The sequence below is a fragment of the Grimontia celer genome, assembly GCF_900055185.1.
Classification (GTDB): domain Bacteria; phylum Pseudomonadota; class Gammaproteobacteria; order Enterobacterales; family Vibrionaceae; genus Enterovibrio; species Enterovibrio celer.
Window position 1 is genome coordinate 230,687 of sequence record NZ_FIZX01000003.1, and the last position, 56,920, is coordinate 287,606.

General features: G+C 50.4%; 55 protein-coding genes, 7 tRNA genes and 1 other RNA gene (2 of these 63 cut by a window edge). 39 read left to right on the forward strand and 24 right to left on the reverse strand.

Annotated elements, in window-relative coordinates; genetic code table 11:
* The 4 genes in view from era to acpS are tightly spaced (at most 32 nt apart) and all read left to right on the forward strand, a layout consistent with a single transcriptional unit that may run on beyond the window.
* Positions 1-734 carry the 3' portion of a GTPase Era gene (gene era, locus GCE9029_RS19680; RefSeq protein WP_002537524.1) on the forward strand. It extends 181 nt beyond the left edge of the window, so 734 of the gene's 915 nt are visible here — the last part of the coding sequence; its start codon lies off the left edge, out of view; its stop codon occupies positions 732-734.
* A gap of 32 nt (positions 735-766) precedes the next feature.
* Positions 767-1,480: a DNA repair protein RecO gene (recO, locus tag GCE9029_RS19685; RefSeq protein ID WP_062666185.1), complete on the forward strand. Its 714-nt coding sequence runs from the start codon at positions 767-769 to the stop codon at positions 1,478-1,480.
* Positions 1,477-2,208: a pyridoxine 5'-phosphate synthase gene (pdxJ, locus tag GCE9029_RS19690; protein WP_062666187.1), complete on the forward strand. Its 732-nt coding sequence runs from the start codon at positions 1,477-1,479 to the stop codon at positions 2,206-2,208. Before recO ends, pdxJ begins: the two co-directional genes overlap by 4 nt.
* A complete protein-coding gene (acpS, locus tag GCE9029_RS19695; protein ID WP_062666189.1) occupies positions 2,208-2,591 on the forward strand; it encodes a holo-ACP synthase in 384 nt (127 codons plus the stop codon). Before pdxJ ends, acpS begins: the two co-directional genes overlap by 1 nt.
* Positions 2,592-2,929: 338 nt before the next feature.
* Here acpS and GCE9029_RS19700 read toward each other — a convergent pair whose 3' ends face one another.
* From GCE9029_RS19700 to GCE9029_RS19780, 17 genes are read right to left on the reverse strand one after another with little or no spacing between them, the layout of a single operon-like run.
* Positions 2,930-4,156 (reverse strand): beta-ketoacyl-ACP synthase, encoded by a 1,227-nt coding sequence (locus tag GCE9029_RS19700; protein ID WP_062666191.1) that lies wholly within the window; start codon positions 4,154-4,156, stop codon positions 2,930-2,932.
* On the reverse strand, positions 4,153-4,878 hold the full coding sequence (locus GCE9029_RS19705) for a 3-ketoacyl-ACP reductase FabG2 (protein WP_062666193.1): 726 nt from the start codon (positions 4,876-4,878) through the stop codon (positions 4,153-4,155). Before GCE9029_RS19705 ends, GCE9029_RS19700 begins: the two co-directional genes overlap by 4 nt.
* Positions 4,875-5,339, reverse strand: coding sequence for a hotdog family protein (locus tag GCE9029_RS19710; RefSeq protein ID WP_062666194.1), 465 nt, complete (start codon positions 5,337-5,339; stop codon positions 4,875-4,877). The genes GCE9029_RS19705 and GCE9029_RS19710 overlap by 4 nt, the downstream gene beginning before the upstream one ends.
* On the reverse strand, positions 5,336-6,541 hold the full coding sequence (locus tag GCE9029_RS19715; protein WP_062666196.1) for a beta-ketoacyl-[acyl-carrier-protein] synthase family protein: 1,206 nt from the start codon (positions 6,539-6,541) through the stop codon (positions 5,336-5,338). Before GCE9029_RS19715 ends, GCE9029_RS19710 begins: the two co-directional genes overlap by 4 nt.
* A 17-nt stretch (positions 6,542-6,558) precedes the next feature.
* Positions 6,559-7,134, reverse strand: a complete 576-nt coding sequence (locus GCE9029_RS19720; RefSeq protein ID WP_062666198.1) for a DUF3261 domain-containing protein — start codon at positions 7,132-7,134, stop codon at positions 6,559-6,561.
* Positions 7,131-9,437, reverse strand: a complete 2,307-nt coding sequence (locus GCE9029_RS19725) for an MMPL family transporter (protein WP_062666201.1) — start codon at positions 9,435-9,437, stop codon at positions 7,131-7,133. Before GCE9029_RS19725 ends, GCE9029_RS19720 begins: the two co-directional genes overlap by 4 nt.
* Positions 9,421-10,035 (reverse strand): outer membrane lipoprotein carrier protein LolA, encoded by a 615-nt coding sequence (locus GCE9029_RS19730; protein WP_062666203.1) that lies wholly within the window; start codon positions 10,033-10,035, stop codon positions 9,421-9,423. The genes GCE9029_RS19725 and GCE9029_RS19730 overlap by 17 nt, the downstream gene beginning before the upstream one ends.
* Entirely contained in the window at positions 10,025-10,453 is a 429-nt protein-coding gene (locus GCE9029_RS19735; RefSeq protein WP_062666205.1) for an acyl-CoA thioesterase, read from the reverse strand. Before GCE9029_RS19735 ends, GCE9029_RS19730 begins: the two co-directional genes overlap by 11 nt.
* On the reverse strand, positions 10,453-11,997 hold the full coding sequence (locus GCE9029_RS19740; protein WP_062666207.1) for an HAL/PAL/TAL family ammonia-lyase: 1,545 nt from the start codon (positions 11,995-11,997) through the stop codon (positions 10,453-10,455). The genes GCE9029_RS19735 and GCE9029_RS19740 overlap by 1 nt, the downstream gene beginning before the upstream one ends.
* Positions 11,978-13,657, reverse strand: coding sequence for a glycosyltransferase family 2 protein (locus GCE9029_RS19745; RefSeq protein WP_062666209.1), 1,680 nt, complete (start codon positions 13,655-13,657; stop codon positions 11,978-11,980). The genes GCE9029_RS19740 and GCE9029_RS19745 overlap by 20 nt, the downstream gene beginning before the upstream one ends.
* Complete coding sequence (locus tag GCE9029_RS19750; RefSeq protein WP_062666211.1) at positions 13,654-14,004, reverse strand: ApeI family dehydratase; 351 nt, start codon at positions 14,002-14,004, stop codon at positions 13,654-13,656. Before GCE9029_RS19750 ends, GCE9029_RS19745 begins: the two co-directional genes overlap by 4 nt.
* 31 nt (positions 14,005-14,035) lie before the next feature.
* Positions 14,036-15,397: an AMP-binding protein gene (locus GCE9029_RS19755; protein ID WP_062666213.1), complete on the reverse strand. Its 1,362-nt coding sequence runs from the start codon at positions 15,395-15,397 to the stop codon at positions 14,036-14,038.
* Complete coding sequence (locus GCE9029_RS19760; protein WP_062666215.1) at positions 15,394-15,948, reverse strand: COG4648 family protein; 555 nt, start codon at positions 15,946-15,948, stop codon at positions 15,394-15,396. Before GCE9029_RS19760 ends, GCE9029_RS19755 begins: the two co-directional genes overlap by 4 nt.
* Position 15,949: 1 nt before the next feature.
* Positions 15,950-16,204 (reverse strand): acyl carrier protein, encoded by a 255-nt coding sequence (locus tag GCE9029_RS19765; RefSeq protein ID WP_062666217.1) that lies wholly within the window; start codon positions 16,202-16,204, stop codon positions 15,950-15,952.
* A gap of 6 nt (positions 16,205-16,210) precedes the next feature.
* Positions 16,211-16,468: a phosphopantetheine-binding protein gene (locus tag GCE9029_RS19770; RefSeq protein WP_062666218.1), complete on the reverse strand. Its 258-nt coding sequence runs from the start codon at positions 16,466-16,468 to the stop codon at positions 16,211-16,213.
* Entirely contained in the window at positions 16,449-17,267 is an 819-nt protein-coding gene (locus tag GCE9029_RS19775; RefSeq protein WP_062666220.1) for a lysophospholipid acyltransferase family protein, read from the reverse strand. Before GCE9029_RS19775 ends, GCE9029_RS19770 begins: the two co-directional genes overlap by 20 nt.
* Complete coding sequence (locus tag GCE9029_RS19780; RefSeq protein ID WP_063856918.1) at positions 17,255-17,998, reverse strand: beta-ketoacyl synthase chain length factor; 744 nt, start codon at positions 17,996-17,998, stop codon at positions 17,255-17,257. The genes GCE9029_RS19775 and GCE9029_RS19780 overlap by 13 nt, the downstream gene beginning before the upstream one ends.
* Before the next feature lie 188 nt (positions 17,999-18,186).
* Here GCE9029_RS19780 and GCE9029_RS19785 point away from each other — a divergent pair, with 188 nt between their 5' ends.
* The 3 genes from GCE9029_RS19785 to GCE9029_RS19795 are packed head-to-tail and all read left to right on the forward strand — an operon-like array spanning position 18,187 to position 20,921.
* Entirely contained in the window at positions 18,187-18,546 is a 360-nt protein-coding gene (locus GCE9029_RS19785) for a hypothetical protein (protein ID WP_062666334.1), read from the forward strand.
* Positions 18,547-18,571: 25 nt separating this feature from the next.
* A complete protein-coding gene (locus tag GCE9029_RS19790) occupies positions 18,572-19,642 on the forward strand; it encodes a methyltransferase (protein WP_062666224.1) in 1,071 nt (356 codons plus the stop codon).
* Between the two features lie 46 nt (positions 19,643-19,688).
* Positions 19,689-20,921 (forward strand): NAD(P)/FAD-dependent oxidoreductase, encoded by a 1,233-nt coding sequence (locus GCE9029_RS19795; RefSeq protein ID WP_062666226.1) that lies wholly within the window; start codon positions 19,689-19,691, stop codon positions 20,919-20,921.
* A gap of 63 nt (positions 20,922-20,984) precedes the next feature.
* Here GCE9029_RS19795 and barA read toward each other — a convergent pair whose 3' ends face one another.
* A complete protein-coding gene (barA, locus tag GCE9029_RS19800; protein WP_062666228.1) occupies positions 20,985-23,729 on the reverse strand; it encodes a two-component sensor histidine kinase BarA in 2,745 nt (914 codons plus the stop codon).
* Positions 23,730-23,923: 194 nt separating this feature from the next.
* On the opposite strand from barA, the gene rlmD reads away from it, so the two are divergent.
* The 5 genes from rlmD (at position 23,924) to eno (ending at position 31,548) form a co-directional block, all read left to right on the forward strand.
* A complete protein-coding gene (gene rlmD / locus GCE9029_RS19805; RefSeq protein WP_062666230.1) occupies positions 23,924-25,240 on the forward strand; it encodes a 23S rRNA (uracil(1939)-C(5))-methyltransferase RlmD in 1,317 nt (438 codons plus the stop codon).
* Positions 25,241-25,301: 61 nt separating this feature from the next.
* Entirely contained in the window at positions 25,302-27,512 is a 2,211-nt protein-coding gene (gene relA / locus GCE9029_RS19810) for a GTP diphosphokinase (protein WP_002537558.1), read from the forward strand.
* Positions 27,513-27,573: 61 nt separating this feature from the next.
* Complete coding sequence (gene mazG / locus GCE9029_RS19815) at positions 27,574-28,392, forward strand: nucleoside triphosphate pyrophosphohydrolase (RefSeq protein ID WP_062666232.1); 819 nt, start codon at positions 27,574-27,576, stop codon at positions 28,390-28,392.
* A gap of 140 nt (positions 28,393-28,532) precedes the next feature.
* On the forward strand, positions 28,533-30,167 hold the full coding sequence (gene pyrG, locus GCE9029_RS19820; RefSeq protein ID WP_062666233.1) for a CTP synthase: 1,635 nt from the start codon (positions 28,533-28,535) through the stop codon (positions 30,165-30,167).
* Positions 30,168-30,246: 79 nt separating this feature from the next.
* A complete protein-coding gene (gene eno / locus GCE9029_RS19825; protein ID WP_046303743.1) occupies positions 30,247-31,548 on the forward strand; it encodes a phosphopyruvate hydratase in 1,302 nt (433 codons plus the stop codon).
* Positions 31,549-31,743: 195 nt separating this feature from the next.
* Here eno and GCE9029_RS19830 read toward each other — a convergent pair whose 3' ends face one another.
* From GCE9029_RS19830 to GCE9029_RS19840, 3 genes are read right to left on the reverse strand one after another with little or no spacing between them, the layout of a single operon-like run.
* Positions 31,744-32,955, reverse strand: a complete 1,212-nt coding sequence (locus GCE9029_RS19830; RefSeq protein ID WP_062666235.1) for an FAD-dependent 2-octaprenylphenol hydroxylase — start codon at positions 32,953-32,955, stop codon at positions 31,744-31,746.
* Entirely contained in the window at positions 32,955-34,157 is a 1,203-nt protein-coding gene (ubiH, locus tag GCE9029_RS19835) for a 2-octaprenyl-6-methoxyphenyl hydroxylase (RefSeq protein WP_062666237.1), read from the reverse strand. The genes GCE9029_RS19830 and ubiH overlap by 1 nt, the downstream gene beginning before the upstream one ends.
* Positions 34,158-34,184: 27 nt before the next feature.
* The gene (locus GCE9029_RS19840) at positions 34,185-34,754 is read right to left on the reverse strand and encodes a YecA/YgfB family protein (RefSeq protein WP_002537567.1); all 570 of its coding nucleotides are present in this window, start codon (positions 34,752-34,754) and stop codon (positions 34,185-34,187) included.
* Positions 34,755-35,026: 272 nt separating this feature from the next.
* Between GCE9029_RS19840 and zapA the strand changes: the two genes are divergently transcribed.
* From zapA to serA, 5 genes are all read left to right on the forward strand, one after another.
* Positions 35,027-35,338 (forward strand): cell division protein ZapA, encoded by a 312-nt coding sequence (gene zapA / locus GCE9029_RS19845; protein WP_062666239.1) that lies wholly within the window; start codon positions 35,027-35,029, stop codon positions 35,336-35,338.
* A 15-nt stretch (positions 35,339-35,353) separates the two neighbouring features.
* A non-coding RNA gene (gene ssrS, locus GCE9029_RS19850) (6S RNA) lies at positions 35,354-35,536 on the forward strand.
* 29 nt (positions 35,537-35,565) lie between these two features.
* Complete coding sequence (locus GCE9029_RS19855; protein WP_062666242.1) at positions 35,566-36,168, forward strand: 5-formyltetrahydrofolate cyclo-ligase; 603 nt, start codon at positions 35,566-35,568, stop codon at positions 36,166-36,168.
* A gap of 116 nt (positions 36,169-36,284) precedes the next feature.
* Complete coding sequence (gene rpiA, locus GCE9029_RS19860; RefSeq protein WP_002537571.1) at positions 36,285-36,938, forward strand: ribose-5-phosphate isomerase RpiA; 654 nt, start codon at positions 36,285-36,287, stop codon at positions 36,936-36,938.
* A gap of 273 nt (positions 36,939-37,211) precedes the next feature.
* Complete coding sequence (gene serA, locus GCE9029_RS19865) at positions 37,212-38,441, forward strand: phosphoglycerate dehydrogenase (protein WP_002537572.1); 1,230 nt, start codon at positions 37,212-37,214, stop codon at positions 38,439-38,441.
* Between the two features lie 98 nt (positions 38,442-38,539).
* Here the strand turns inward: serA and GCE9029_RS19870 are convergent, their stop codons facing one another.
* Together GCE9029_RS19870 and GCE9029_RS19875 are read right to left on the reverse strand one after the other, a co-directional pair.
* Positions 38,540-39,238: an oxidative stress defense protein gene (locus tag GCE9029_RS19870; protein WP_062666244.1), complete on the reverse strand. Its 699-nt coding sequence runs from the start codon at positions 39,236-39,238 to the stop codon at positions 38,540-38,542.
* A 63-nt stretch (positions 39,239-39,301) separates the two neighbouring features.
* Positions 39,302-40,219: a LysR family transcriptional regulator ArgP gene (locus GCE9029_RS19875; RefSeq protein ID WP_062666247.1), complete on the reverse strand. Its 918-nt coding sequence runs from the start codon at positions 40,217-40,219 to the stop codon at positions 39,302-39,304.
* 110 nt (positions 40,220-40,329) lie between these two features.
* Here GCE9029_RS19875 and GCE9029_RS19880 point away from each other — a divergent pair, with 110 nt between their 5' ends.
* The 10 genes from GCE9029_RS19880 (at position 40,330) to rpoS (ending at position 47,612) form a co-directional block, all read left to right on the forward strand.
* Positions 40,330-40,965 carry a LysE/ArgO family amino acid transporter gene (locus tag GCE9029_RS19880; RefSeq protein WP_062666248.1) on the forward strand — a complete coding sequence of 212 codons (636 nt, stop codon included), beginning with the start codon at positions 40,330-40,332 and terminating at the stop codon, positions 40,963-40,965.
* Positions 40,966-41,457, forward strand: coding sequence for a YbaK/EbsC family protein (locus tag GCE9029_RS19885; RefSeq protein ID WP_062666250.1), 492 nt, complete (start codon positions 40,966-40,968; stop codon positions 41,455-41,457).
* A 199-nt stretch (positions 41,458-41,656) separates the two neighbouring features.
* Positions 41,657-41,929 carry a cell division protein FtsB gene (ftsB, locus tag GCE9029_RS19890; RefSeq protein WP_062666253.1) on the forward strand — a complete coding sequence of 91 codons (273 nt, stop codon included), beginning with the start codon at positions 41,657-41,659 and terminating at the stop codon, positions 41,927-41,929.
* Between the two features lie 27 nt (positions 41,930-41,956).
* Positions 41,957-42,691 (forward strand): 2-C-methyl-D-erythritol 4-phosphate cytidylyltransferase, encoded by a 735-nt coding sequence (ispD, locus tag GCE9029_RS19895; protein WP_062666255.1) that lies wholly within the window; start codon positions 41,957-41,959, stop codon positions 42,689-42,691.
* A 16-nt stretch (positions 42,692-42,707) separates the two neighbouring features.
* Entirely contained in the window at positions 42,708-43,193 is a 486-nt protein-coding gene (gene ispF / locus GCE9029_RS19900) for a 2-C-methyl-D-erythritol 2,4-cyclodiphosphate synthase (RefSeq protein WP_062666257.1), read from the forward strand.
* The gene (gene truD / locus GCE9029_RS19905; RefSeq protein ID WP_062666259.1) at positions 43,186-44,244 is read left to right on the forward strand and encodes a tRNA pseudouridine(13) synthase TruD; all 1,059 of its coding nucleotides are present in this window, start codon (positions 43,186-43,188) and stop codon (positions 44,242-44,244) included. The genes ispF and truD overlap by 8 nt, the downstream gene beginning before the upstream one ends.
* On the forward strand, positions 44,225-44,971 hold the full coding sequence (gene surE / locus GCE9029_RS19910; RefSeq protein WP_062666261.1) for a 5'/3'-nucleotidase SurE: 747 nt from the start codon (positions 44,225-44,227) through the stop codon (positions 44,969-44,971). Before truD ends, surE begins: the two co-directional genes overlap by 20 nt.
* A gap of 15 nt (positions 44,972-44,986) precedes the next feature.
* A complete protein-coding gene (locus GCE9029_RS19915) occupies positions 44,987-45,607 on the forward strand; it encodes a protein-L-isoaspartate(D-aspartate) O-methyltransferase (RefSeq protein WP_062666263.1) in 621 nt (206 codons plus the stop codon).
* A gap of 10 nt (positions 45,608-45,617) precedes the next feature.
* Positions 45,618-46,580: a murein hydrolase activator NlpD gene (nlpD, locus tag GCE9029_RS19920; protein ID WP_062666265.1), complete on the forward strand. Its 963-nt coding sequence runs from the start codon at positions 45,618-45,620 to the stop codon at positions 46,578-46,580.
* A gap of 54 nt (positions 46,581-46,634) precedes the next feature.
* Positions 46,635-47,612, forward strand: coding sequence for an RNA polymerase sigma factor RpoS (rpoS, locus tag GCE9029_RS19925; protein WP_062666267.1), 978 nt, complete (start codon positions 46,635-46,637; stop codon positions 47,610-47,612).
* Positions 47,613-47,699: 87 nt separating this feature from the next.
* Here rpoS and mutS read toward each other — a convergent pair whose 3' ends face one another.
* Positions 47,700-50,240 carry a DNA mismatch repair protein MutS gene (gene mutS / locus GCE9029_RS19930; protein ID WP_438356877.1) on the reverse strand — a complete coding sequence of 847 codons (2,541 nt, stop codon included), beginning with the start codon at positions 50,238-50,240 and terminating at the stop codon, positions 47,700-47,702.
* Between the two features lie 148 nt (positions 50,241-50,388).
* Between mutS and pncC the strand changes: the two genes are divergently transcribed.
* From pncC to GCE9029_RS19990, 12 genes are all read left to right on the forward strand, one after another.
* Entirely contained in the window at positions 50,389-50,886 is a 498-nt protein-coding gene (gene pncC / locus GCE9029_RS19935) for a nicotinamide-nucleotide amidase (RefSeq protein ID WP_062666270.1), read from the forward strand.
* A gap of 113 nt (positions 50,887-50,999) precedes the next feature.
* Positions 51,000-52,043: a recombinase RecA gene (gene recA / locus GCE9029_RS19940; protein WP_062666272.1), complete on the forward strand. Its 1,044-nt coding sequence runs from the start codon at positions 51,000-51,002 to the stop codon at positions 52,041-52,043.
* A 17-nt stretch (positions 52,044-52,060) separates the two neighbouring features.
* The gene (locus tag GCE9029_RS19945) at positions 52,061-52,492 is read left to right on the forward strand and encodes a regulatory protein RecX (protein WP_438356876.1); all 432 of its coding nucleotides are present in this window, start codon (positions 52,061-52,063) and stop codon (positions 52,490-52,492) included.
* A 155-nt stretch (positions 52,493-52,647) separates the two neighbouring features.
* A complete protein-coding gene (gene alaS, locus GCE9029_RS19950) occupies positions 52,648-55,230 on the forward strand; it encodes an alanine--tRNA ligase (protein ID WP_062666276.1) in 2,583 nt (860 codons plus the stop codon).
* A gap of 486 nt (positions 55,231-55,716) precedes the next feature.
* A complete protein-coding gene (csrA, locus tag GCE9029_RS19955) occupies positions 55,717-55,914 on the forward strand; it encodes a carbon storage regulator CsrA (RefSeq protein ID WP_002537591.1) in 198 nt (65 codons plus the stop codon).
* A gap of 277 nt (positions 55,915-56,191) precedes the next feature.
* Positions 56,192-56,284: transfer RNA gene (locus GCE9029_RS19960), tRNA-Ser, on the forward strand.
* A 12-nt stretch (positions 56,285-56,296) separates the two neighbouring features.
* Positions 56,297-56,373, forward strand: a tRNA-Arg gene (locus tag GCE9029_RS19965).
* A gap of 46 nt (positions 56,374-56,419) precedes the next feature.
* A tRNA-Arg gene (locus GCE9029_RS19970) sits at positions 56,420-56,496 on the forward strand.
* A gap of 10 nt (positions 56,497-56,506) precedes the next feature.
* Positions 56,507-56,599: transfer RNA gene (locus tag GCE9029_RS19975), tRNA-Ser, on the forward strand.
* A gap of 16 nt (positions 56,600-56,615) precedes the next feature.
* Positions 56,616-56,692, forward strand: a tRNA-Arg gene (locus GCE9029_RS19980).
* A 99-nt stretch (positions 56,693-56,791) separates the two neighbouring features.
* Positions 56,792-56,868, forward strand: a tRNA-Arg gene (locus tag GCE9029_RS19985).
* 45 nt (positions 56,869-56,913) lie between these two features.
* Positions 56,914-56,920, forward strand: a tRNA-Arg gene (locus tag GCE9029_RS19990) (it continues 70 nt past the right edge of the window).

A 56,920-nucleotide genomic window follows, 5' to 3' on the forward strand; every position in this document is an offset into this window, starting at 1 on the left:
TATATGTCGATACACCGGGACTGCACATTGAAGAAAAACGCACCATCAACCGTTTGATGAACCGTGCGGCTTCAAGCTCACTGACTGACGTTGAACTGGTACTGTTCCTGGTGGACGGCACACAGTGGACGCAAGATGATGAGATGGTACTGAACAAGCTCAAGAAAGCTGAGCTGCCAACCGTACTGCTGATCAACAAAGTCGATAACGTGAAGGAAAAGGGCGAGTTGTTCCCACACCTTCAGGAAGTCAGCGAGAAAATGGACTTCATCGATGTGGTTCCGGTTTCAGCGAAACACGGCACCAACATTGATGTGGTCGAGAAACTGGTTCGTAACCACTTGCCGGAAGGCGAGTGGTACTTCCCGGAAGAGTACGTCACAGACCGTTCACAGCGCTTTATGGCGTCTGAAATCATCCGTGAAAAGCTGATGCGTTTTACTGGTGATGAGCTGCCATACTCAGTCACTGTTGAAATCGAACGTTTTGATTACAACCCAGACACGGATGGCTTTGAAATCAACGGCCTGATCCTGGTTGAGCGCAACGGCCAGAAGCGTATGGTGATCGGCAAGGGTGGTGACAAAATCAAAACCATCGGCCGTGAAGCCCGTCTCGACATGGAAGATCTTTTCGAGCGCAAGGTCTACCTTGAGCTTTGGGTAAAAGTGAAATCCGGTTGGGCTGATGACGAGCGCGCACTGCGCAGCCTCGGTTACATCGACGACCTTTAACAGCGTTATTGGCTGAGACATTCAGGAGCAATATGGAAGGCTTGCAGCGCTGCTTTGTTCTGCACTCACGACCCTACAGTGAGACCAGCCTGATTCTGGATGTTTTCAGCGAAAATCACGGGCGCGTCAGTTTAATGGCGAAAGGCGCCCGTGGTAAACGCTCTCCTTTAAAAGGGGCGCTCCAGCCTTTTACTCCTCTCTTGATGAAATGGTCCGGCCGCGGCGAAATGCATACCTTGCGTCATGCTGAAGCCATGGGGCTTGCGATCCCGCTTTCAGGCAATGCCCTGTTTTCAGGCTTTTATCTCAATGAGATCTTAAGCCGGGTTGTAGAGCCTGAAACCGCGTACCATCAACTCTTCTTTGACTATGTCAATGCGCTGACTGACCTTGCTCAGCACAGCAATCCTGAGCCTGCGTTACGACGCTTCGAACTCGCCTTGTTGGACTCGCTCGGATACGGGGTCGATTTCCTGCATTGTGCGGGTAGCGGTGAGCCAGTCGATACATCGATGACGTATATCTTCCGGGAGCAGCAAGGTTTTGTCGCCTCGCTGATGAAAAGCAATAACCTCACTTTTACGGGCAGCGACTTAGAAGCGCTGGCAACAAGACAATTCTCAACGGCAGAACAGCTAAAAGCGGCGAAGCGCTTTACACGCTTGGCCCTCAAGCCTTATCTTGGCTCCAAACCGCTCAAAAGCCGTGAGCTTTTTATGTTAAGAACAAGGAAATTAACGCAATGAATACCATTTATCTGGGCGTCAATATTGACCACGTCGCGACCGTTCGTAATGCGCGTGGCACCCAATACCCTGATCCTGTCCACGCTGCAGATATTGCAGAGCGTGCGGGCGCGGATGGTATTACCGTTCACTTGCGTGAAGACCGTCGCCACATTAAAGACCGTGACGTTCATATTCTGAAAGACACCATCCAGACTCGCATGAACCTGGAAATGGCAGTGACTGATGAGATGGTCAACATCGCGCTGGAAGTAAAGCCGGCATACGTGTGTCTGGTCCCTGAAAAACGCGAAGAGCTGACCACCGAAGGCGGTTTAGACGTGGCGGGTCAGCTTGAGAAAGTAAAAGCTGCAACGGAAACGCTGACTGCAGCGGGCATTAAAGTGTCGCTATTCATTGATGCAGACCGTGCGCAAATCGACGCAGCAAAAGCCTGTGGTGCCCCTTTTATTGAGCTGCACACAGGCCATTATGCAGAAGCGACGACTGAAGAAGACATGCAGGCAGAGCTGAAGAAAATTGCAGCGGGTGCGAGCTACGCAGACGATCTGGGTATCAAGGTGAACGCTGGTCACGGTCTGACGTACCACAACGTGAAGCCTATTGCGGCGATTCCAGAGATTTACGAGCTGAACATCGGCCACGCGATTGTAGGCCGTGCGGTATTTGAAGGCTTGCCAAAAGCGGTTGCAGACATGAAAGCTCTGATGCTGGAAGCGCGTCGCTAATGGCAGTGGTTGGCCTTGGTACTGACATCGTAGAAATTGAGCGCCTTGAGAAAATCATCGCGCGCACCGGAGATGCATTTGCTAAACGTGTCCTGACAGAAAACGAGTTGGAAACCTATTCCGGCTCCAACTTCCCGGCTCGCTTTCTTGCCAAGCGCTTCGCAGTGAAAGAAGCGGCTTCAAAGGCTCTTGGGACGGGGATCGCTTGTGGTGTAACCTTCCATGACTTTGAAGTCTCTAACGATGAGCTTGGAAAGCCTGTGGTGGATTTCTCCGGTGTAGCGCGAAGGCTTGCTGACGAGCGTGGCGTGAAGAACATTTTCCTCACCATCGCTGATGAGAAACGCTATGCCGTAGCGACCGTGCTGTTAGAGACCAACTAGCTTCTTTCTTCAACGCCGACCATACAAACAAAAACGCCCGCTTCTGCGGGCGTTTTGCTATCTGTGGCTAGGGGCTGTTGACCTTTGGTGGTTGAATTTTGTTCTAGCTATAAGCGTTTTAGGCGCGGCGAGGCGTGTGCCGCCTAGTTACTCTAAGCAAATACGCCTCAACAAAGAATAAAACGCTTAGAGCAGAACCCTTCGGGCAGCGTTTGTGGGGAATTTCTGCTGTGTTATCAGCTTCTCATGTAGGCTAGCTACACATCGAAGCTTCTGCCTTGCATAAAATCCCCACAAACTGCTGCAAAAGTCATCACCAAAGGTCAACAGCCCCTATATCAGACGCGCTTGAAGATAATCGACGTATTGATACCACCAAAGGCAAAGTTATTGCTCATGATGTATTCACAGTCGATGTGGCGCCCTTCGCCGCGGATGTAGTCCAGTTCGCCACAAGCCGGGTCGATGTTGTCGAGGTTTAGGGTAGGGCTGAACCAGCCACTGTTCATCATCTCAAGGCTCAGCCAGGCTTCAATGGCACCACAAGCACCAAGAGTGTGGCCAAAATAGCTTTTCAATGAGCTGATAGGCGTCTGGTTGCCAAAGATATTCGCGGTGGCGTTGCTCTCTGCGATATCCCCTTTTTCAGTGGCTGTACCGTGCGCGGAAACATAGCCAATTTTTTCTGGTGCCAGATTGGCATCACGCAGCGCCATCTCCATACAAATCTGCATGGTTTCCTTGGTAGGCTGGGTGACATGTGCGGCATCGCAATTGCTGGCAAAGCCAACAATCTCGGCAATGATGTTTGCGCCACGGTTAACAGCATGCTCGTATTCTTCCAGCACCAGTGTGCCAGCGCCTTCACCAATCACCAGGCCATCACGCTCTGTGTCATATGGCCGCGGTGTTTTTTCCGGTTCGTTGTTTTTCAGGCTGGTGGCAAACAGGGTGTCGAAAACGGCAGATTCAGTTGGGCAAAGTTCTTCCGCACCGCCAGCCACCATCACGGTCTGGTAGCCGTGCTTAATGGCTTCATAGGCGTAACCAATCGCCTGACTGCCGGAAGTACATGCGCTACTGGTCGGGATCACTCTGCCTTTCAGGCCAAAGAACAGACCCACATTCACTGCAGTCGTGTGAGGCATCATTTGCACGTAGGTTGTCGCGGTAATGGCGCGGGTGCTCTTGTCGTTCAACATTACACCAAACGCACCAATCGCAGGTGTACTGCCTGTGGAGGAGCCGTAGGCAATACCTGTCTGTCCGTTGGTCAGCACTTCATTGCCAATCAGGCCACTTTGTTCGAGGGCATTTTCTGTTGCCACTGTGGAGAGCTGGGAAACGCGCCCCATGCCACGTACTTTCTTACGTGGATAGTGTTTTGGCACACTGAACCCTTCTACTGGCGCAGCCAGTTTGGTGTTGAGGCCATCATATTGCTCGTAATTAGGCATGTAGCGAACGGCATTTTGCATCGCCGCAAGCTTTGGCTGGACACTTTGCCAGTCGTTACCGAATGCAGTAACACCGGACATGCCAGTGATAACAACTCTGCGATTCATATCAGTCCTCCATTGACTGAGATTACCTGTCGGGTGACGTAGCTGGCGGAATCTGACATCAGATAGCTGACCAGGCCTGCCACTTCTTCAGGTTTGCCCATTCGGCGCAGTGGCACCTGAGGAAGGGCATGTTCTTTCACGTGTTCATCCACCAGACCAGTATCGATAAGGCCTGGAGCCACGCAGTTTACGGTGATTTTGCGCTTTGCGAGTTCCAGAGCCAATGCTTTGGTGGCACCAATAATACCGGCTTTGGCGGCACTGTAATTGGTTTGTCCGCGGTTACCCATCAGACCGGAAACCGATGCCATGGTTACGATTCGTCCGCCGCGGCGGCACTGAATCATTGGCATCACGCAAGGGTGCAGCACGTTATAGAAACCATCAAGGTTGGTATGAACCACGCCATCCCACTCATCTTCTGTCATGGCCGGAAAAGCGGTGTCAGCTGTCACACCTGCATTGTTTACAACGCCATAGTATCCACCATGGGTTGCCATATCCGCCTCAAGTTCAAGACGGCATTGTTCGCGGTTGGCAATGTCAAAAGAGATTAAACGACCAGAACCACCCAACTCAGTGATGTCTGCCAGCGTCGCTTCAGCGCCCGTTTTGTCACGACCATAATGGATCACGATATTGAAACCGTCTTTGGCAAGTTGAATGGCGATAGCTCGGCCAATGCCTTTGCTTGCGCCGGTAACCAATACATCACGACTCATTGGGACGTTCCTTTTAACATTTGCTGTAACTTTTCTTCTGAAGGCACATACGCATTGAGCTGGGCCGATGCGATTTCCTTACCCTCATGTTCTATGGTGCAGGCAAATACGGCCATACCATTGCTTTCCATCACATGGTTGGCGTGCACATCTAAAAGCGCACCGGCAGGAAAGCTTGGGGTATCACATTTGTAGCGGCGACTGCCCAACAAAAATCCAATAGGTGGCGCTTTGTTTTCTTTGCTCGCCTGATAACCCGACCAGGCGGCAACAGACTGAGCCATTAGCTCAATGCCCACCCACCCTGGAATACCGTTCATGTTTTTATCGAAAAACAAACTGCTCTCACTGGATGTTACCTGACAGTGCACATGCATATCACCGACATCAATCAGCGTATCGAGAAGGATCATGGGTGCCTCGTGAGGCAGCAGCTCGTGAAGTTGTAATTGCGAACTCATAGTTTTCCAAAAATTAGCGATACGTTGTTCCCGCCAAAGGCAAACGAGTTGCTCAAAATAGCGTGTTTTTCCAGTCTGTCATTTGCTGCTACCAGACGAATTGGCGCGATCTCTGGGTCGCGACCTGCTTGCGCATCAGGGATGGGTAGCGTGAGATTGTAGCGAAGGATTTGCCAACAAATGGCAGCCTCTATCGCACTGGCGGCACCCAGCGTGTGGCCCGTCAGTGGTTTAGTTGAGCTAACCGGAACATTATTACCTAATACTCGTCTGATGGCTTTGGACTCCATCGCATCGTTGAGAGGCGTGGCGGTGCCGTGTGCATTGACGTAACCAATCTTGTCTGGCGACAGTCCGGCATCTGCTAATGCTTTGATCATGGCCTCTTCTGCGCCGCGACCTTCCGGTTCTGGGGCGGAGATATGGTGCGCATCGGAACTGTCACCTGCGCCAAGCAATGCTATCGGTTCAGCTTCTTCCGGGCGCTCGAGAGAAAGCAGCATAAACGCGGCGGCTTCACCAATATTGATGCCGTCGCGCCCTTCGCCAAACGGGCGGCATAGGCCGGAAGAGACAGATTCCAAGCCATGAAAACCGTTCAGTGTTAAACGGCAAAGGGTGTCTGCGCCACCGACTATCACGGCGTCAGCCATACCTGATTGCAGCAGCCTTTTAGCAGAAAGGAACACTTTTCCGCTCGATGAACAGGCGGTGGACACCACATAACTTGGTCCGGAAAGCCCAAAGTAGTCACTGATAAAATCAGAGAGGTTACTCAGCTCTTGCTGGTAGTAGTGATAACTCTCTGGCAGCTCGCCGGTTTGCAATTGCTCGCTAAGGGCGATTTCACCGTTGGAAATACCTGAGGTGCTGGAGCCAACAATAACGGCGACGCGATCCTCACCGTATTTACCCATGGCGTTTTCAACGGCGCCCCGAATTTGCTGAAGGGCGGACAGGGCCAGACGGTTGTTTCGTGTCTGTTGATGTTGGAATTGTGCAGGGATGTCAGGAAGGTCTTCCAGGACGCGCCCTACGATTACTTCCTTGCCATCATTAAGAGTGAAACGTTCGGCTTCGATGCCGTCACTCTTGCCGCTTTGCAGATTTCGGTGGATATCTTCAGAGCGCACACCCAGTGCGGAGTGCGAACCGCAAGCATGGATATAAACCGGAGTTGTTTGTGTATCTGCGTCGGTCATTGCGATCTGTTCTTCCGTTATTCGAGGGTTTGAATCTTGATTTGGTAGTGCTGGCGCACTTGCTCAAACTGGATATCAGCTGGAACTCCTCCTGCAACCTTGGGCTCATCATACTGTATTTTCGCCACGGTTTCGCCGTTCTCATCGAGTAGGGTTCGGCTTGTAGCATCATCAACCAGTTGCCATCCAATCGGTGAAAGATGTGGTTGCCACGAAGTGGCCGGCCATAAGGTCAACATCAGGTTCATGAGCACCTGTTTTCCATCAGGCAACACGGCACCGAGACCTGTGAGGTTGTCGGTTTCCAGAGTCTGTCCATCGTAATTGAGCGTCAGTAATCGGGTGCCCCAACTGGAGAATCCCACTAAAACGACGTCTGATTCGGTGATCTCAAGATGCACGGGAAGCACCTGTGTACTGTCACTCCACTTCGCGGTAATAAGCTGGTTCACGCTGACGGTGCCTTCAAACTCTGAAGGGGCAGGTAAGCTGACAAACTTATCGGGTGCAATTTCAACCTGGTTGCTATCAGGCACTGCCGCGCAAGCAGAAAGCAGCAGAGAAAAAGCCAAAGACAGTACAACGCGAATCATTGATGAAGCTCCTTTTCTGGCTGTTGGATGGCCAATGGCGCGAGCAGCCAGGCGACAACAATACCCACCAATACAGTAATACCGAAACTGTGAATCGCTTCGGTTTGGCTGAGAGACAGCAAGCCGAAAGAGAGTATGGTCGTCAAGGCAGCAAGGCTATTTGCGACCAAGGCGCGATAACTGTCTTTGTGTTCAGCGAAAAACAGGGTGTAGTCGATACCAATTCCCAAAACGAGAAACAGTGCCAGCAGGTTGAACAAATTCATAGGAACTGGACTGATGGCGCCTGCGGTCAAGGCTACACCCGCCGCGAGCAAAGGCGGGGTTAAAATACGAAGTGCACGGTGAGCGCCGAATCGCACGCAGAGCACGCCTAAAATCGCCAGACAGGCGATGCCCATCAACATGGAAATACGCAGTCGGTACTGACCAAACAGGCTGGAAACTTCCTCAGCTTTGTTCAGCACACTTACCTCTGGGAAAGGTGCTATCGCTTGTTTGATGGCGCTCATGTCAGTTGCGTTTTGCAGCATCACAATGGCGGCAAATTGCCTTTCATCAGGCTGTAGCCACAGAGATGAGAACAGCTCACTGCTCGGAGCGTTAAGCATCAGCGCGGGTGTCAGAATATCAATGTCGCTCGGGAGTTGAGGCGACGTCGACAAACCAATTTGTGCAGCGAGCTTTTCACCTTCTGACTGATAAAGAGATTGAACAAGAGCAAAGTTCTCTCGCTGCACCGATGCTGGTGGCACCAAATCGGCGGGGTTTTGATAACCGGAGAGGACGTTTTCACGTCGAAGTTTTTCAAGTGCCGGCGTGAGAGCGTAAGCATTCTCCAGTACTTGCTGCTCGCTGCTTCCTTTGACCAGCAGCATCGGCTGGGAACTGCTGAGGCCTGTTACTGACTTGATGACCGACTCCTGCTCCTGCAAGGCCGGTGGCAGAGATTGCAGTTGGCGGATGTTGTCATCGTAGTCTGCGTTAAAAAAGCCAATCAGAGCGACCAGCAAGGCAGAAACAGGCATTGCCACTCGTACCAGCGGCCGTTGCCATAGCGTCAGGTAGCACGTGCTTGAATTTGCGAGAGGCAGCGTCTGGTATCGGGCTGGACGTTTTGCCAACAGTGGATACCAGAAAATCACACTCAGGTAAGCGCCAATCAGGCCTGCGGCTGAAAACAATGCAAGTTGCTGCAACCCCGGGAAAGGGGCAACTAACATACTGAGATAAGCAATCAGGGTGGAAATCAGACCAAAGGTGACAGGGACAAAAACGCGTTTTAATCCCTCTTCTGAACGCCAAGATGCGCCGGACGCGAGGCGGTCTGTCAGATAGTGGAAGGCATAGTCTATCGATACGCCAATCAGGCTGGCGCCAATGACCAGGCTAAACAGGTGAATTTGTCCAAATACCAAAAGACAGATGGAAAAAGCCGTCACGACGCCTGTACCAATCGACAGTATGGTTAGGCTGACAGGTAAAAGACTACGATAGACCAAAAGCACCAAAAGCAGGATGCCGAGCAGTGAGCCAACGCCGATGGTGCTGATTTCAGATTTAGCACTGTCAGTCCCAAAGGCCGCATAAAACACCACGCCAGTATGGAAGATTTGAGCGTCAAACTGTGCGGCAGTGGCTTCTTCTAATTGGGCGAGCTCTGCCAGCTGTTGTTGGGTTTGCATGGCATAAGCTGAGCCAGAAAGCGTGCCACGGAGCAGAGCATAAAATGTGCCGTTCTGCTCTGTGGTCAGATAACCTTCTGCGATGGAAAAGCGTTGGTTTTGCTTGTTCATCGTTTGCAGGTAATCACGGAACAGCAAAAAAGGGTCGCCAGAAAGTTCAGCGCCAGTCACCCCGGAAAAAGGGTTGTAAACCTGTTGAATGACTTTGGCGGTCTGGGTGGCAGCTGAGTGCTTGAGTATCTCGCGTTGTTCCAGCGTCAGCAATTGGTATCGGTAAGGCGCATAGGTGCTGACCCAGGCTGATTGCTCTTCATCAGACAATTTGCCGTTTATTTTGCTGAAAAGTGGCAGCGTTTGAAGTTCTGTTTCAAAGGTGCGGGCGGCTTTTATGGTCTGGTCTTGATTGTCGGCGGAGATAAGGAACAGCACCTGATCTTCCATGCTGCCAGCCACCTCATCGAAGGCTTTCTGAGCCAGGGGATCTTGCTGGTTTTCAGGGAGTAGGTTAAGGATATTGGTGTCGAGCATCGCTGCGCCGCTTGGGTGGCGCAGTATTGCAGTAGCTGCGAGAAGGGACAGGGCAATCAGCCATAGTATGGCTTTAGTCGTTGAACGCACGGCGCTCCTCGTCAGTCAGCGCTGATGCGTGTTGAATATTGCTGAAGGTCACTCTGGTTTTGTCACCACGGATCTCTTCCATCGTCAGGGCATCAATGTTGTGACCGCCTGATAAAGTGATTTGACTGAAGACCTTTGTCAGTGGCGCCTCGGCTGGAGTCAGCACGAGTGTCCACGCTTCAGGGCTGCCATCCAGCTCAAAGCTAAATTGTTGGGTTAGGACATCTGCATCAGCATGGAACAGACCAAGGAAAAGGTCGCTGAAATAAAACGCCATCGGGTTATCTTTGGCATGGATGACCTGTTCCGGTTGACCCGGCATTTTCTGGCGAAGCGTTTGATCGGACAGAATCAGGGTGACGGGAAACGGCGTAGCCTGAAGCCAAAGTAGACCTTCTTTTTCACTCAAGACGAAGTTGCCGTTTGATACCAAAGGCTTACTAAGCATCGCAATATCTTTGGTTTGCTCGAAGTCACCGCTGATCACGGCTGACTTTTCCAGCGTGTTTTGCAGATCAGAAAGTCCAAATGCCCAGGTCAGAGGGCTAGATATCATCAGGCTGAAGCTCAAAAGCGCAGTGACAAGCTTACGCAGCATTGAAGTACGCCTCCAGCCGATCTGTCAGAGCTTTAGGCGAGACAAAACACATTTCTTGCTCGTCGATAGACACCGCCACCTGAGTGGTATGCCCTTTGGTCAGGCGTTTGCCACTTTCGGCGTCGTAAATGACATAGTCAGTGCGAAGACGGTTTTCGTACTCGGTCAATGTCGCGGTGACACGGATTTCCTGATTGAACTGGATAGGTTTTACGTAGCGCACGGCAGTGTCGATGATCGGCCACATGTAACCCGAGGCACTCATGGCCAGGTAGCCATAATCAATCTTTTCCATCATCACGCGGCGGGCTTCCTCAAAGTAGCGGAAGTAATTGCCGTGATAGATAACGCCCATCGGGTCGGCATCCTGAAAGGATGTCATGATAACCACTTCGGCGTTAAGTGTGCGCTCAGTCATTAATAAAGCTCCCAAACCTGCCGCTGGATGTTATCAACGAAACGGCGAAGATCTTGCTCAAGTGGGCGGTCTTCAATCACCATCTTAAACTCATCCAACACGTGTTTTGTCATGGTGCGAAGTGCTGGGCTGAAATGATTCAAATCCAGTTCGCCATGCTTACGGCGAATTTCCAGTGCTTGCGTGGCAGCCAACAGGCTGGCTGCGGTGACTTGTTCGGTCAGCTGCAACACGCGCAGACAATCACGGGAGGCGATGGTGCCCATGCTCACCTTGTCCTGGTTATGACATTCGGTCGAGCGTGAAAAGACACTCGCAGGCATGGTGTGTTTTAACGCTTCAGCCGTCCAGGCAGAGATACCGATTTGTACCGCTTTGAAACCGTGGTTAATAGGCTTGCGATCGCCTTCCGCACCAGTGAGGTTAAACGGCAGGCCGTTGTTGAACTTATAGTCCATCAGCTGTGCCATCTGGCGATCAAGCAGGTCAGCAATGTTCGCAATGGCGGTTTTGAGCGAGTCCATCACCATAGCAATATGGCCGCCGTAGAAATGACCGCCATGTAACACGCGTTCGTTGTCACCGTCGATGATTGGGTTGTCGTTGGCGCTGTTGAGTTCGTTTTCGATCATCTGGCGCGCCCAAGGCAGGGTGTCCTGCAGCACACCAATAACGTGAGGCGCGCAGCGCAGCGAGTAGCGATCTTGCAGTCGGTCGCTGTTGCGAGGCGGTTTGTCTGCCTGCAAATCGTCACGCAGCCATTTAGCAATTTGCTGCTGACCAGGATGAGGTTTGACGGCAAACAAGGCTTCATCAAAATGGAAGTCGTTGCCATGCATTGCCAGCGACACCATGGCAGTAATACGGGTAGAAAGTTGTGCCAGATACTCTGTACGTTTGTAAGCAAGACAGGCCAGTGCGGTCATCACGGACGTGCCGTTCATCAGCGCCAAACCTTCTTTGGGTTTCAGCGTGATAGGTTCGATACCTAACTCGGCAAAGACTTCTGCAGTCGGTCGAAGCTGGCCTTTGTAAATCACTTCACGCTCGCCAATCAGAGCAGCAGCAACATAGGACAGCGGTGTTAAATCACCGCTGGCGCCGACGGAGCCTTCCTGGGGAATACGCGGGGAAATGTCGTGATTTATCAGGGTGACCAACTGACTCAGAAGCTCCATGGTCACGCCCGACACGCCTTGCGTCAGCGAGTTGAGGCGGGTTGCCAGTACCGCACGGCTTTGTACGTGATCGAGGTTGTCGCCCAAACCACAGCCATGGAAACGGGTCAGGTGCAGCGGCAGTTCGTTAACGAGCGCTGGTGGGATTGCCACGGTGCAAGAGTCGCCATAACCTGTTGTCACGCCATAAATCACACCTTCTTCTTTCAATAGGCGTTCAAGGAATCGTGAGCCGCGGTCGATTCGCGCCGTAAATTCCTCGGAAGGATTCAGCGCGGCGCGGCTGCCATTGGCAATCGCGACAACAGATTCAATGGTAAGGGGCGCTTCCCCAAAAACGATGGTGTTATCCGTGTGACTTGTCATTGTTGCTGCTCGTTAACTGCCAGAATTTAAAAAAGTTATACCACTGCAATGGGGCTTTGAGGGTGTAGTGCTCAAGGCGCTTTGCGTATTGCTCGACCACTTCCTGAAGCGCTTCTTCACGCTTTCCGCGGGGCAGTCGAATTGGGTCGTAAAACGGTTCAAAGTGCACATTGAAGTGCGGTGTTTGGCTTTGCTCATCACGAAGGCCAAACAATAAAAGAACAGGGGCTTTCAGCACCGACGCAAGCACGAAAGGCCCTTGCGGGAAAGGCGCAGGCTCGCCAAGAAAATCTGCCATGACCACGCGCCCTTCGCGGGTCACGGACGTTCTGTCGCCGACAATGACCACCCATTCGCCATCATCAATTTTTTGCTGGAGCATGATGGCAGTTTCAGGGCCAAGGTTCGACACCGACATCAGGTTAACCGAAGCGTCAGCGTTCACTTCGTCCATCACTGAATTGAACTGCTCAGCATGCTCAGTAAACACCAGCGCGTTGATTTTGACACCTGAGTGGCGACGACTGAGGGCGCGACAAAGCTCGATATTGCCAAGGTGGGAACCAATCAGCACTGCACCGCGCTTGTCTTCCACCAGATGACGAAAGTGTTCGCCGCCTGTGATGGTGAGGTTGGAAACGTCAAAGTCCCCTTTCCAAGCCGCGAGTTTATCCAGCATGGTTTCGCCAAAAGAGAGCAGGTGATGATAGCTGCTTAGTGGCTTTTCGCCGGTATAGGTGGCGACTCTTTGCAGGTAATCTTCAGAGGCTTCCCGCGCGACTTTGCCTGTTAACCAGTAGTAATACATCACAGGTTTCAGCATCAGGCTGAAGGCTTTTCTGCCCAACAGGCTGTATGTGGCCAGAAGTAGCTTGATACCTAGAATGGTGCCGCGTTCTTTTCTGGCGGACCAGTGTTGGCTGTTTTTCCGTTTCATTGCCAGCAATCGGGGGATTTTGGGCAACATGGAAAAGAACAGCAGGCTGTGCATTTTGCTGATGCGAACGTTGTCTTTAAACGCATCAAAGTGCGACAAACCGTCTTCGGGATAAATCACTTTGGTGTCGATATACCGAATATCGCAGCCATCCCAGTAAAGGCGCACCATGATTTCAATATCAAAGTCCATTCGTTTGCCAGGTGAAGACACTTCAATCACTTTGAGTGTCTGGGCAAGCGGGTAGGCTCTGAATCCACACATGGAATCTTTGATGGTGGTCGACAGTGTTTCCAGCGTCACCCAGAAGTGGGTGATATAACGTCCGTACAATCGGGACTTGGGTACCGATTCATCGTAGATAGGCTTGCCGGAAATCAGGGAGTCTGGGTGTGTTTGAGATTCTTCGATTAACGCGGGTACCGCGGTGAGATCATGTTGTCCGTCAGCGTCGATTTGAAGTGCATGGGTGAAGCCCAGTATTTGCGCCTGCTTCAAGCCTGCCATCACTGCGCCGCCTTTGCCTTGGTTTTCTTCAAGGCGGTGAAGTGTCACGTCATCCTGCTGTGAGAGCGTATCCAGCACCGTTTTGGTGGGCTCTTCACTGCCGTCATCCACAATAACAATCGGCAGTTCAAACGCTTTTAGCGCATCGACGACAGCGCCAATGGCGGCACCGTGGTTGTAGCAGGGGATGAGAAAGCAAGGTGAGTAGTGGCTCATTTCGCCTCGCTGATCAAAACGCGGCCTGAAGAATGGGCTCTGTCTTTGGATTGGTAGCTGAAGTAGAGTTTTCGTTTCTCCGGATCCCACGTGAGAGTCAGGGTTACGACGGCTTCCGGCAGGATAGGGTCTTGAAACTTAATCACCTCCATGCCACCAAACTGACCATCCAGTGGCAGATACTCTTCGGCGTAGCGCATGGCTAAATCGATTTGGGTGACGCCGGGCAGAATCGGAAACGTTGGGAAGTGGCCTTTGAAATCTTCCAGGCTGCTATCAACCCTCAGCGTGAGAGTCACGCTGTTGGTTTCAGTTTCTGCTTTGAGTAATGTGGGTTTGCGTTGCATGTTTTTCCTGTAAGCGTTTTAGCTGCGCTTGTCACTGTGTCCGGTTAAACAAGGCCTCAATGGCTTGCCGTTGACGTTTACCCTGGCTGTTTTGGGGAATGGCGTCGACAAAGCGCCACTGGCGCGGGATGGCGATTGGCTCAAGCCACTCTCGAAGGCTTTGCCTCAACATCAGTTTAAATTTCCCAGCCCCTGTTTCAGCCAGCATCTTTTCACCTTCTGCGGACAATACTACTGCTGCGACAATGATTTGTCTTTCATCCTGCTGGTGGAGAATGCTGGCAGCGTCCGTTATCCAGTTGCTTTGGCAAAGTCGTTGTTCGATTTCTGGCAAAGAGACCCGCTTTTCTTCAATTTTTACCACGCGGTCAGCACGACCTTTCAGCAGGAAGGTGTGGTTGTCATAAAGCTCGCACAAATCTGCAGTCTGATACCAATGGTCTGGGTCGATGTAAGGGGAAAGCAGTTGCAGGCAGCCTACATTATCCAATTGAGCGCGGATACCACTGAAAAGTTGCCAGGCTGTGGTCTCAGTGGATTGCTGTCGAAAACCAATCCCGCCGGTTTCGGTGCTGCCATACACTTCGATGGGTAGTGCGCCGAGGCAAGATTGGCTGCTATGCGCCGCCGATATCGGAAGAGGTCCGCCGGAAGAAAATATCGCACGATATTGGCCGGATGCGGGTTCAATCATGCGTTTCAAGAGTGCAGGGCTGCTGATCAAGGTGGTCTGTTCATCTGCTTTGACGACGACTTGTTCAGGGTAAACCAGATCGTGGCACTGGAATGTTCTCCCAGCTGAAAGCGGCCACAGCAGGCGGAACAACAAGCCATAAATATGCTGGTGCGATACGGTGCTTTGAATATGAGCGCCTTCGAGTTTTGCTCCCCATTGCGCTTCTAGTTGGTTGAGCTCTTCCTGAATCTGGAACAGTGATTTTTCTATCGCTTTCGGCTCGCCACTGGAGCCTGATGTGTACAGCGTGAGAGCCAGCCAATCAAAGGCTTCAAGTTTTAAATCAAACGTGCTTTGCGTATCTGACAGAGGCAGTGATACGGAGGTGGTGCCGACAGGAGTGGCCACACGGCTGTCATGCAAGATGGCGTCGAAATGGATTGAAAGCTCAGTCAAAGCGCCCGTCTGTAAATTCCCCGGCAGAACCAGAGATTTTCCCGCATGGGCACAGGCAAAAAAGGCAGTGGCAAACAAGTAGCTGTCTTCAAAAGCCAGCGCCCACTTTTGTTCTGGAGATGCTTTTAACACTGAGGCGAGCTTTGCCACATCATCAGTAAATGCCCCCCAGTTTTTTCTACCACCATCACCCAATGCGACGGGCAAGTCTGTGTCGCGTTCTGACAGACAGAGGGATGATAAGGACGTAAAACGATTCACGATGCGCGCACCTTTTTCCTGATAATAAATTCGATACCAAAGAGCGCGCCGGCAGCGAGATAACTGAGTAAGCCGTTATACAGCGTCCAAACCTCCAGCGACATCAGGCAGGTTAGCCAGGCGATTGCGCCGTTCACCAGAAAAAACAAACACCAGACTTTGGTGACGTTGCGGGTGTATTTTACGCCAGAAACTGGCAAATCGGGCTCCTGAAGGCGGGCAACCTGTTCGATGATGCTCATTGGCTGGAAGAGGCTGGCGGCGAAAACGCCAAACATGGTAGCGTTGACTGCGACGGGATAATACAGAAACCAGTCGTGTTGCTTGAAGACATAGCTCAGGGTAACCAGCAGAAGGCCAATGATTCCTGTCGTCGTCGCGACATGTCTCAGCGGGCTACTTCCCAGCACCTTGCTGGAAGTCATCCGAAGCAAGAACAGAAAGCCAAGCAACAACGCAACAGGGCCAACTCCTCCGTGCGAAATCCCGGCGTAAACCGCCAAGGGATAAGCGAGCAGGAGAAGGCCTGCCAGTGCGCTGAACTTTCGCATTTTAAACTGCTAGCAGGTCTGCAACGGCATCAACAACGTCTTGTACAGAGCGTACAGACTTAAACTCTTCCGGTTTAATTTTCTTGCCAGTGGTATTTTGCAGGTGAACAACCAGATCTACGGCATCAATGCTGTCGAGGTCCAGCTCTTCATAAAGTTTGGCTTCAGGAATAATGTCGGCAGGATCCAGCTCAAATAATTCCACTAGAGCGTCACGAACCTGTTCGAATATTTCTGCTTTATTTACTTCTGTCATTTTCTATTACGCTTTGTTGGCCGAAATGAACTTCGCTAGATTTGCGACTGAGGCAAAATGCTCGCGAGTATTGCTGTCATCGGCATCAATGACGACGTTGTAAGCTTTTTTAATTGCCAGTCCAAGCTCAAGTGCGTCAATGGAATCTAAACCTAACCCTTCCCCAAAAAGTGGCGCATCGGTATCAATATCTTCGACCGTCAGATCTTCGAGATTAAGTGCCTCAATGATCAACTGCTTTATTTCATTGTGTAATGTGTCCACTGTAGCCTTCTATGTTTGTTTGCTGTTCAATTTTATTATTGTGTGGGAATAGTTCCCTTTTGAGTCGTCTATTGAGGCGACGGGCTGCCGTCGCTTCTGCAATATCTGAATCGGTAAATTCACTCGCCGCTATCTTACCCTTCACCTCAACATGAAAAAAGGGGCGTACGTCCGGAACTTGGTACCACTTTTTCTCTTTCGTGAGAAAGCTAGGTGTAACAGTAATATGCACCACACGGATATCGGTCTGGGTACGGACAGCAATTTGAGATGCTCCACGTTGCAACGAAGATTCAACACCTGGCGTGGTTCGGGTGCCTTCTGGGAAAATAAGCAGGACATTGCCGTCACCAAGCCGCTCTGCGCAGCGCTCGAGCAAGTCATCTGGACTGTTGTTGGGAATGTAACCTGCCGCTTTGACAATACCTTTCATAAAAGGATTGTGCCAGATAGCGGATTTAACCAGACAGTCGCACTGTGGGAGCTGGGAAGTGATCAACACATAGTCAATCAAACTAGGGTGGTTGGCGAGGATGATGCAGTTACTGTCTTCGCGAAGAATATCGCCACCGGTGATTTTGTAGTTAATCGCACCGGTGTATTTCATGGTCAAACAAAAGATGGTGAAGGTCTTTTGAATGATGCGTTGGACGCGGAGTTCTCTTTCCTTAGAGCTTTTCGCGCTGAACGTCATCAAAGGACAAACGATAAAGGTCAGGAATAGGCCACCAAGGCCGAACAGGCTAAAACAAAAGCCTGTTGCCAACACCCGCCACCATTTGCTGATTAATCGGAACATTCAAAATCTCCTACCTGCCAAGACCAGTGCTGACGGGCACTTTGCATCTCAAAGTCAGCGTTTCTACCCAGCCACTGACGATAGAACTCCAGCGCTTGTGGCAAGACCGTAATGCTATTACGTGAACCCGATGTTGAGCGCTGAATCTGAATTTGATCGCCGGCTTGGAGCACCATTCCTATTGCATACGGTGCGGTTGTGTAGGGTTCAAACTGGGCGTAAACATCGGGTAGTGGCGCGTCGAAATCGACCACCAACACTTTCTTATCTGGGTGTTGATTGAGATAAATGAAGGCTTCGAGCAAGGCATAGTGAAATCCGTCAGCACCGCCCGCAAGAGATGTGGCCGGGATAGGTTTTTTCGTCGCGATAGTAAATAAGCCTGCTGCGGTGTTATGCACGGATTGCGAGAAAGCTGTGGGCGAAGCCGGCTCCCCAGCCAGAATTTCCTGAAGCAACTGGACGGTTCTTTGAAGCTCACCATGTCGGCTTGAAAAAACCGTATAGGCGATGTCCTCGTCAGCTGCTAGGGTTGCCGCAACCTGAACCACAATTTTGCTCAGCGGACTCATGCGACGTCTCATCATTGCCGGGATGGTGCTGGCTGCTGGCGCAGGAGCGTCATCCGGCCACTGACATTGATCTTGCTGCCATCTTGTCCAGTCTTCCGGGTTTTCTAATCCGGGCGACAAAGCGAAAAGTCTCGGGATATTAAATTGAATACTGCTCATCGGTGGTGCTATAACATCTTTGATTATGTGGCTGATCAAGGTATTGGCGCCTTGAGCAGTGTTTAATACTTCGCTTGGTAGGAAGTCAGAATGCGATCATATCGCAATGGCTACATCGCGCAACCAAGGGATTAAAATTAGAGAGGGAGTCAGTTGTGAAATTTAAAAAATATCTCGTTTTGTTGGCAATGGCATTTGTTCTGGCGGGCTGTGGTCGTGTTCAGCCAATTAAAAATGTCGAAAATGCACCGGTTGCTTTCAATATTCCCGCAGCGTCAGTGAAACAGGCAATTATTGAATCTGGTGTGGACCGTGGCTGGATCATGACAGAAACCACCCCGGGCGTCATTCGTGGTGAATTATTTGTGCGTTCGCACCGCGCCGTTATTGAAATTCCATACAGCGACAAGAGCTATTCCATTAATTATGTGGAGTCAGAGAACTTGATGGAAAGCGACGGTAAAATCCACCGTAATTACAACCGCTGGGTGAACAATCTAGATGTCGATATCCGCAAGAAACTGGCGGTTATGGCAGCTTCCCAGTAAAAAGAGTTAAGTAGTAGGTTATAGAGTGAATTCATTTCAAGCGGATCCGTATAACGCTTTGAATGCAAAAACTGAGGCGCAAAAGTTAGCTTTTGCGCCTATTGTTTTTCATGCAGCGCGAACCTTGCGAGACCTCGGTGTTTTAGCAGCATTGGATGGTGCTGGCTCTGAAGGTTTGGATGCGGCAGCCATTGCCGGGAAAACGGGTGTGTCAGAATACGGCGTGAAGGTACTGCTTGATATGGCAGTCAGTGCGCATATCGTGACTTGGCAATCACCAAACTATGTACTGGCGAATGTAGGATATTTTCTTCTCAATGATGGAATGACCCGTGCCAATATGGATTTCACGGCGGACGTTTGTTATGCCGCAATGGCACATCTAACGGAATCAATTGAGACGGCTAGCCCTGCAGGGCTCAAAGAGTTGGGGCAGTGGAGCTCGATTTATGAGGGGCTCTCAACGCTGCCGGAAAAAGCGAAAGAAAGCTGGTTCCAGTTTGATCACTTCTATTCCGATCGTTCATTCCCTTTGCTTCTTGAAAAAGTGTTTGCTTCCAAACCGAAGAAGCTATTCGATATCGGTGGCAATACGGGCAAATGGGCAACCCAATGCTGTAATTACGATGCAGATGTGGAAGTCACCATTATCGATTTGCCTCAGCAAATTGAAATGGCACTAGAGCAGGCCAAAGTGAATGGTTTGGAAGAGCGAATAAAAGGTCATCCTTTCAATGCGCTGGATAATTCTCTTTCTCTGCCAGAAGGCGCGGACGTTTGGTGGATGAGTCAGTTTCTTGATTGTTTCTCGCCAATGGAAATCTTGAGTATTTTGCGCCGCGTTCGTCAGGCTGTGTCTTCTGATGCAACGGTTTATATTCTCGAACTTTTCTGGGATGCGCAGAAATACGAAGCAGCCTCATACAGTTTGAATGCCACCTCGCTGTACTTTACGTGTCTGGCGAACGGAAATAGTCGTTTCTATCGCTGTGAAGAGTTTTTGCAGATTGTTGAAGAAGCAGGTTTCGAGGTTGCGGAGCGAACTGACAATATCGGCTTGGGGCATACCCTGCTAACATTGAAAGCCCGTCCTTAACGGCGAATGTCGTTACCGTTTTGAAAAGTTGATAGGAGTCCATTTCTTGAAGTTGGAAACCACTCAAGTAGCAATTATTGGCGCAGGCCCATCCGGGGCAATAGCTGCTGCGCTGCTGAATCAGAAAGGCATTGATGTATTGGTGCTTGAGAAAGCGACATTTCCTCGGTTCTCTATTGGTGAAAGTCTGTTGCCTGCCTGCATGGAGTCAATCCGAGCTGCGGGCATGCTGGATGCCGTCAACGATGCGGGTTTTCAGTTTAAAAACGGTGCGGCGTTCAATCGCGAAGGGCTCTACATCAGCTTTGATTTCACAGACAAGTTTTCACCGGGCGCAGGCACAACCTATCAGGTGCAGCGAGCGGTGTTCGACAAAGTGCTGGCTGATGACGCAGAAAGGCAAGGCGTGACCATTCGCTATCAACACGAGATTGAAGCAGTGGATGTGAATGCTGACAAGCCTGTTCTTCATGTAAAAGATGAACAGGGCAAACCTTATCAGCTTCAAGCGGATTTTATTCTCGATGCGAGCGGTTTTGGCCGTGTATTGCCAAGACTGCTTGAACTGGAGAGTCCATCTTGCCTGCCGCCACGACAGGCGATTTTTACCCATATCGTCGACAACATTGATGCGACTGAATATGACAGAGACAAGATTCTGATCTCTGTGCATCCGGATAACCATGATGTCTGGTATTGGCTGATCCCATTCAGCAACGGCACTTGCTCTTTCGGCATTGTTGGTGAGCCGGATTTCTTCGCGAATTATCCTGAAGACCACATAGCAGCTATCAAACAATTGGCGAGTGAAGAACCTTGGCTCGCGCAATTGCTCGCGAATGCGGAATATCCCAACCAGCCAGGTACAATTGGTGGCTATTCTGCGAATGTCAGCACGCTGGCTACAGACAAGTTCGCGCTGCTCGGTAATGCGGGTGAGTTTCTTGACCCGGTATTTTCTTCCGGCGTGACCATTGCGATGAAATCGGCCGAACTTGCGGTCAATTCTCTGAGTCGCCAACTATCAGGCGAAAAAGTGGATTGGCTGAACGAGTACGAGAAACCACTTTTGCGCGGCGTTGATACTTTTCGCTGCTACGTCGAAGGTTGGTATAAGGGCACATTGCAGGATGTGATTTTCTACCCAAGCCCGGATCCGAAAATCAAACGTATGGTATGTTCGATTCTGGCAGGTTATGCGTGGGATACTGATAACCCGTATGTGGATGAGCCAGTGAGACGACTCGATACGTTAGCGAAAATCTGTGCCGAGGCATAACGCACAGAATAAAGAGATAAACAAATAAAGAAAAGGCGGGAAACCCCGCCTTTTTCGTTTCTGTCAGACCGTCTCATCCAGATAATGAGGCGATTGCTCCCTAATGTTCTGAATTTCATCTAACAATTCAAAAAGCTCTGGCTCGATGTCTTCGACCGTTGCGCCTTTTTTAAGCTGGGTTTCCAATTCATGACAAAGGTTTTTGAGCCTTGGTACACCGCTGTAGGCGCAGCTGCCATGGAGTTTGTGAATCACAGCACTCAAGTCGACCTTGCTGTCTTCGAGTGCCAGATTCACTTTCTCTTCGACCTCATCAAAAGAGCGCACCAGCATCTGCAACATGTCTCTTGCCAAGTCTTCTTTGCCAGCCGCCTGCTTCATCGCCAATGACCAGTCAATATTGAGTGTCTCTCCCAGTTTGTTTGGGGTGATCAGCGGCGAATTAGGCTGGGTTTGGCCACTGTGCGGATGGGTCCAGTGGTGAAGTACCTGCTCTAGGATATGTTCTTCAATTGGCTTAGTGAGGTAATCGTCCATGCCTTCATTGAGCAAGCGCTCACGCTCGCCAGTCATGGCATGGGCGGTGACAGCTACTACAGGCGTATGTTGATTGAGTGGTGTTTTGCGGATTTCCTGACAAGCTGTGACACCGTCCATTTCTGGCATTTGGATATCCATCAGGATGAGGTCGAAACGTTGCTTCTGTGCGCAGGCGAGAGCTGCTTTACCATCTGATGCAGTAAACACATTGGTCACGCGTTCTTTCAACAAGGCGGTGATGAGTTTGAGGTTGGCAGGGTTGTCATCCACTGCCATTACAGTAAGCGGTGCTTTATCGGTATGGACTTCAACCGCTGGTGGCAGCAGAGCAAGTGACTGCTGTTCGCCCTGCAATTGCTCAATGAGTTTTCTCACTGATAAAGGTTTGGCAAGGCAGGCTGCCACACCGGATGTAAGCAGCGCTTCTGACAAGGCAAGCTCTGTGGTTGGCAAACAGAAGATGACCCGGTCGCTGAAGGTTTCAGCCTGTTTTGCCATGGCTATCAGTGCGTCACTTTCCGGTACATCGACGGCATCGACACAAATCAGTGCAGAGGAGACGCGATCTGAAGTTTCTGGCAACTCGGCATAATCGCTCAATGCCATGTCGAAATGCGCCAGACGTTCGCGCATCATCAGTCGGCTTTCATGGTCGGGTTCAATCAGCATCAGTGATTGCCCTTGCAGAGCTTCGGCATCGATAGGATGCACCAGCGGCAGATCAGTTTGGATTAGGGACATGGTGAACCAGAAGGTTGACCCCTGATGCAAACGGCTGGAGAAGCCAATGTCGCCGCCCATTTGCTGCACCAGCTTCTGGGTGATCACCAGGCCAAGGCCGGTACCACCATAACGACGACTGATGCTGGCGTCTGCTTGACGGAAAGCCTGAAACAGTTGCGACTGCTGACGCTCTGAAATGCCGATGCCGGTATCACGGATGACAAACTGAAGCTCTAAACGCTCATCGCGTTGCTGTTTCAGTTCTACGCTGACACTGATATGACCGCGCTCGGTAAACTTAGTCGCGTTACCAATCAGGTTAGTGAGCACTTGCTGGATGCGCAGCGGATCGCCAATTACGCCGGCTGGAATGCGAGGGTCGATACGAAGATTTAGCTCAAGGCCTTTTTCGTGCGCCATTGGCGCGAGTAGGCGCATTACTTCATCCAGCGAATCTTCAAAATCAAAAGGAATGTTTTCCAGAAGTAGTTTGCCTGCTTCCAGTTTTGAGAAGTCCAGAATGTCGTTGATGATGGTCAGCAGGTTGTTGGCTGACTTTTCAATGGTCTGCAGATAATCCTGTTGGCTGCTGGAAAGCTGGGTTTTCAGCATCTGGCGGGTAAAGCCAATGACACCATTCAGCGGAGTTCTAAGCTCATGGGACATGTTAGCGAGGAATTCCGATTTCACCCGCGCCGCTTCCTGCGCGTTTTTCTTGGCGATATCCAGCTCAACGTTCTGGATTTCTAACTGCTCCAAAGTTTCGCGTAAATCCGAAGTCGCCTGATCGATACTTTGCTGCATCTCAAGGTGATATTCCGACAGCGAAATCGCCATCGCATTGATCCCGTTTTTCAGGGTGTCCAATTCACCAAGTAATTTGCCTTCAATCCGAACATCGAGATGCCCGCGACGGATTCTGTCGATCATGCTTATCATCTGTTTGATTGGCATTTCGACATCTTGTAGTAGTCGGTAGGCGAAGAAACAGGAAAGGATCAGGCCAAGAATTAACACCACACCGGCGGAGATGATCTCTTGATATTGCTTTAGCTTCACTGTGGAAAGATCCATTTCCATCGTGATGTAGCCAATGGGTTGCTCTTCCACCAGCGCGTTGTTAAAGCCAGCAATTGCACGGATGGGCGCGCGGAGTAACAGCGCATCCTTCAGGTGGATGACTTCCAGACGTTCTGGCAAAGGTTGCCCACGAGGCACTGCCAACAAATCGAGATTGCGATGATAGTTGGAGGTCACGAACAGATCATTTTGGCTGGAAAATACCGCAATGCTTCGGATGTATTCGCTGTGCTGACGGTGCGTGTGCCCAATCAGGCGCCGCACGTTTTCCCGGCTTTCATTGGCGAGGCCAATTTCACTGGCGATTGCCAAGGGTTCGATAATCGCCTGTCCGGCTACAGCAAGCTGTTGTTCCAGTTCCTGATAACGGTTTTTGATGAAATAGGCGCTCAGCAAAATGCCGATGATAAGCGTCGGGGCAAGGGTTAGGGTGATTACTCTGGCGCGAAGTCCGTATTTGGTCATGCTGTCTATTCTGTGGGAGAATTGCCGTCATTTTTCAGACATACCGTGAATTTAATAGTTTAACCTCACGCAGTAAGTCTACACCAAAGCTGATGGCGAGAATTCAGCAGGTTATCACAACTGTCTGACCGCCAATATTCGAATCTATGCACAGACTGCCACGACGGTTTGCTGCGAAAGCTGGAACATATGTAATGGCGCGTTTTTTTAAGCCACAGAAGAAAAAGACTCTTGATACCAAGCACAAGGCGATGACCATTGCCCGTCTCGACCATCAAGGTGATGGTGTGGCGTTTGAAGGCAAAAAGCCGGTGTTTGTTGCTGGTGCATTGCCGGGTGAGGAAGTGCTATTGCAACTGACAGAAGATAAGCGCCAATTTGCGCGTGCCCGTCTTATCAAAGTCACCAAACCGAGTGCTGAGCGTATCAGACCATTTTGCCAGCATTACGGTGCGTGTGGCGGCTGTAACCTCCAGCATCTGGGCCATAGTGCTCAGATTGAAGCCAAGCAGGAAACGCTGTCCCAGTTGATGAAGAAATTTGCCTCAGCGGAGCTTGAGCAAGACGCGCCGGTGGTGTCTAAAGAAAAAGGTTACCGCCGCCGGGCACGCCTGAGTGTCAAAGTGAGTAAAAGTGGCAAGCTTGAAATGGGATTCCGTCAACGCAGCGCCAATGACATTGTGACCGTCACAGACTGTCCGGTGCTTGATGCGGAGTTGAACGCGCTATTGCCGGATGTTTATACCTTGCTGGATGGTCTTCGTGGCCGTCGTATCATAGGTCATATTGAACTGGTGGCTTCCAATCAAGGTCGAGTACTTCTAGTTCGTGCTATCAAGCCGCTGCACGAAGACGATCAAGCAACGCTGAAAGGCTTCGCAGAACACCACGGTTTGATTTATTACTTGCAGCAAGCCGATGAGGCAGTGAACCGCGTTCTCGGTGAACAACCTAATTACGCACTTGGCGATCTGACGCTTGCCTTTGAGCCGCAGGACTTTATTCAGGTCAATGCGGATATCAATGAAAAGATGATTGCGCAGGCGCTGGATTGGCTGTCATTAACAGAAGACGATACGGTGCTTGATCTTTTCTGTGGCCTGGGCAATTTCAGTTTGCCGCTGGCTGAGAAGGCAAAAACCGTGGTCGGTATTGAAGGCGTGGAAGAGATGGTGCTGCGCGCATCAGACAATGCGATGCGTAATCATCAAAGCAATGCGCGTTTCTATCATGCCAATCTGGAACAAGATGCGGCTGAAACTGTCTGGGGACGTGAAAGCTACAACAAAATTTTGCTCGATCCGGCACGTGCTGGTGCTTTAGGGGTTATGCCTTATGTGGCACAATCTGGAGCTGAGCAGGTAGTGTATGTTTCCTGCAACCCGGCAACATTAGCACGTGACAGTCAGGTGCTTTTGGATAACGGGTATCAATTGGTTAGGTTGGGCATGTTGGACATGTTCCCACATACAGGGCACTTGGAGTCGATGGCGTTGTTTGTCAAAGATTGAGTCGCCCACCGGGCAACCATGATGGTTGCCCGTTTAAGGATAAGAAAAACAGGATAGTGAAATGGTCGCAATTCGTGGCGCGCACCTAAACGACAATAAAGAATTTGTGCTTGAACGCTGGGTGGAAGGTCTTGCCCAGGAGGCTGCCGTATCTCAGGCTTTAACCAAAGCCTATCACCATTGCCAGACACTGGGCGATGAGCAAACGCTCGCGCAGCCTCTCTGGTGTGGTCGGGAGATGATTGAAATCCTTGTCACTTTAAGTATGGACAAGGAAACTTTGTTGGCCGCGTTGCTGTTCCCCATGGTGGAATATGACGTGCTCAGCAATGAATTGCTCAAAGAGCATTACGGAAACAATATCGCCAAGCTGGTGGAAGGGGTTCAGGAAATGGCGGCGATTCGCCATCTGAATGCCAACAATGAAGAAGCGACGGCTGCGCAGGTGGATAATGTGCGCCGTATGTTGCTCTCCATGGTCGATGATTTCCGTTGCGTGGTCATCAAACTGGCTGAGCGCATTACCTACCTGCGTGAAGTAAAAAACGAGTCGGACGAAGTGCGTCAGGCTGTTGCGAAAGAGTGTGCAAACATCTATGCACCGCTTGCTAACCGCTTAGGTATCGGTCAGCTCAAGTGGGAAATCGAAGATTATGCGTTCCGTTATCAGCATTCGCTGACCTACAAGCAAATCGCCAAACAGCTGGCAGAACGCCGAATTGACCGTGAGCAGTACATCGACACCTTTGTGTCCGATCTGCAAAGCGCGATGGAAAACTCCAACATCAACGCGCAGGTCTATGGTCGACCAAAGCACATCTACAGCATCTGGCGTAAGATGCAGAAAAAAGGCTTGGAATTTGATGAGCTGTTTGATGTGCGTGCCGTGCGCATCATCGCTGATCAGCTTCAGGACTGTTATGCCGCGCTGGGTGCTGTTCATACCAAATACCGCCATCTGCCGAAAGAGTTCGATGACTACGTGGCGAACCCGAAACCAAATGGTTACCAATCGATTCACACTGTCGTATTGGGACCTGAAGGCAAAACGGTAGAAATCCAAATCCGTACCAAGCAGATGCATGATGATGCAGAGCTTGGCGTCGCAGCGCACTGGAAATATAAAGAAGGTTCTTCAGCTGGTCGCAGTGGCTACGATGAGAAGATCACTTGGCTGCGTAAACTGCTGGCTTGGCAAGAAGAGATGTCTGATTCCGGCGAAATGCTGGATGAACTTCGTAGCCAGGTATTTGATGACCGCGTCTACGCCTTTACACCGAAAGGTGATGTGGTTGACCTGCCAATCGGCGCGACACCTCTGGATTTTGCTTACCACATCCACTCTGAAGTGGGTCACCGTTGTATCGGGGCCAAAGTGGAAGGGCGCATTGTGCCGTTCACCTATCACCTTAACATGGGCGATCAGGTCGAAATCATCACCCAGAAAGAGCCTAACCCTTCCCGTGACTGGCTGAACCCAAGCCTTGGCTTTGTGACGTCAGGCCGCGCACGCGCCAAGATCAACGCTTGGTTCCGCAAGCAAGCGCGAGAGAAGAACGTCGAGGCAGGTAAAGAAATTCTTGATGCTGAACTTGCGAAGATTGGTGCGGCGAGCAAAGATGCCACACTTGCCATGAAGCGCTTCAATGTCAACAGCCTTGATGAAGTTTACGCGGGTGTTGGTAGCGGTGATTTGCGCATCAACCAGGTGGTGAACTACATCAACTCTGTGGTCAACAAACTGACCAAAGAACAGGAAGATGAGCAGCTTCGCGCTAAACTGGAGCAGGCTGAAACGCAGACCACAACCAAACGACCGCGTCGAGATGCGGTTGTCGTTGAAGGTGTGGACAACCTGATGACCCACCTTGCTCGATGCTGTCAGCCAATTCCGGGTGACGAAATCGAAGGCTACGTAACGCAAGGTCGCGGTATTTCAGTGCACCGTGCAGACTGTGAGCAATTGGCTGAACTTCGCCATCATGCACCGGAGCGCCTTATCGAGACGGTGTGGGGCGGCGGCTATATCGGCAACTATCAAATCACAGTGCGTGTTTCTGCATCCGAGCGAAGTGGTTTGATTAAAGATCTCACCAATGTCTTGCTGAATGAAAAAGCGAAAGTTTCTGGCATGCAAAGCCGGGTCGACTACAAACAGCAAATGTCCATCATGGACTTTGATTTAGAGCTGAGTGACCTTGAAGTGCTGAGCCGGGTGATCTCCCGCTTGGAGCAAGTCAAAGACGTGCATGAAGCCAAACGGCTTCGCTAACAATATTCAATTTGTATAAAGGGAAAGCGCTGCTTTCCCTTTTCTTTTGGGCGGGTAACAGATGAAAAAAATGTCGCGAATGCAAGAATTGCTGGAAATTATGGCTACCCTCAGGGACCCGCAAAACGGCTGCGATTGGGACAAGAAGCAAACCTTCGATTCCATAATTCCTTACACCATCGAAGAAACTTTTGAAGCAGTGGATGCTATTGAACGTCAGGAATGGGCAGATGTTCGCGATGAGCTGGGCGATCTGCTGTTTCAGATTGTGTTCTATAGTCAACTCGGAAAAGAGCAGGGTCTATTTGAATTTGAAGACATTGCTGGTGCCATGTGCGACAAGCTGGTGCGTCGCCATCCTCATGTTTTCGGTGAAAAGGATGCCGATGGTAACCCGCTGGAGCAAGCGGACTGGGAAGGCATAAAAGCGCAGGAACGAGCCGCCAAAGCCAAACCTGATGCAGAGCTCAGTATTTTGGATGATGTACCGACCTCACTTCCGGCGTTAGGCCGAGCAGCGAAACTGCAAAAGCGTTGCGCGCGTTTCGGCTTTGATTGGGACTCGGTAGGCCCTGTCGCCGAAAAAGTGCAGGAAGAGCTTGAAGAGGTAATGGAAGAAGCCTTGATGGTGGATGTGGACCAAGAACGCGTCGATGAAGAAGTCGGCGATTTACTTTTTGCCGCCGTCAATCTTGCCCGCCACCTCGGCACTAATCCGGAAAGGGCACTTCGAAAAGCGAACCTAAAATTCGAAAGTCGTTTTCGCAAAATTGAAATGAAATTACGCGATAATGGTAAAAACTTGCAGGAAAGTGAGCCAGATGAGCTTGAAAATCTGTGGCAAGAAGTAAAGCGTGATGAGGGCAACAAATCGACGTAAATCACTCAATTGATTTACGACAAAAAAAAACGGCATTCTGTGTGATAGTTTTCACGTTGTGGGAAGTTTCGGGCTCTGGTAACATGTCGTCCCGTCCAGATTTCCAATAATTTCCCCTAAATCCAACTCTCAGGTTTAGCATGACAACGAATTACATTTTTGTTACGGGCGGGGTGGTTTCCTCCCTAGGTAAGGGTATTGCAGCAGCGTCATTGGCGGCAATTCTAGAAGCACGTGGTCTTAAAGTGACCATGATGAAGCTTGACCCTTACATCAACGTGGACCCGGGCACCATGAGCCCAACCCAGCACGGTGAAGTATTCGTTACGGAAGACGGCGCAGAGACTGACCTGGATTTGGGTCACTATGAGCGCTTCATCCGCACCAAGATGACCAAGCGCAACAACTTTACGTCGGGTCGTGTATACGCTGACGTACTGCGCAAAGAGCGCCGTGGTGACTACCTGGGTGCAACCATTCAGGTTATTCCACACATCACCAACTCTATTAAAGAACGCGTACTTGCCGGTGGCGAAGGTCACGACGTTGCTATCGTTGAAGTCGGTGGCACCGTGGGTGATATCGAATCACTGCCGTTCCTTGAAGCTATCCGTCAGTTGGCGGTAGAACTGGGTCGCGAGCGTGCGATGTTCATGCACCTGACTCTGGTTCCTTACCTGGCAGCAGCCGGTGAAGTGAAAACCAAACCAACCCAACACTCAGTGAAAGAACTGCTGTCTATCGGTATTCAGCCAGACATTCTGGTTTGCCGTAGTGATCGTGTGATTCCTGCGAACGAGCGCTCTAAGATTGCGCTGTTCTGTAACGTTCAGGAAAAAGCAGTGATTTCGATGAAGGACGTAGATTCCATCTACAAGATCCCTTCACTGATCCGTTCTCAAGGTCTTGATGACCTGATTTGTACCCGTTTCGGCATCACAGCGCCAGAAGCTGACCTGTCTGAATGGGAACAAGTTATTTATGAAGAAGCGAACCCAACCGGTGAAGTGACTATCGGTATGGTTGGCAAATACATCGAACTGCCAGACGCTTACAAGTCTGTGAACGAAGCACTGAAACACGGTGGCCTGAAAAACCGTCTGACTGTGAACATCAAGTATGTTGACTCTCAAGACGTAGAAACAAAAGGCGACGAAGCACTTCAAGGTCTGGACGCGATTCTTGTTCCAGGTGGCTTCGGTGACCGTGGTGTGGAAGGCAAGATTCTGGCAGCGAAATACGCTCGTGAAAACAAAGTGCCATACCTTGGCATCTGTCTGGGCATGCAGGTTGCGCTGATCGAATACGCGCGCAACGTTGCAGGCATGGAAGGCGCAAACTCTACCGAATTCGACAAGGGCAGCAAGTTCCCTGTTGTTGGCCTGATCACCGAGTGGGTGGATGGTGAAGGTAAAGTTGAAGAGCGTACTGAAAAATCAGATTTGGGCGGCACCATGCGTCTTGGCGCGCAGCTGTGTCACCTGAAAGAAGGTACTAAAGCACGTGATCTGTACGGTAACGCGACGATTCATGAGCGTCACCGTCACCGTTATGAAGTGAACAACGTGCTGCGTCCGCAGATTGAAGAAGCGGGTCTGGTTGTATCTGGCCTGTCTGCGGATAAAAAGCTGGTTGAAATCATCGAAAACCCTGCGCACCCATGGTTTGTGGCGTGCCAGTTCCACCCTGAATTTACCTCTACTCCACGCGATGGCCACCCTCTGTTTGAAGGCTTCGTGGCAGCGGCAGGTAAAAATCAGCGTGGTGAGCTGTAACTGAAAAAAGGAAGCGGTCGCGAAGGTTGTGCGGCCGCTTTTCGCATTCTTAAGCTATTGACATACGAGAGGAAACACAATGTCTAAGATCGTTAAAGTTCTGGGCCGTGAAATCATTGACTCACGCGGTAACCCAACTGTAGAAGCAGAAGTTCACCTGGAAGGTGGTTTCGTAGGTATGGCAGCTGCTCCATCTGGTGCATCTACCGGTTCTCGCGAAGCACTGGAACTGCGTGACGGCGACAAAGCACGTTTCCTGGGTAAAGGCGTTCTGAAAGCAGTTGATGCAGTAAACGGCGCAATTGCTAACGCTCTGGAAGGTAAAGACGCGAAAAACCAAGCAGAAATCGACCAGATCATGATCGACCTGGACGGTACTGAGAACAAATCTAAGTTCGGTGCAAACGCAATCCTGGCTGTTTCTCTGGCGAACGCAAAAGCAGCAGCTGCTGCGAAAGGCATGCCACTGTACGAGCACATTGCTGAGCTGAACGGCACTGCTGGCGTATTCTCTATGCCTCTGCCAATGATGAACATCATCAACGGTGGTGAGCACGCAGACAACAACGTAGACATCCAAGAGTTCATGATTCAGCCAGTTGGCGCGAAAACTCTGAAAGAAGGTCTGCGTATCGGTGCGGAAGTATTCCACAACCTGGCGAAAGTTCTTAAGTCTAAAGGCTACAGCACTGCAGTTGGTGACGAAGGTGGTTTTGCGCCTAACCTGAAGTCTAACGCTGAAGCACTGGAAGTTATCGCAGAAGCTGTTGCTGCTGCTGGTTACGAGCTGGGCAAAGACGTTACTCTGGCGATGGACTGTGCTGCATCTGAGTTCTTCGACAAAGACGCTGGCATCTACAACATGAAAGGTGAAGGTAAAACTTTCTCTTCTGAAGAGTTTAACCACTACCTGGCTGAGCTGGCTAACCAATTCCCAATCGTTTCTATCGAAGACGGTCTGGACGAGTCTGATTGGGCTGGCTTCAAGCACCAAACTGAACTGCTGGGTGACAAGCTTCAGCTGGTTGGTGACGACCTGTTCGTTACTAACACCAAGATCCTTGCTGAAGGTATCGAGAAAGGCGTTGCTAACTCTATCCTGATCAAATTCAACCAGATCGGTTCTCTGACTGAAACTCTGGCTGCAATCAAGATGGCTAAAGACGCAGGCTACACTGCTGTTATCTCTCACCGTTCAGGTGAAACTGAAGACGCAACTATCGCTGACCTGGCGGTAGGTACTGCAGCAGGCCAAATCAAGACTGGTTCTATGAGCCGTTCTGACCGTGTTGCTAAGTACAACCAGCTGATCCGTATCGAGGAAGCACTGGGCGAGAAAGCACCATACAACGGTCTGAAAGAAGTTAAAGGCCAAGCGTAATCGCTTATCCTTAACGGATTTAGATTGAAGACGGCGCCGAAAGGCGCCGTTTTTTTATGGGGTTAGGAAAGAAGGTCCTAGGAGAAGAGCAGATCCTAGTGCCTAGGAAGAGCAGGATCGGGGAAATGAAAATGCTCAGTGCCGCTTTGTTGTTTCACAATGGCATGAATTCTATTTCTAGGACCTTAAATAAACTTACTTCTTCGCCAATTTCGGCAAATCACCGATTAAACCTAAAGCTCGTTTAATAAATTGCGTTTTGATACCCGGGAGTGTGGCGGCTGCCATTAGGCCAATACCACGAATGAGTTTCTTGGCCGGGTTTTCACCCGCAAACAAATCGCGGAACCCTTGCATTGCCGCAATCATTTGCGCGGCTTCAGCTTTACGCCAGCGTTCGAAAGCGCGGAGGTTGGTTTTCTCACCAATATCTTTGCCTTCATCACTTAAGCGGATGAGCTCTTGTGCCAGCGTCGCGGCATCCAAGAGGCCCAGGTTTACGCCTTGACCCGCCAGCGGATGAATCGTGTGTGCTGCATCGCCAATCAGAGCAACGCGCTCGACCACGAAATCTCTCGCGTAGCGCATCTTCAAAGGGAAGGCTGCACGTTCACCTTCAACCGAGCAAAGGCCGAGGCGAAGATCGAAAGCAGCGCTCAAGGCTTTGTTGAACTCGTCTTCAGGCATGGAGCAACGTGCATCGGCATTTTCCGGTGATTGCGACCAAACGATCGAGCTTAGGTTTGAATCAGACAGCGGCAGGAAAGCCAGCGGACCATCCGGGGTGAAAATCTGACGTGCGACACCATCATGAGGCTCTTCGGTACGAATATTGGCGACCAGCGCGCTATGTCCGTAATCCCAGTGGGTTAATGGGATGGATAGCTGGTTGCGTACCCAGGAGTTAGCACCGTCAGCACCGACCACGAGTTTTGCGGTAATGGCGCTGCCCGATTCAAGGGTTAGCCAGGCTTCTGTCTCACCAAACATCACGTTGGCGCAGCGTTCAGGACAGAATAGGGTGACATTCTGTTGCTGCTTTACGCGCTCAAGCAGTGCCAGCTGAATAACTCGGTTTTCAACGATGTAACCAAGGTTGGGTTGACCCAAATCCATCGCATCAAAATCAATCGCGGCGAAGCTGTCTTGTTCCCATACCGACATTTTTTGATATGGACTTGAGCGGCGGGATTGAATGCCTTCCCACGCGCCTACGTTTTTCAGAATACGCTCACTGGCGCGGCTCAGCGCAGAAACGCGAAGGTCGGGCAGGGGAGTGAGTTCTGGCTCCGGCATTTTGCCTTCGATGATCGCGATGCGAAGATCGCTGTCTGCCAGTGCAGCAGCGAGTGTCAGGCCAACCATGCCACCGCCGATAATGGCGATGTCTACATTTGTCATTTTCATTATCGTTCTACCAAGCCCATTGCACGTTGCAGCAATGGTGCTTTCAATTCGCTAAAGACCGACATCGCTGCCAGCCCCAGGTTTCGTCCCAGAATCAGTGGTGCTGTGGTGTTGGAGAAGCCGTGAACCAAACCTGATGTCATGGCGACTGTGGTATCGCGGTCAGGTTCGCGTCGTGCGAGGTATGATTGAAGCACAGGCATTTGACCGCAATCTTTGCCATCAGCGTGCGCTTTGGCGATTTCTTCAGCCAGCGATACCACATCGCGAAGGCCAAGGTTAAAACCTTGGCCGGCAATGGGGTGAAGCGTTTGTGCCGCATTCCCGACTACCGCAAAGCGGTGACTGATAAGACGGGTCGCCTGACGCAGAATCAACGGATAGCTGCCACGCTGACCAACATGCAGTAGTCTTCCCAAGCGCCACCCGAAAGCCTGTTGCAGTGCTTGTGCAAACTCGTCGTCTGACATGGAAAGCATAGCGGGCGCTTCGTGAGGTTTGACGCACCATACCAGCGAGCTTCTGCCTTCAGACATTGGCAATAAGGCGACAGGGCCGGTTTCGGTAAAACGTTCGAATGCGCGGCCTTGATGAGCGAGTTCTGTGGTGACATTCGCTATCAGCGCAACCTGTTCAAAGTTATGCTCATGGCGCTCAATCCCCACCATATCGCAGCAGGAAGATAGCGCGCCGTCTGCAGCAACGACCAGTTTTGCAGTTAGCGCTTTTCCATCATTGAGCGTCAGAGTGACGCTGTCGATTTCGCGCTTGATATCAGTGACAAAGGCCGGGCAAAACAGCGAGATGTTTTTGGCTTTCCCCAGTGCTTGGTGAAAAACGCGCCCGGCGTCGGCAAGCTCAATCACATTGCCGAGGTAATCCAGACCTTCTTCACGGGCATTCATCTCGGTCAGACCGAAATGGCCGCGGTCGGAGACATGGATTTTGCTGATCGGAGTGGCAAATGGCGATAAGGTTTTCCAGACGCCGATGTTATCGAGCAACTTGCAGCTACCATAGGAAAGGGCAATGCTTCGGGCATCATAGCCAGGGTGGCTGTTGTCCGGAATGGCGGCTTCCACCACTGCCACGGACAAGCCTGCCTGCGTCAGTTGCTCAATGGCCAATGCCAAAGTGGCACCTGCCATTGCGCCACCGGCAATGACGACATCAAAATTTTGTGTTGATGGCTCAGCATCCATTCTGCGTCAGTCTCCGACAGTGCTCTGTTAGTGCAGGGTTGGTTTTTCTTCGGTCTGCGGCTTGATGCCAAGCTCGGCATGAAGCGTCATTGCGCAAACGCGGACGTGCTCGATGACTTGTTCGAAAAGCAATGCCTGCTCTTCCATATCATCGTCCTCGTCAATACCAAGCTGGGCAATTTCCGTCAGGTCTGCCAGCACTTCTTTCGAGTCGTCAGACAGTTTGCCAGCAGTGATACCAACTAAACCAATACCTGCGATAAAAGCACTTACCCACTCAGACAGCGCATCACCGCGATCAAGTAAAGATTCACTTTCATCCGGCAGCAGCACTTCGAAATCCATCTGACCACCGGTGAGCTGTTGGCTCGCCAGGCCAACGCTGGTTGCGGCCAGTGTTTTTGATTCATGTGGCCAGCCTGCACCATCATTCGTGTAGTCATAAAGCATCGGCATCCAGTTACCCAGCTCAGGGTCTAGTCCACCGCACAACATTCCCGCCAGAAGGCCATGCATTTCTGCTGGCGTTACGGCCAGAGAGTCAGCACGAAGCGTGGAAACCATGTTGCTGTATTCAGGTAAAGTTACTTGGGTCACGGGGTCACCTTGGGTACCGAAATTGTCTTGTCCGTATACTACCAGTTAGTCCTAAGTCACTGAACCTCTCTTCACGATAGAAGAAAGCAAAAGCGAGAATTAGGTTCACGATAGCTCTGATTTTCATCACATTGACGACTTTTCGTCTGCTTAGTCCGTCGAGAGACAATACGCGATAGGATAGACTTGAAGTTTAATCTGCCATTTTCTATAGTTTGCGCCCGTGACGTCAGGGTGCGGCACCGCGCTTTGAAGGGAGCTCAGAAAAGAATATGACTACGCAAGCTGTTGAAATTCAGATCCTTGGCAAAATAATGCGTGTTAACTGTCCGGCAGGTCAGGAACAAGCGCTGAAAGAAGCGGCAGACGACTTTGATCAACGGTTGCACGAATTGTCTGAGCGCACTAAAGTAACGAATACAGAGCAACTGCTCACGATCGCGGCCCTGAATATCTGCTACGAATTGCGTGCAGAAAGACAGCAAAATACCGACGATAAGAATGATATGGAACAGCGCATTGTGCTGTTGCAGCAAACGATTGAAGATGCGTTGTTAAAACACAGCGCGTCGAAGGAAGCATAAGCCTTCCGAACCAGTTTGACCCTGGAGTGTGCGTCAGCGGATCCGCGTCCCTGAGCCGATAAGCACATCTAAGGGTGGGATGTTACATGCTTTTGAGCAAGCTCGGCTTGTACCGAGAAGCCTACGGTATGTTCTTCTCATCCGCCTTGAACCGCAGGGTTCAAGGGCAAAAGATCCCAACGGCACTCCGGGGCCAATCCCCATTAGCTTTGCGGCAAGGACAGCCGATGCAAGCAAACACTTCTTCTCTTCGCAATGAACTGCGAAAAACGACCCGAGCCAAAAGACAATCCCTGACCGATGACGAGCAGCGTCATGCAGCGACAGATCTTCTTTCCCATTTTCAGCAAGCTGACAGCATCCTTAACGCCCAGCGAATTGCGCTTTATTTGTCAGTAGATGGTGAGCTGGATACCCAACCTCTGATTGAGCATTGTTGGCGAGAGGGGAAAGATGTTTATTTGCCAGTGATTCATCCTTTCAGCAAAGGGCATTTGTTGTTCCTGCACTATCACCACAAGTCCACCTTGGTGCCAAACCGCTACGGTATTCTGGAGCCGAAACTTAGCGTGCTTGATGTTTTGCCTGCTTACCAGCTTGATGTGATTTGTACACCGCTTGTGGCGTTTGATAAAAGCGGGCAGCGCCTGGGTATGGGCGGCGGATATTATGATCGCACATTGGCTCCTTGGTATGAATCAGGACGGGGAGCAAAACCCATTGGTATCGCTCATGATTGCCAGCAGGTTGATGACCTTCCTGTTGAAGCGTGGGACGTGCCTTTGCCAGAGATTTTGACGCCATCCAAGCACTGGAAGTGGGCGATCTAACCTGATCTGAATCGATCCCGAATAACGGGATCTGCGTTTATAAAAATCTGCCCGCTCCAAAATCAGATCTGTATAATCGGCGTCGCGAATTACCTCTATTTACCCAGGAGATCCTCATGACTCAGGATGAAATGAAAAAAGCGGCTGGTTGGGCTGCGTTGGAATACGTGACCAAGGGCAGCATTGTTGGTGTTGGCACTGGCTCCACCGTTAATCACTTCATCGATGCCCTCGAAACCATGAAAGAGCAAATCAAAGGTGCAGTGTCGAGTTCAGTTGCATCAACAGAGCGTCTGGAGAAGATTGGCATTCCGGTCTTTGATGCGAATGAAGTGGCGAGTCTGGACATTTATGTTGATGGTGCGGATGAGATCAACCCAAACAACGAAATGATCAAAGGCGGTGGTGCTGCGCTGACGCGTGAAAAAATCGTGGCTGCGATCTCCGAGAAATTTATCTGCATCATCGATGACAGCAAGAAAGTTGATGTGATGGGTCAATTCCCTCTGCCAGTAGAAGTGATCCCAATGGCACGTTCTTACGTGGCGCGTGAACTGGTTAAACTGGGCGGCGATCCTTGCTACCGCGAAGGTTGTATCACCGATAACGGCAATGTGATTCTGGACGTGCACAACCTGCAAATCACCAATGCCAAAGAACTGGAAGACAAGATCAACGCGATTGCGGGCGTAGTGACTGTTGGTCTGTTTGCAAACCGTGGCGCAGATGTAGTGCTGGAAGGTACTGCAAACGGTGTAGTAAAAAGCTAAAAACAGTTAAGCGTTAATGGGTTAACACTTCAGTTTTTTTGAAGCAAAAGCCAAACGTTTGCGTATAAGTAACTCAATAAGTTAGCGGTGCCTTCATGGCGCCGTTTTTTTTCGCACTTATTACGTAATATTCTTACCCATGCAAATAAATTTTTGTTACCTTAGTCACTAATTGTACAAGGCCGACATAATCCTATCAAAAAGCGGCCTTTGACGTCTGGAAGACGGAAACCGAATTTAACGACAGGTTTTTTTTTAAGGATGAGAACTGCAATGGCTAAAGTGTCGCTTGAAAAAGACAAAATAAAGATCCTTCTCCTTGAAGGTGTTCACCCAACTGCACTGGAAGTTCTTCAGGGTGCAGGTTACAGCAATATTGAATATCACAAAGGCTCTCTAGCCGGTGAAGAGCTTGAAGCGGCAATTGCTGACGCGCATTTCGTGGGCATTCGTTCCCGTACCCAACTGACTGAGAAAGTGTTTGCGAAAGCGCAAAAACTGGTTGCAGTGGGTTGTTTCTGTATTGGTACCAACCAGGTTGACCTGACTGCGGCAGCGAAGCGCGGTATCCCAGTATTTAATGCACCGTTCTCAAACACCCGCAGTGTTGCTGAGCTGGTTCTTGGCGAGATTCTTCTTCTGCTCCGTGGCATTCCAGCGAAGAACGCTATGGCTCACCGCGGTGAGTGGATGAAGTCAGCGGACCGCTCGTTCGAAGCGCGTGGCAAAAACCTGGGTATCATTGGTTACGGTCACATCGGTACCCAACTGGGTATTCTGGCTGAAAACCTGGGTATGCGTGTTTTCTTCTACGACATTGAAAACAAGCTTTCACTGGGTAATGCGACGCAAGTGGCGTCAATGTCAGAGCTTCTGAACAAGAGTGACGTGATCACCCTTCACGTGCCGGAAACCGACTCAACCCAAGACATGATGGGTAGCGAAGAGTTTGCGCGCATGAAGCCGGGCGCGATCTTCATCAACGCCGCACGCGGTACAGTGGTTGATATCGATGCGCTGTGTGGCGCACTGGAAAGCGGTCACATTGGCGGTGCGGCAGTAGACGTATTCCCAACGGAGCCGAAAACCAACAGCGACCCATTCACTTCTCCGCTGCAAGCGTTTGATAACGTTATCCTGACGCCACACATTGGTGGTTCAACTCAGGAAGCACAGGAAAATATCGGTATCGAAGTGGCTGGTAAGATGGTGAAGTACTCAGACAATGGTTCAACCCTGTCTTCAGTAAACTTCCCAGAAGTATCGTTGCCAGAGCATACTGGTACGTCACGTCTGCTGCACATTCACCAGAACAAGCCAGGTATCCTGACCAAAATCAATACCATCTTCGCAGAAGAAAGTATCAACATTGCGGGTCAGTACCTACAAACCAATTCCGAGTACGGTTACGTTGTGATCGACGTCGAAACCGAGCACTCTGAAAAAGCATTGGAGAAACTCAAAGCGATCGAAGGTACCCTTCGCGCTCGTATACTCCACTGATTGACGATTTGTTCCCCCTAACAAATGTCTATCCCAGAAAGGAAAATGGCCGCATTAGCGGCCATTTTTCTTTTCAACACGTTTAATAAATCTGCGATTTATTCGCCCAGTGCGTAAACCACTTCCACCTGATCACGAATAGTGATTTCAGCATCGTTATAGCTTGCAGCAACATTCGACGCTTCTGCCATACGCATCATGGTTGGGCGAACCGGTGTTGATGTCATGTAGCGGATTTCCCAAACGCCCGCAAGACTCTCGCCGAAGCCTTTTGCTAAAGATTCCGCTTTAGCTTTTGCATCGGCAATGGCTGCCATTCGTGCTTGTTCTTTCAGTTCTGCTTCCTTACTGGAGGAGAAACTGATGCCATTTACCCGGTTCAGCCCATCAGCCAGCGCGCCATCCAAAACGCGGTTAAGTCGGGACAGATCGCTCACGGTTACCGTCACGTTTCGTGTGGCGCGGTAGCCGTTCAATTTTGGCTCGCTGTTTTTCGGATAACTGTACTGAGGCTGAAGGTTAAGATTGGCGCTTTCGATATCTTTACGCGCAATCCCCATTTTCTCCAATCGTTCCAAAAGCGTAGCCACCGCGTCATCGGACGCCTTTTTGGCGGCTTGGGCAGACGTGCGGGTAAGTGAGACGGCAACGTCCACGGTAGCGGTGTCCGGCTGGTCGACAACTTCACCAACTCCGATGGTTTCCAGATGCGGGAAATCCGGTGTAGCGGCTGAAACAAACGGTGAAGACAGCGCAATGGCTGCACCAACTAACGAAGCAATAAGGTGTTTTTTCATGGTCTGGGTTCCATGTTGTTTTTTGAAGTTATATGGCTATGACTCCGGCAAGGCGGAAATAATTCACACCGTGCGGGATATTTTTCCTTCACCGAAAGTCTTTCGCGCATAATTTAAGCAGGCTGATGACATCTCCGCCAATACGCCACTTTCCGTCGCGAAATGGTGCCAGTATAGGTGGCGGATCACACCATCGCCTGGACAAAGATCGATAAGCTCACCGGATGCCAGTTCTGACTCAATTTGCAGGCGGGGTATCAGGCAGTAAGCCACACCTAGTTTGGCCATTTTGACGAAAGCCTCAGACGAGCGAACCATATGGCTACGCCAGCCGGGAGTGGGCAATTGAAAGCGTTCAGACACAAACTGAGTGTGCATGTCATCGAAGCGGTCGAAAACTACAGCAGGTGCGCGACTCACCGCTTCTGCGTTCAAGCCATCTGGAAAGTAGGTGGCTTTGAAGGCTGGAGTGCAAACGCAAAGGTACTCCATCACCCCTAAAGGTTCTGCTACGCAGCCTTTCAGTGGCGTGACTTCATTGCTAATGGCAACAACGGCTTCGCCTGATCTAAGGCGATTCAGCGTGCGGCTCTCATCATCGACGATCAAGTTGATTTCCAGTGTCTGCGCTTTCATTAACGGGGAAAGGGCAGGCAGCAGCCAGGTCGCCAGGCTGTCAGCATTGGTGGCGATAGGCACAGTAACAGGACCTGCCAACCCTTCGGGTGTCATCTCTGGCAGCATTTCCTTTTCAAGCAGTTGAACACGTCTGTGAAGGCCGAGCAGCTTTTTACCAATAGCAGTGGGTTGCGGAGGCGTTTCGCGAATCAATACGGGTTGTGCGACCAAGGTTTCCAGCTGTTTGATTCGCTGGGAAACGGCAGATTGGGTGATGAAAAGCGCTTCTGCTGCTTTATCAAATCCGCCGTTGGCGATGACCGCATCTAGTGCTTCCAGCCAGCGATAATCCAATCCCTTCATCTTCACTCCATTAGAGTTTCTTATCTGTAATTAAAATTATTAGTTTTACTTACATTTGTCACGCCACTAATTTGTGCCTCAGCAGTTTTGAGGAGTATGGAGACGAAGTGATGAGTAGCAGTGTTTTACTACAAGGGTTTGGTTTAGGGCTCAGTATGATCATTCCGATCGGCGCGCAGAATGCGTTTGTTCTCAACCAAGGGATTCGGCGCCATCATCATGTAGCGACGGCGACACTTTGCTTTCTCTGTGATTTTGCTTTAATTGCCCTCGGCGTTTTTGGAGGTGGTGCAATGCTTTCCAGTAATGAAACCTTGCTGAGTGTCGTGACGCTGGGAGGTATAGCTTTTCTGCTTACCTACGCTTATCAATCGCTTAAACGTGCTTGGGTTGGCGAAGAGGAAAGTACTGAATCTGAGAGCGCAAAAACGGGCAAAGGACTCATGGCAGTGTTGATTGGTGCTGCGGCAGTGACTTTGCTAAACCCTCACGTGTATTTAGACACCGTTGTGGTACTGGGCTCAATTGGCGGTCAGTTTGAACCTGCGCAGCGAACCGCCTTTGCAGTTGGCACTATGCTGGCATCTATGGTCTGGTTTTATGGTATTGCATTGGGCGCTGCGAAAATGTCGCCAGTGCTTTCCAAGCCTAATGTGCGGAAAACCATTGATATTCTGGTTGCTGGCATGATGATTTATGTGGCATTTCTTTTGATGCAAAAATGGATGATGGGCCTGGAGGGATAAATGGCGCAGATGTTGGATGAAATTCTGCAAAAGAATATCAGTTTGATGACGCAGTGTGGGGTGAGCTATCAAGAGTGGCAACATGAACCCATCGTCGATTTTGCCACCGATGACATTGTAGGCAAGCGTCTGGGTTGGACAGCAACACCCACTAAAAGCTTATTCCTCAACTTTAAGAAGGGCGGTCATGCGCTTTTGCTGACGCATCGTGATGCGAGATTGGATAGTAAGAAAATCAAAGCGCTAGTGGGCCAAAGACCTTCCATTGCCTCAGATGAAGAGATGATAGAAAGTCTTGGCTGTGTACCCGGGGCGGTTTGCCCGTTTGGTATGCCAGATCATATCCCACTGATCGTCGACAGCGTGTTGTTTGAATTTGAATCTTTGATGTACACACCGGGTCCACCGGAATATACCTTTGCGTTTGCAGCGAAAGACCTTGTTAGCTTGCTGGATACGCTTCCAAATCCGGTTTATCACCTCAACGCCTGAACATTCCCTTGTCACTTATTTACGAAAACCCCGCAATTCACCGTTCTGTTGCTGCCATTGCTGGTGTGACAGGGGTGAATGTGGGATTATTACCGCTATTCTTTATGTAAGTGCCCACTGAGCCTAGACTTTGTGGGTAATATTCTGCTTCTGGCTCGAATGCCAAATTGATTTCGTTGAGTGTGGGGAGGAAAATTCAATGCGAATGCTGACAGTCTTGCTGTTCGTATTGTTTGGATGGCTCCAGTATCACCTTTGGTGGGGCAAAAACGGGGTAGATGATTACCTTGCAGTGACAGCCGTTGCTGATTCTGTTGCTCAAGCCAACGACAAACTCCACCAACGCAATCAGCAAATGTACGCAGAGATTGCAGATCTCAAACGTGGGCAAGAAGCGATTGAAGAGCGTGCCCGCAATGAATTGGGCATGATCAAACCGGGAGAAACCTTCTTCCGGATTGTCAGCGATTAGCCCTCTCGCCTTTTAAAGTAGAGAAACATGAATACCCCGGCCAGTGAAGAAACCTTAAGCTCGCCGCAATCTGTCGCGCCTGAAGTGGTTGCGATTGTCCCTGCGGCAGGAGTAGGAAAGCGTATGCGCGCGGACCTGCCGAAACAATACCTCACCATAGAAGACAAAACGCTGCTAGAACACACGGTGCATTACTTGCTGGAGCACCCAAGCATCAACAAGGTTGTGATTGCGATTGGTGAGGAGGATGGATATTTCCATTCCACTTCGCTTGGCAGTGATAAGCGTATTGTGGTGACAACCGGTGGCAAAGAGCGTGCTGATTCTGTTTTGGCTGGCCTTCGCGTCACGAATGCTGAATGGGTCATGGTGCATGATGCTGCCCGGCCTTGTGTCAGACATGAGGACATCGATGTACTGATTGCTGAGGCGATTAGTCACACCCATGGCGCTATTCTAGCCTGTCCGGTGCGAGACACAATGAAGCGCGGCACAGGCGACAACAAGATTGAAACCACAGTGTGCCGTGAGCAACTCTGGCATGCCTTAACGCCACAAATGTTTAAGCGTGAGCAGTTACTGAATGCGTTAGAAACCGCATTGGATAAATCGCTGGCAGTGACTGATGAAGCATCCGCAATAGAGCTTGCGGGTGGCGCCCCTAAGCTGGTTTCAGGACATGCAGACAATATCAAGGTGACGCAGCCCGAAGATCTCGCGCTCGCCGCCTTTTTCCTGGCGCAACGTAATAGCGGCCAGTGATACACGAGGAAGAGACATGATTCGTATTGGACACGGTTTTGACGTACACAAATTTGGTGGTGAAGGCCCGGTTATCATAGGTGGCGTGAAGGTGCCTTATGAACAAGGATTGGTCGCGCACTCTGATGGTGATGTAGCGCTGCACGCATTATGTGATGCTCTCTTGGGCGCAATTGCTGCTGGTGATATTGGCCGTCATTTCCCTGATACCGATGCTGAGTGGGAAGGGGCTGACAGCCGTTTTCTTCTACGCGATGTTTACGCCAAAGTTAAAGCAAAAGGCTATGTGATTGGTAACCTGGATGTCACCATCATGGCGCAAGCGCCGAAAATGGCACCGCATATCGATGCCATGTGCGCGGTGATTGCACAAGATTTGGAAACGGATGTCAGCAACGTGAATGTGAAAGCGACAACTACCGAACGACTGGGGTTTACCGGCCGCAAAGAAGGCATTGCCTGTGAGGCTGTGGTGATCATCCGTAAGGATTCCAATGACTGATGTAATGAACGCTCTGGCTTACCTGCATGGTCAGCCAGCAGCAACTGGCCGCTTAAAGGCCAAAGCAGAAGATTTCTTCGTTAGCGAAACACTGGATTTTACGCCTGCCGGACACGGAGAGCATTTTCTGGTACGTATCCGCAAGATTGGCGAGAACACTAAATACGTGGCCAATGAACTGGCTAAAGCGTGTGGTGTTAAATCCCGTGATGTGAGCTGGGCTGGTCTCAAGGATCGCCACGCAGTGACAGAACAATGGTTCAGTGTGCACCTCCCAGGGCAACCCGATCCGGATTTGACTGAATTTGTGACTACACATGAAGGTGTTGACGGCATTTTGGATACCGCCCGTCACGACAAAAAACTGCGCCCGGGTGACCTGATTGGTAACCGCTTTAAGTTGGTGATCACAGAATTTGAAGGTGATGACGCAATTGAAGCGCGCCTTGCCGACATTCGCGACCAAGGTGTACCAAACTACTTTGGCAGCCAACGATTTGGTCGTAATGGCAACAACGTGTCATCGGCGCGCGATTGGGGTCAGGATAAATTCCGAGTACGTGATAAGAGCAAACGCAGCTTTTACCTGTCTGCGGCTCGATCATTCCTGTTCAACCAAGTGTTGTCTGCGCGGATCGAAAAGCAACTTTGCCATACGCCAATGTTGGGCGACTTACTGATCGACGACAAAGAGCAGGTCCAGCTGGTAGAAGACATTGCCTCTGCAGAAGCACAGTTGCGAAAACACGAATGGCATATCTCTGGCCCAATGACGGGTGATAATGCACTGCCTACTCAAGGTGAGGCACAGCAGTTTGAACAGAAAATCGTAGATACTGAGCCACATCTTCTGGCAGTGATTCGCGCTAACCGTATGCGTCATGAGCGTCGTCCTTTGCTGCTCTACCCTCAAGAGATGAGCTGGCAACGTGAAGATGACACATTAACGATTGAGTTCTCTTTACCTGCAGGATGCTTTGCAACAGCGGTGATGCGAGAAGTCATGGAAGACAAATCAGAGGGAGAATCAGATGCACATTTTGATCAGTAATGATGATGGCGTGTTTGCTGACGGCATCAATGTACTGGCAGAAGTGCTGTCTGATATCGCGACAGTGACCGTTGTCGCCCCGGATAGAAACCGCTCCGGCGCTTCTAACTCCCTGACCCTCGAAAACCCGCTTCGTCTGCGTGAAGTGGGTGACAGCCGTTATGCTGTTCAGGGTACACCGACAGACAGTGTGCATGTCGCGCTGAATGCATTGGTGAAAGATAAAGTGGATTTTGTCATTACAGGGATCAATCACGGAGCTAATCTCGGTGATGATGTACTGTATTCAGGTACGGTCGCCGCTGCGACAGAAGGTTTTTTCATGGGTGTGCCTGCGATAGCGGTCTCCCTTTGTGGTAACACGCATTTCCATACTGCCGCTCAGGTGGTAAAAAAAGTGGTGCTCAATGATAAAGAGACACCACTGCCGCGTAACCGTTTGTTAAACATCAATGTCCCTGATGTTCCGATGGAAGATATTCAGGGGTGGCAGGTGACAAGGCTGGGTGCACGCCACCGTGCTGAAGACATGATTGAAGACAGAGATCCCCGTGGACAGGCGATTTATTGGATTGGCCCTCCGGGCACCAAGCAAGATGCTGGACCAGGCACTGACTTCTATGCCATTGAAAATAATTGTGTCTCTTTGACACCACTTCAGGTCGATCTGACAGCACATGACACGATCGACACTCTGAATCTTTGGGTTACAAACGCAACGAAATAATAAAGGGTGACATTAGTGAATTACTCGCATTCACTTATTCAACTACTTCGCGAACAGGGAATATTAGATCAACGTGTGCTGGAAGCCATTGGACGCTTACCCAGACACCTTTTTGTTTCTGAAGCAATGGCTCATCAGGCTTATGACAATAATGCATTGCCTATTGGCCACGGGCAGACTATTTCTCAGCCCTATATCGTTGCAAAAATGACAGAACTTCTCGGTCTTAAACATGATAGTCGTGTGCTGGAAGTAGGAACAGGATCTGGCTTTCAGACGTGTGTGCTAGCGCAACTGGTTGAGCATGTTTATTCCGTGGAGCGAATTAAGCAGCTGCAAATGGTCGCGAAGCGCCGTTTTAAACAGTTTGAGCTGTATAACATCTCTACAAAACATGGAGATGGCTGGCAAGGTTGGGCAAGTAAAGGCCCTTTTGATGCCATTATCGTCACTGCGGCTGCGGCAAACATGCCACAGGCGCTGATGGAACAACTTGCTGACGGCGGATCCTTGATTGTGCCTGTCGGCGAGAGCGATCAAACGCTGTATCATGTCACGCGTCGTGGTGACGAATTTGAAACAAAAGCCATTGAAGCGGTTCGATTTGTTCCACTTGTAGCTGGTGATTTGGCATAGGTAACTTTGGGTGACAGTGGTTTCAATTCAGTTGAAAATTTTAGTATTTCTCTCTGTGTTGGGATTATTGTCTGCATGCTCAGTAACAAGCCCTGCACCTGTCTCTAGTGTCGGTCCTGATTATGGAGAGATTGAGCGCGGCAGTTACCGCGGCAGCTATTATGAGGTGCAGAAAGGCGACACTCTGTACTATATCGCGTACATCACAGACCGCGATGTTAACGACATTATCTCTGCCAATAACCTTAATGCTCCTTACACGATTTTTCCTGGTCAAAAGCTGAACTTGTGGCGGGAGAAATATGTTCCTCCAGCCTATGGGAAGAAAGACTCTGGTGCTGGTACTGCCGTGGTTGTTGCTTCTACTGCAGGGGCTGCAACCACACCAGCTGTTGTCGCGACCAAACCACCCGCTGTTTCAGGATCATCTGCTAAATCCAAGCAAGATAATCAAAAAATCGCTTCGCAAAATAAGTCGGGATCATCTTCTCAAAATAAGAAAAATGTTGAACAGCAAAAAGTGAAGGAGTACAGTCAATCTGTAACAAAAAATAAACCATCTGTTGATAAACCCGTTAAAAAGCCTTCAGGTACGCCTGTGAAAATTAGTTGGCAATGGCCTTCTAAGGGGCGGGTCATCTCCGGATTCTCAAGTTCAGAGCTTGGAAATAAAGGGATAGACATCGCTGGCAATCGCGGGCAAAGCATTAATGCTTCTGCAGATGGAAAAGTGGTTTACGCGGGCAACGCGCTTAGAGGTTACGGTAATTTAATCATTATTAAACACAACGATGATTATCTTAGTGCCTACGCGCACAACGACCGCATCTTTGTTTCGGAACGTCAGAGCGTCAAAAAGGGGCAAAAAATAGCTTCAATGGGCAGCTCTGGTACAAACAGTGTCCGGTTGCACTTCGAGATTCGCTATAAAGGGAAATCGGTGAACCCGTTAAGGTATTTGCCGAAACGGTAATCCGAGACAGATCTTGCTGTACTGTCTAGCTGCTACGCCAAATTGGGAGGCGCTATGAGTCAGAATAATACTGCAAAGAAAGTCGACGACATGATTGTTGAAGATGTTGACATGGAACAACTCGAAATCGAGTCGGAAGACGAAGTCGTTGAAGAGGCAGAAGAGTCCGTAACATTTGCGGCATCCTCTAAGGCTCTCGATGCAACACAACTCTATCTTAGCGAGATAGGTTACTCTCCTCTGTTAACAGCAGAAGAGGAAGTGCTTTATGCACGCCGCGCCCTGCGCGGTGACGAAGCAGCCCGCAAACGTATGATCGAAAGTAACCTCCGTCTGGTGGTTAAGATCTCCCGCCGTTACTCTAATCGTGGCCTTGCGCTTCTTGATCTGGTTGAAGAAGGTAACCTCGGTCTGATCCGTGCGGTTGAGAAATTCGATCCTGAACGTGGCTTCCGCTTTTCTACCTACGCAACGTGGTGGATTCGCCAAACCATTGAGCGTGCCATCATGAACCAGACGCGTACTATCCGTCTGCCTATTCATGTGGTTAAAGAGCTTAATGTTTATCTGCGTACCGCCCGCGAGCTGGCACAAAAGCTGGATCATGAGCCAACAGCAGAAGACATCGCCCTGCAACTCGACAAGCCAGTTGAAGATGTGAACCGCATGCTTCGCCTGAATGAGCGCATCAGTTCGGTAGATAACCCGATTGGTGGTGATTCAGAGAAAGCGTTGCTGGATATCATCCCGGACGAGAAAGAAGGCGGTCCAGAGAATACTACGCAAGACGATGACATGAAAAAGTCTATCGTTCACTGGCTTCAGGAATTGAACCCTAAGCAGCGTGAAGTTCTGGCACGTCGTTTCGGTCTACTGGGTCACGAAGCATCGACGTTGGAAGATGTGGGTCGTGAAATTGGCCTTACACGTGAACGTGTTCGCCAAATCCAAGTTGAAGGCTTGCGCCGCTTGCGTGACATGCTGACGCATCAGGGACTGAGCATCGAGTCTCTTTTCAACACTGAGCACTGATAGCACCTTTTTATCACCACTTTGTGTGCTCAATAAAAAAGCCCCTTTCGGGGCTTTTCTGTTTTTCATGTCTGATGTGCTGATAAATTAAAGCAGCGCTTTCAGTCGGTACAACGCATCAAGTGCTTGTCTTGGCGTCAGGTTATCCGGCTCGACATCGGCCAGTGCTTTTTCCACCTCACTAAGCTCTGGCAGCAAAGAAAGCTGTGCTGCCGCGCTGCTGGTTGGTGTAGTTTGTTCACCTGTCACCACTTCGTGTCCGCTCGCTTCCAACTGACGCAGTTTTTTCTTTGCTCGCTGAATCACGGTTTTGGGTACTCCAGCTAACCCAGCCACAGCAAGGCCATACGATTTACTGGCAGCGCCTTCCTGAACCGCGTGCATAAAGGCGATTTCATCCCCATGCTCTACGGCGTCCAAATGCACATTCACCAGTCCTGGTACTTGTCCTGACAGTTCCGTCAACTCAAAGTAGTGGGTCGCAAACAGTGTCATCGCTTTGAGCTTCTCTGCGAGCCATTCTGCACTTGCCCATGCCAGTGAGAGGCCATCATAAGTGCTGGTGCCGCGGCCAATCTCATCCATCAATACCAGGCTGTTTTCGGTGGCGTTATGAAGAATGTTTGCTGTCTCTGTCATTTCGACCATGAAGGTTGAGCGGCCAGAAGCCAGATCATCGGATGCGCCGATACGGGTGAAAATACGATCCACGGGACCCAACATGACGGATTCTGCCGGTACATACGAGCCGATATGTGCCATCAGGGTGATCAACGCAGTTTGACGCATGTAGGTCGATTTACCACCCATATTAGGGCCAGTGATGATCAACATACGGCGACCTGGATTGAGTGAGGTTGGATTCGCAATAAATGGGGCGTCCATCACTTGCTCAACCACTGGGTGACGACCCCCAGTGATATCAATGCCACGTTGCTCAGTCAGCGTTGGGCGGCAGTAATCCAGTGACTCAGCACGCTCAGCCAGATTAGCCAGTACATCGAGTGTTGAAAGCGCTTCAGCGGCACGTTGCAGTTTCTCAAGATGTGGGAGCAGTTGGTCGAACAGCTCTTCCCAGAGTTTCTTCTCAAGTGCTAATGCTTTTGATTTGGAGTTGAGTACCTTGTCTTCATGCTCTTTGAGCTCAGGGATAATGTAACGCTCGGCGTTTTTCAGTGTTTGGCGGCGCACGTAGTAAGGTGGTACCAAGTGACTTTGACCACGGCTGACCTGAATGTAAAAACCATGAACCTGATTGAAGCCAACCTTCAACGTATCAATGTCATGACGGTCACGCTCGCGGGCTTCCAGCTCCTCAAGGTAGCGGGTGGCACCGTCAGCCAAATCGCGCCATTCATCAAGCTCAGCATTATAGCCGGGGGCAATAACACCACCATCACGGATAACCACTGGTGGCGCTTCTACCACTGCGCGTTCGAGCAGCTCAGCAAGCTCCGGCATTGGGGCGCTGGCTTGTTTCAGCGGTGCAATGGCTTCATCCTGCACTTCACCAAGCAAGCTTTCAATTTCCGGCAATTGTTGCAATGCGCCGCGGAGTCTTGCCATATCACGAGGGCGTGCAGAGCGAATCGCCAGTCGTCCAAGAATACGCTCCATGTCGCCAATAGGTCGAAGTGAGCTGGCTAAATCTACGTATAACCCAGTGTCTTTCAGTACAGTGATGGCATCCAGGCGACGGTTCACAATCTTGAAGTCACGCATTGGCTGATGGAGCCAGCGTTTCAGAAGACGACTGCCCATCGGCGTAGTGGTTCTGTCGAGCACAGACGCGACAGTATTCTCCAAACCGCCTGAAAGGTTTTGGGTGAGTTCCAGGTTGCGGCGTGTGGCGGCATCCAGAATCACAGATTGATCTTTGTTTTCTTTCACCAAGGCGCGAATGTGGGGAAGGGCGGTGCGCTGTGTGTCTTTGACGTACTGCATCAAGCAGCCTGCAGCTGCCAGTCCAAGCGAGCACTCTTCAACACCAAAACCGACAAGATCCCGGGTGCCGAATTGCTGGTTCAACTGCTGCCTAGCCGTCTCGAGATCAAATTCCCAAATAGGACGACGGCGACTACCCTTGCACATATCGGTCAGCGAAGAGAATGCGAAATCTTCCGGATACAACAACTCTGCAGGTCGCGTGCGCTGCAATTCTGCCTGCATTTCTTCTTCTGTTGTTGGTTCACTCAGGAGGAAACGGCCTGAGGTGATATCCAGTGTGGCGTAACCAAATCGGTCGCCGTTGGCGAAAATCGCGGCAAGCAGGTTATCGACACGCTCATTTAATAGCGCCTCATCCGAGACCGTACCAGGTGTCACAATACGGACAACCTGACGCTCAACAGGCCCCTTGCTGGTGGCTGGATCGCCGATTTGTTCACAAATCGCTACGGATTCTCCGAGCTGAACCAGACGGGCGAGGTATCCTTCTACAGAATGGTACGGAACGCCTGCCATCGGAATCGGTTCACCGGCTGAGGCGCCACGTTTGGTCAGAGAGATATCAAGTAACTGGGATGCACGTTTGGCATCGTCATAGAACAGCTCGTAGAAATCACCCATTCGGTAGAAAAGAAGTTCTTCGGGATGCTGCGCTTTGATTTTTAGAAATTGCTGCATCATCGGCGTGTGATTTGCTGTCGCTTGTACTGTCACTATCTGGCCTGCAAAATTACAAAGATAAGAGAAGGCAACAGGATACGTGAATCGCGATGAATGGGTAAAGTATCGATCTCGCGATGAAGTAAAAACAAAGCCGTAAGAGGACATCATGGAGCAACTCGTTAAGCTGGCAACACAGATAGGTGAAAGACTGAAAACGTCGAACCAGACAATAACCACAGCAGAATCTTGCACGGGTGGCGGGATCTCTTACGTACTTACCGAGGTAGCGGGAAGCTCTGCTTGGTTTGAGCGCGCCTTTGTCACCTATAGCAATGACGCTAAGCGTGAAATGGTTGGCGTGGCAACGGACACGTTGGTGGAAAATGGCGCAGTGAGCGAAGAGGTCGTTGCGGAAATGGCGGCAGGGGCACTAAAAGTAGCCAATGCTGATTTCGCTTTAGCAGTCAGCGGTATTGCTGGCCCTACTGGTGGTAGTGAAGAAAAACCAGTAGGCATGGTGTGTTTTGGCTGGGCAACCCGCAAAGGTACTGTTACGGAAACTTGTTTGTTCGATGGTGACAGGCATGAAATCCGTCGAAACACCATTGCACACAGTCTGTGTCGCTTACTCTCTTATTTAGAAAGCGAAAAACCGGAGCAGTAACACGAAAAGCGAAGAAAAATTTTATACAGGGCTAGACACTGTATAAATGGACAGTATACTTAGCATCAATTAAACAGTTATCTGAGCGATTATTGCTTCCGTTGGAGAATCAAATGGACGACAACAAACAGAAGGCGTTAGCCGCAGCCCTGGGACAGATCGAAAAACAATTCGGTAAAGGTTCGATCATGCGTCTGGGTGATGACCGCACGATGGACATTGAAACCGTTTCTACCGGCTCTCTGTCTCTGGATATCGCGCTGGGTGCGGGCGGTCTGCCATACGGCCGTATTGTTGAAATCTATGGTCCTGAGTCTTCAGGTAAAACCACTCTGACACTGCAAGTTATCGCGGAAGCACAAAAGCAAGGCAAAACCTGTGCGTTCATCGATGCGGAGCACGCACTTGACCCTGTATATGCTCGCAAACTGCACGTTGACATCGACAATCTGCTTGTATCTCAGCCAGACACGGGTGAGCAGGCGCTGGAAATTGCTGACGCACTGACGCGTTCAGGTGCAGTTGACGTTATCATTATTGACTCCGTTGCAGCACTGACGCCGAAAGCAGAAATTGAAGGTGAGATGGGTGACTCTCACATGGGTCTGCAGGCACGTATGCTTTCTCAGGCGATGCGTAAACTGACGGCGAACATCAAAAACAGCAACACTCTGATGATTTTCATCAACCAAATCCGTATGAAGATTGGTGTGATGTTCGGTAACCCAGAAACCACTACCGGTGGTAATGCACTGAAATTCTATGCTTCTGTTCGTCTTGATATCCGTCGTATCGGCTCTATCAAAGAAGGCGATGAAGTGGTGGGTAACGATACCCGCGTGAAAGTCGTGAAAAACAAGATTGCAGCACCGTTTAAACAAGCTGAATTCCAAATTATGTACGGCGAAGGCATCAACCTTTACGGTGAGCTGATTGACCTGGGCGTGAAACACAAGCTGGTTGAGAAGGCAGGCGCATGGTACAGCTACAACGGCGATAAAATCGGCCAGGGTAAAGCAAACGCATGTCGATTCCTGAAAGAGAATCCAGAAATCGCGAAAGAATTGGATAAGACTCTGCGTGATATGCTGCTTCAAACTGGTCAGCCACAATCAGAGAACAACGACGCTGAGTTGCCTGAAGAGGAAGCGTTCTGAGTTTAACTGCAAAAGAATTGGCGGTGGGCATGCTGTCCCGCCGCGACCATTCAGAACTGGAGCTGCGTCAGAAACTGGCGCAGCGACAGTTCCCTCCTGAAGAAATCGATACCGCAATAGAACATTGTCTTTTCCACCATTGGCTGGATGACAAACGTTTTGCCGAAATGCTGCTTCGCCATGGGGCCTCGAAAGGTCATGGTTGGCAACGTATCTGCTTTGATGCTAAACGAAAGGGCATCAGCACGTCATTGCTGGAAATTGCACAGGAAAACCAACAACATGATTGGTTCGAGCTGGCAAAAGATCTGGCTAAACGCCGTTTCGGTAATTACGACGGCACTTTACCGACGGTAGATTTCAAGCAACGCGCAAAATGGACCCGTTACCTTCAAAGTCGTGGTTTTAGCTTTGACCAAATCAGTTACGCCCTCTCGAAAGACGACTAAAACCCAGCGATTGCAGGCATAGTCTGCGATCTATCTTGTTTATGCCTCTTTTCGCAATTGGTCAGGTTGTTTACAATGTCGGCCAATTGACTCTGATCACGTCGCCTGTTACGCGACGCAGTGATTACTACAACTCCAATTTTCAGGATTAGCCAATGTACATGAGCACCGACGAGATCCGCCGCGCGTTTCTCGAATTCTTTGAAAGCAAAGGGCACACTATCGTGCCTAGCTCATCGCTCGTGCCTGCCAACGACCCAACGCTGTTGTTCACAAACGCAGGTATGAACCAGTTTAAAGATTGCTTCCTAGGCCTAGAAAAACGCGCCTATACCCGAGCGACAACAGCGCAGCGCTGTGTACGTGCCGGTGGTAAGCATAATGACCTGGAAAACGTAGGCTTCACTGCCCGTCACCACACTTTCTTCGAAATGCTGGGTAACTTCAGCTTCGGTGATTACTTCAAAGAAGACGCTATCGCCTTTGCGTGGGAATTCTTGACTGAAGTACTGCAACTGCCAAAAGACCGCCTGATGGTGACGGTTTACGAAACAGACGACGAAGCATTCGCACTGTGGAACGAGAAAATTGGCATTCCAGTTGACCGTATCGTTCGCATTGGTGACAAGAAAGGTGGTAAGCCATACGAGTCAGATAACTTCTGGCAGATGGGTGACACTGGCCCTTGTGGTCCATGTACTGAAATTTTCTACGATCACGGTGACCACATTTGGGGTGGTCCTCCAGGTTCTCCAGAAGAAGATGGCGACCGCTTCATTGAAATTTGGAATAACGTATTCATGCAGTACAACCGTCATGCCGATGGCACGATGGAACCACTGCCTAAGCCTTCTGTTGATACAGGCATGGGTATCGAGCGTATTGCTGCGATCATGCAGGGCGTTCACTCAAACTATGAAATCGACATCTTCCAAACCCTGATCAAATCAGCAGCGGAAGTGATTGGGTACGAAGACCTGTCTAACCAGTCTCTGCGTGTTGTGGCTGACCACATCCGTTCATGTGCATTCTTGATTGTAGATGGTGTCATGCCTTCAAACGAAGGTCGTGGCTACGTTCTGCGTCGTATTATTCGTCGCGCAGTTCGTCACGGTAACAAGCTGGGCGCGACAGGCTCTTACTTCTACAAGCTGGTTGGCCCTCTGGCTGAGATCATGGGTACCGCTGGTGAAGAGCTAAAGAACCAGCAAGCAATGGTTGAGAAAGTGCTGAAGATTGAAGAAGAAAACTTCGGTCGCACACTGGATCGCGGCATGGCAATTCTGAACGATGCATTGGAAGCGCTGGATGGCAAAGTGCTGGACGGTGAAACTGTCTTCAAACTTTACGATACCTACGGCTTTCCAGCTGACCTGACTAACGACGTGGCACGTGAGCGCGGCTTCGCTATTGATGAAGAAGGCTTTGAGTCAGCGATGGAAGAGCAGCGTCAACGAGCGCGTGAAGCAGGCCAGTTTGGCACTGACTACAACTCTGTGATCAAAGTTGAAGGTAACTCTGAGTTCACCGGTTACGGTGCCACCGAAGGCAAAGGCCTGATCACTGATATCTTTGTTGATGGCATGGCGTCTGAGGCGCTGGCAACGGCAGACGAAGCTGTGATCATCATGGACCAAACGCCGTTTTACGCAGAATCAGGTGGTCAATGTGGTGATGCAGGTTTCCTGATGACAGATGCAGGCAAGTTCGAAGTTATCGATACCCAAAAATACGGCGCGGCTATTGGTCTGCGCGGTAAGTTGGTTGATGGCATGCTGAGCGTTGGCGACAACGTGGAAGCAAAGGTGAATGCAGAGCGTCGTCAGGCGATTGCACTGAACCACTCAGCAACCCACTTGCTTCACGAAGCACTGCGCATTGTATTGGGCGAGCATGTTCAGCAGAAAGGTTCTCTGGTTCGCGCTGAAGGTCTGCGTTTTGACTTTTCTCATCTTGAAGCGGTGAAGCCAGAAGAACTGCGCGCCGTTGAGAAGCTGGTTAATGAACAAATTCGCCGTAACCATGACGTCTCTACTGAAATCATGGACATTGAAGCGGCAAAAGCCAAAGGTGCAATGGCACTGTTTGGTGAGAAGTACGATGATAACGTTCGCGTGTTGACCATGGGCGATTTCTCTATCGAGCTTTGTGGCGGTACCCACGCCAATCGTACTGGCGATATCGGTATGCTCAAGATCGTTTCTGAAGGCGGTATCGCAGCAGGCGTGCGTCGTATCGAAGCGGTAACGGGTCAAGGCGCTGAAGACGCTTTCTATAGCCAGCAGCAAGAGTTTGCGAAGAAGGTGTCTGAATCTCAGAGCCGTGCGAAATCTCTGGAAAAAGAAATCCAGCAGCTGAAAGAAAAGCTGGCAGCTCAGGAAAGCGCAAGCCTGATCAACAACGTACAGGATATCAACGGTATCAAAGTACTGATCAGCAAGCTGGACGGCGCAGATAACAAAGCATTGCGTACCATGGTTGATGATTTGAAAAACCAAATGGGTAGCGGTGTGGTGTTCCTGGGTAATGTGTCTGACGACAAAGTGGGCCTGATTGCGGGTGTTACCAAAGATCTGACTGGCAAAGTGAAAGCGGGTGAACTGGTTAACATGGTTGCTCAGCAAGTTGGCGGTAAAGGTGGTGGTCGTCCTGATATGGCACAGGCAGGTGGTTCTGATACTGCTGCACTGCCAGCGGCTCTGGAAACCGTTGCACCTTGGTTGACCGAGCGTCTGTAAGCGCCGCATAAACCAAGCTAATTTAATGTAAAGAAAGGCTTCCTATGGAAGCCTTTCTTTTATATACATGCACATAAAGTTTATTCTTTGCACTTTTTTTTTAACTCTGTATAGTGCATCGCCTTAATGTGTGTGTGGCTATGATTTATTCGCTGCATTCACCTGATTTTTGCCCGGTAGGATGAACTTTTCCTGCCTCGCAGTATCTGACAACGTGATCTTCTGGGCACAGGGGTCACAATGTCTGGATTCGGTGTGCGAAATCTCATTGGTTAACTGGAGTTAGCTAAAGAAATGAGCCATATTGAAAAGCCAGACGGGCGCTTGGAGTACATAGCAGGCGCTTGCAAAGGATGCTCGCAAGGAAGGAAAGTAGTTGAAAGTCCATCTCGGAGCTTACGCTGCCGTGTGAGTTTACCTCGTGCAGTTAGAAGACCAAACAGACTCAACGAATAAGAAAGTTGTAAATACTCAAGGAGTAGAAGAATGCTGATTTTGACTCGTCGCGTAGGTGAAACGCTGATGATTGGTGATGAAGTGACTGTTACCGTACTGGGCGTAAAAGGTAACCAGGTACGCATTGGTGTGAACGCGCCTAAAGAAGTGTCTGTTCACCGTGAAGAGATCTACATGCGTATTCAGGCAGAGAAGGGTAACCCAGCACCAACTGGCGGTAACTTCTAAGCACCGCGCATTTGAGTTTTCAGAAAGGCCGAACGTTGACTCGGCCTTTTCTTTACCTAAACGCAAATAAACTGACCACATGAAGACCCAGAATGACTGTCAGACTGTGATTTTTCGAGGTGTTCAGGTCGTTCATTTAAAACACAATTGGCGGCGATTTTGCCTCGCCAAAGCGGCAAATGGCGGAGAAGTGTGCAAACGCAACGAGATTGCAGATTTTTCCCGATAAAGTGTTTGACATATTCTTGGCTCAAAGTAATATGTGCCTCCGCAAGACGGTGAGGTGGCCGAGAGGCTGAAGGCGCTCCCCTGCTAAGGGAGTATGCGGTTTATAGCCGCATCGAGGGTTCGAATCCCTCCTTCACCGCCATTCTTGCACTGCGCGACCGTAGCTCAGCTGGATAGAGTACCTGGCTACGAACCAGGCGGTCGGAGGTTCGAATCCTCCCGGTCGCGCCATTATTTCATTTTTTGGCTGATGCCAGAAAATAGCCCGAATTGTTGTGCGCTCGTAGCTCAGCTGGATAGAGTACCTGGCTACGAACCAGGCGGTCGGAGGTTCGAATCCTCCCGAGCGCGCCATGATTTGTGCGGTGAGGTGGCCGAGAGGCTGAAGGCGCTCCCCTGCTAAGGGAGTATACGGTTTGTAGCCGTATCGAGGGTTCGAATCCCTCCTTCACCGCCATTTGTAAATTAGTTGCGCGTCCGTAGCTCAGCTGGATAGAGTACCTGGCTACGAACCAGGCGGTCGGAGGTTCGAATCCTCCCGGACGCGCCATCCTAATTTACACTCCCCTTAGGCAATTGCCTTTCCAAGGACGAAGCTCCGTTTCCGACGAAGCGCTGGCATCCGGATGATGCATGAAGTGTTTACTGCGCGCTCGTAGCTCAGCTGGATAGAGTACCTGGCTACGAACCAGGCGGTCGGAGGTTCGAATCCTCCCGAGCGCGCCATTTCACTTTCACCCAGATTGTTATTTTTATGCAATCAACGCCTGCGCGACCG

What these genes read in the sequence shown, in the direction of transcription:
- recO (WP_062666185.1), top strand. Translation starts at nt 767, where the DNA reads ATGGAAGGCTTGCAGCGCTGCTTTGTTCTGCACTCACGACCCTACAGT.
- pdxJ (WP_062666187.1), top strand. Translation starts at nt 1,477, where the DNA reads ATGAATACCATTTATCTGGGCGTCAATATTGACCACGTCGCGACCGTT.
- acpS (WP_062666189.1), top strand. Translation starts at nt 2,208, where the DNA reads ATGGCAGTGGTTGGCCTTGGTACTGACATCGTAGAAATTGAGCGCCTT.
- GCE9029_RS19700 (WP_062666191.1), bottom strand. Translation starts at nt 4,156, where the DNA reads ATGAATCGCAGAGTTGTTATCACTGGCATGTCCGGTGTTACTGCATTC.
- GCE9029_RS19705 (WP_062666193.1), bottom strand. Translation starts at nt 4,878, where the DNA reads ATGAGTCGTGATGTATTGGTTACCGGCGCAAGCAAAGGCATTGGCCGA.
- GCE9029_RS19710 (WP_062666194.1), bottom strand. Translation starts at nt 5,339, where the DNA reads ATGAGTTCGCAATTACAACTTCACGAGCTGCTGCCTCACGAGGCACCC.
- GCE9029_RS19715 (WP_062666196.1), bottom strand. Translation starts at nt 6,541, where the DNA reads ATGACCGACGCAGATACACAAACAACTCCGGTTTATATCCATGCTTGC.
- GCE9029_RS19720 (WP_062666198.1), bottom strand. Translation starts at nt 7,134, where the DNA reads ATGATTCGCGTTGTACTGTCTTTGGCTTTTTCTCTGCTGCTTTCTGCT.
- GCE9029_RS19730 (WP_062666203.1), bottom strand. Translation starts at nt 10,035, where the DNA reads ATGCTGCGTAAGCTTGTCACTGCGCTTTTGAGCTTCAGCCTGATGATA.
- GCE9029_RS19735 (WP_062666205.1), bottom strand. Translation starts at nt 10,453, where the DNA reads ATGACTGAGCGCACACTTAACGCCGAAGTGGTTATCATGACATCCTTT.
- GCE9029_RS19740 (WP_062666207.1), bottom strand. Translation starts at nt 11,997, where the DNA reads ATGACAAGTCACACGGATAACACCATCGTTTTTGGGGAAGCGCCCCTT.
- GCE9029_RS19745 (WP_062666209.1), bottom strand. Translation starts at nt 13,657, where the DNA reads ATGAGCCACTACTCACCTTGCTTTCTCATCCCCTGCTACAACCACGGT.
- GCE9029_RS19750 (WP_062666211.1), bottom strand. Translation starts at nt 14,004, where the DNA reads ATGCAACGCAAACCCACATTACTCAAAGCAGAAACTGAAACCAACAGC.
- GCE9029_RS19760 (WP_062666215.1), bottom strand. Translation starts at nt 15,948, where the DNA reads ATGCGAAAGTTCAGCGCACTGGCAGGCCTTCTCCTGCTCGCTTATCCC.
- GCE9029_RS19765 (WP_062666217.1), bottom strand. Translation starts at nt 16,204, where the DNA reads ATGACAGAAGTAAATAAAGCAGAAATATTCGAACAGGTTCGTGACGCT.
- GCE9029_RS19775 (WP_062666220.1), bottom strand. Translation starts at nt 17,267, where the DNA reads ATGTTCCGATTAATCAGCAAATGGTGGCGGGTGTTGGCAACAGGCTTT.
- GCE9029_RS19780 (WP_063856918.1), bottom strand. Translation starts at nt 17,998, where the DNA reads ATGAGCAGTATTCAATTTAATATCCCGAGACTTTTCGCTTTGTCGCCC.
- GCE9029_RS19785 (WP_062666334.1), top strand. Translation starts at nt 18,187, where the DNA reads ATGGCATTTGTTCTGGCGGGCTGTGGTCGTGTTCAGCCAATTAAAAAT.
- barA (WP_062666228.1), bottom strand. Translation starts at nt 23,729, where the DNA reads ATGACCAAATACGGACTTCGCGCCAGAGTAATCACCCTAACCCTTGCC.
- rlmD (WP_062666230.1), top strand. Translation starts at nt 23,924, where the DNA reads ATGGCGCGTTTTTTTAAGCCACAGAAGAAAAAGACTCTTGATACCAAG.
- relA (WP_002537558.1), top strand. Translation starts at nt 25,302, where the DNA reads ATGGTCGCAATTCGTGGCGCGCACCTAAACGACAATAAAGAATTTGTG.
- mazG (WP_062666232.1), top strand. Translation starts at nt 27,574, where the DNA reads ATGAAAAAAATGTCGCGAATGCAAGAATTGCTGGAAATTATGGCTACC.
- pyrG (WP_062666233.1), top strand. Translation starts at nt 28,533, where the DNA reads ATGACAACGAATTACATTTTTGTTACGGGCGGGGTGGTTTCCTCCCTA.
- eno (WP_046303743.1), top strand. Translation starts at nt 30,247, where the DNA reads ATGTCTAAGATCGTTAAAGTTCTGGGCCGTGAAATCATTGACTCACGC.
- GCE9029_RS19830 (WP_062666235.1), bottom strand. Translation starts at nt 32,955, where the DNA reads ATGAAAATGACAAATGTAGACATCGCCATTATCGGCGGTGGCATGGTT.
- ubiH (WP_062666237.1), bottom strand. Translation starts at nt 34,157, where the DNA reads ATGGATGCTGAGCCATCAACACAAAATTTTGATGTCGTCATTGCCGGT.
- zapA (WP_062666239.1), top strand. Translation starts at nt 35,027, where the DNA reads ATGACTACGCAAGCTGTTGAAATTCAGATCCTTGGCAAAATAATGCGT.
- GCE9029_RS19855 (WP_062666242.1), top strand. Translation starts at nt 35,566, where the DNA reads ATGCAAGCAAACACTTCTTCTCTTCGCAATGAACTGCGAAAAACGACC.
- rpiA (WP_002537571.1), top strand. Translation starts at nt 36,285, where the DNA reads ATGACTCAGGATGAAATGAAAAAAGCGGCTGGTTGGGCTGCGTTGGAA.
- serA (WP_002537572.1), top strand. Translation starts at nt 37,212, where the DNA reads ATGGCTAAAGTGTCGCTTGAAAAAGACAAAATAAAGATCCTTCTCCTT.
- GCE9029_RS19870 (WP_062666244.1), bottom strand. Translation starts at nt 39,238, where the DNA reads ATGAAAAAACACCTTATTGCTTCGTTAGTTGGTGCAGCCATTGCGCTG.
- GCE9029_RS19875 (WP_062666247.1), bottom strand. Translation starts at nt 40,219, where the DNA reads ATGAAGGGATTGGATTATCGCTGGCTGGAAGCACTAGATGCGGTCATC.
- GCE9029_RS19880 (WP_062666248.1), top strand. Translation starts at nt 40,330, where the DNA reads ATGAGTAGCAGTGTTTTACTACAAGGGTTTGGTTTAGGGCTCAGTATG.
- GCE9029_RS19885 (WP_062666250.1), top strand. Translation starts at nt 40,966, where the DNA reads ATGGCGCAGATGTTGGATGAAATTCTGCAAAAGAATATCAGTTTGATG.
- ftsB (WP_062666253.1), top strand. Translation starts at nt 41,657, where the DNA reads ATGCGAATGCTGACAGTCTTGCTGTTCGTATTGTTTGGATGGCTCCAG.
- ispD (WP_062666255.1), top strand. Translation starts at nt 41,957, where the DNA reads ATGAATACCCCGGCCAGTGAAGAAACCTTAAGCTCGCCGCAATCTGTC.
- ispF (WP_062666257.1), top strand. Translation starts at nt 42,708, where the DNA reads ATGATTCGTATTGGACACGGTTTTGACGTACACAAATTTGGTGGTGAA.
- truD (WP_062666259.1), top strand. Translation starts at nt 43,186, where the DNA reads ATGACTGATGTAATGAACGCTCTGGCTTACCTGCATGGTCAGCCAGCA.
- surE (WP_062666261.1), top strand. Translation starts at nt 44,225, where the DNA reads ATGCACATTTTGATCAGTAATGATGATGGCGTGTTTGCTGACGGCATC.
- rpoS (WP_062666267.1), top strand. Translation starts at nt 46,635, where the DNA reads ATGAGTCAGAATAATACTGCAAAGAAAGTCGACGACATGATTGTTGAA.
- mutS (WP_438356877.1), bottom strand. Translation starts at nt 50,240, where the DNA reads ATGATGCAGCAATTTCTAAAAATCAAAGCGCAGCATCCCGAAGAACTT.
- pncC (WP_062666270.1), top strand. Translation starts at nt 50,389, where the DNA reads ATGGAGCAACTCGTTAAGCTGGCAACACAGATAGGTGAAAGACTGAAA.
- recA (WP_062666272.1), top strand. Translation starts at nt 51,000, where the DNA reads ATGGACGACAACAAACAGAAGGCGTTAGCCGCAGCCCTGGGACAGATC.
- alaS (WP_062666276.1), top strand. Translation starts at nt 52,648, where the DNA reads ATGTACATGAGCACCGACGAGATCCGCCGCGCGTTTCTCGAATTCTTT.
- csrA (WP_002537591.1), top strand. Translation starts at nt 55,717, where the DNA reads ATGCTGATTTTGACTCGTCGCGTAGGTGAAACGCTGATGATTGGTGAT.